Source organism: Frigoribacterium sp. Leaf8, from assembly GCF_001421165.1.
Classification (GTDB): Bacteria; Actinomycetota; Actinomycetes; order Actinomycetales; family Microbacteriaceae; genus Frigoribacterium.
This window is the reverse complement of sequence record NZ_LMKB01000001.1, coordinates 343539-393178: the sequence shown is the minus strand read 5'-3', so window position 1 is coordinate 393178 and position 49640 is coordinate 343539. Positions and strand designations below refer to the sequence as shown.

Annotated in this window: 55 protein-coding genes (1 of these 55 only partly in view); 32 read left to right on the top strand and 23 right to left on the bottom strand. The window is 72.8% G+C overall.

All coding sequences use genetic code 11. The features are described from left to right. Positions 1 to 59 precede the first annotated feature (59 nt). Both ASL10_RS01865 and ASL10_RS01860 read right to left on the bottom strand, forming a co-directional pair. Complete coding sequence (locus tag ASL10_RS01865) at positions 60 to 1940, bottom strand: DEAD/DEAH box helicase (protein ID WP_200922553.1); 1881 nt, start codon at positions 1938 to 1940, stop codon at positions 60 to 62. Positions 1941 to 2384: 444 nt separating this feature from the next. After that, the gene (locus tag ASL10_RS01860) at positions 2385 to 2795 is read right to left on the bottom strand and encodes a hypothetical protein (RefSeq protein WP_056043750.1); all 411 of its coding nucleotides are present in this window, start codon (positions 2793 to 2795) and stop codon (positions 2385 to 2387) included. Positions 2796 to 2941: 146 nt separating this feature from the next. Here ASL10_RS01860 and ASL10_RS01855 point away from each other — a divergent pair, with 146 nt between their 5' ends. Beyond that, positions 2942 to 3274, top strand: a complete 333-nt coding sequence (locus tag ASL10_RS01855; RefSeq protein WP_157485181.1) for a hypothetical protein — start codon at positions 2942 to 2944, stop codon at positions 3272 to 3274. A 115-nt stretch (positions 3275 to 3389) separates the two neighbouring features. On the opposite strand, the gene ASL10_RS01850 is transcribed toward ASL10_RS01855, so the two are convergent. Beyond that, a complete protein-coding gene (locus ASL10_RS01850; protein ID WP_056044537.1) occupies positions 3390 to 3989 on the bottom strand; it encodes a DUF1684 domain-containing protein in 600 nt (199 codons plus the stop codon). A gap of 251 nt (positions 3990 to 4240) precedes the next feature. On the opposite strand from ASL10_RS01850, the gene ASL10_RS01845 reads away from it, so the two are divergent. Further along, complete coding sequence (locus tag ASL10_RS01845) at positions 4241 to 4744, top strand: nucleoside deaminase (protein ID WP_056043744.1); 504 nt, start codon at positions 4241 to 4243, stop codon at positions 4742 to 4744. A gap of 151 nt (positions 4745 to 4895) precedes the next feature. Here ASL10_RS01845 and ASL10_RS01840 read toward each other — a convergent pair whose 3' ends face one another. Next, positions 4896 to 5384, bottom strand: a complete 489-nt coding sequence (locus ASL10_RS01840) for a hypothetical protein (protein ID WP_056043741.1) — start codon at positions 5382 to 5384, stop codon at positions 4896 to 4898. An 87-nt stretch (positions 5385 to 5471) separates the two neighbouring features. Between ASL10_RS01840 and ASL10_RS01835 the strand changes: the two genes are divergently transcribed. Next, positions 5472 to 6065, top strand: coding sequence for a hypothetical protein (locus ASL10_RS01835; protein ID WP_056043738.1), 594 nt, complete (start codon positions 5472 to 5474; stop codon positions 6063 to 6065). A gap of 48 nt (positions 6066 to 6113) precedes the next feature. Beyond that, positions 6114 to 6419 (top strand): DUF427 domain-containing protein, encoded by a 306-nt coding sequence (locus tag ASL10_RS01830; protein WP_056043735.1) that lies wholly within the window; start codon positions 6114 to 6116, stop codon positions 6417 to 6419. A gap of 227 nt (positions 6420 to 6646) precedes the next feature. On the opposite strand, the gene ASL10_RS01825 is transcribed toward ASL10_RS01830, so the two are convergent. The 8 genes from ASL10_RS01825 to ASL10_RS01790 all read right to left on the bottom strand — a co-directional run bounded on the left by ASL10_RS01825 (position 6647) and on the right by ASL10_RS01790 (position 13853). After that, positions 6647 to 7291 carry a CGNR zinc finger domain-containing protein gene (locus tag ASL10_RS01825; protein WP_056043732.1) on the bottom strand — a complete coding sequence of 215 codons (645 nt, stop codon included), beginning with the start codon at positions 7289 to 7291 and terminating at the stop codon, positions 6647 to 6649. Between the two features lie 73 nt (positions 7292 to 7364). Continuing rightward, complete coding sequence (locus ASL10_RS01820) at positions 7365 to 7820, bottom strand: SprT-like domain-containing protein (RefSeq protein ID WP_056043729.1); 456 nt, start codon at positions 7818 to 7820, stop codon at positions 7365 to 7367. Between the two features lie 21 nt (positions 7821 to 7841). Further along, positions 7842 to 9098, bottom strand: a complete 1257-nt coding sequence (locus ASL10_RS01815; RefSeq protein ID WP_056043726.1) for a hypothetical protein — start codon at positions 9096 to 9098, stop codon at positions 7842 to 7844. A 152-nt stretch (positions 9099 to 9250) separates the two neighbouring features. After that, positions 9251 to 10459 (bottom strand): sorbosone dehydrogenase family protein, encoded by a 1209-nt coding sequence (locus ASL10_RS01810; RefSeq protein ID WP_056043724.1) that lies wholly within the window; start codon positions 10457 to 10459, stop codon positions 9251 to 9253. A gap of 175 nt (positions 10460 to 10634) precedes the next feature. Further along, the gene (locus ASL10_RS01805) at positions 10635 to 11039 is read right to left on the bottom strand and encodes a flagellar assembly protein FliW (RefSeq protein ID WP_056043721.1); all 405 of its coding nucleotides are present in this window, start codon (positions 11037 to 11039) and stop codon (positions 10635 to 10637) included. Continuing rightward, positions 11036 to 11920, bottom strand: coding sequence for a flagellar hook-associated protein FlgL (flgL, locus tag ASL10_RS01800; protein WP_056043718.1), 885 nt, complete (start codon positions 11918 to 11920; stop codon positions 11036 to 11038). The genes ASL10_RS01805 and flgL overlap by 4 nt, the downstream gene beginning before the upstream one ends. Positions 11921 to 11923: 3 nt before the next feature. Further along, complete coding sequence (gene flgK, locus ASL10_RS01795) at positions 11924 to 13348, bottom strand: flagellar hook-associated protein FlgK (RefSeq protein ID WP_369794352.1); 1425 nt, start codon at positions 13346 to 13348, stop codon at positions 11924 to 11926. 1 nt (position 13349) lies between these two features. Further along, positions 13350 to 13853 carry a flagellar protein FlgN gene (locus ASL10_RS01790; protein ID WP_056043714.1) on the bottom strand — a complete coding sequence of 168 codons (504 nt, stop codon included), beginning with the start codon at positions 13851 to 13853 and terminating at the stop codon, positions 13350 to 13352. 469 nt (positions 13854 to 14322) lie between these two features. Between ASL10_RS01790 and ASL10_RS01785 the strand changes: the two genes are divergently transcribed. The 5 genes from ASL10_RS01785 (at position 14323) to ASL10_RS01765 (ending at position 18494) form a co-directional block, all read left to right on the top strand. Further along, positions 14323 to 15144: a sigma-70 family RNA polymerase sigma factor gene (locus ASL10_RS01785; RefSeq protein ID WP_056043710.1), complete on the top strand. Its 822-nt coding sequence runs from the start codon at positions 14323 to 14325 to the stop codon at positions 15142 to 15144. Positions 15145 to 15260: 116 nt separating this feature from the next. Further along, a complete protein-coding gene (locus ASL10_RS01780) occupies positions 15261 to 16118 on the top strand; it encodes a flagellin (protein ID WP_055975183.1) in 858 nt (285 codons plus the stop codon). A gap of 186 nt (positions 16119 to 16304) precedes the next feature. Then, on the top strand, positions 16305 to 17693 hold the full coding sequence (fliD, locus tag ASL10_RS01775; protein WP_056043708.1) for a flagellar filament capping protein FliD: 1389 nt from the start codon (positions 16305 to 16307) through the stop codon (positions 17691 to 17693). After that, complete coding sequence (gene fliS / locus ASL10_RS01770; protein WP_082460066.1) at positions 17693 to 18169, top strand: flagellar export chaperone FliS; 477 nt, start codon at positions 17693 to 17695, stop codon at positions 18167 to 18169. The genes fliD and fliS overlap by 1 nt, the downstream gene beginning before the upstream one ends. Beyond that, positions 18159 to 18494: a hypothetical protein gene (locus tag ASL10_RS01765; RefSeq protein ID WP_056043705.1), complete on the top strand. Its 336-nt coding sequence runs from the start codon at positions 18159 to 18161 to the stop codon at positions 18492 to 18494. Before fliS ends, ASL10_RS01765 begins: the two co-directional genes overlap by 11 nt. Before the next feature lie 30 nt (positions 18495 to 18524). Here the strand turns inward: ASL10_RS01765 and ASL10_RS01760 are convergent, their stop codons facing one another. Next, the gene (locus ASL10_RS01760) at positions 18525 to 20054 is read right to left on the bottom strand and encodes a CitMHS family transporter (RefSeq protein ID WP_056043702.1); all 1530 of its coding nucleotides are present in this window, start codon (positions 20052 to 20054) and stop codon (positions 18525 to 18527) included. A 290-nt stretch (positions 20055 to 20344) separates the two neighbouring features. Here ASL10_RS01760 and ASL10_RS01755 point away from each other — a divergent pair, with 290 nt between their 5' ends. Together ASL10_RS01755 and ASL10_RS01750 are read left to right on the top strand one after the other, a co-directional pair. Then, a complete protein-coding gene (locus ASL10_RS01755; protein ID WP_235452278.1) occupies positions 20345 to 22336 on the top strand; it encodes a sensor histidine kinase in 1992 nt (663 codons plus the stop codon). Continuing rightward, positions 22333 to 23064, top strand: a complete 732-nt coding sequence (locus ASL10_RS01750) for a response regulator (protein ID WP_056043699.1) — start codon at positions 22333 to 22335, stop codon at positions 23062 to 23064. Before ASL10_RS01755 ends, ASL10_RS01750 begins: the two co-directional genes overlap by 4 nt. 188 nt (positions 23065 to 23252) lie before the next feature. Here ASL10_RS01750 and ASL10_RS01745 read toward each other — a convergent pair whose 3' ends face one another. Continuing rightward, a complete protein-coding gene (locus ASL10_RS01745; RefSeq protein ID WP_056043696.1) occupies positions 23253 to 24218 on the bottom strand; it encodes a hypothetical protein in 966 nt (321 codons plus the stop codon). Next, entirely contained in the window at positions 24211 to 24495 is a 285-nt protein-coding gene (locus ASL10_RS01740; RefSeq protein ID WP_056043693.1) for a hypothetical protein, read from the bottom strand. Before ASL10_RS01740 ends, ASL10_RS01745 begins: the two co-directional genes overlap by 8 nt. 192 nt (positions 24496 to 24687) lie before the next feature. Here ASL10_RS01740 and ASL10_RS01735 point away from each other — a divergent pair, with 192 nt between their 5' ends. From ASL10_RS01735 to ASL10_RS01680, 12 genes are all read left to right on the top strand, one after another. Beyond that, a complete protein-coding gene (locus ASL10_RS01735; protein ID WP_055975153.1) occupies positions 24688 to 25035 on the top strand; it encodes a flagellar basal body protein in 348 nt (115 codons plus the stop codon). After that, a complete protein-coding gene (locus tag ASL10_RS01730) occupies positions 25032 to 25427 on the top strand; it encodes a flagellar basal body rod protein FlgC (RefSeq protein WP_043596823.1) in 396 nt (131 codons plus the stop codon). The genes ASL10_RS01735 and ASL10_RS01730 overlap by 4 nt, the downstream gene beginning before the upstream one ends. Further along, positions 25427 to 25783, top strand: coding sequence for a flagellar hook-basal body complex protein FliE (gene fliE / locus ASL10_RS01725; protein ID WP_056043690.1), 357 nt, complete (start codon positions 25427 to 25429; stop codon positions 25781 to 25783). The genes ASL10_RS01730 and fliE overlap by 1 nt, the downstream gene beginning before the upstream one ends. Beyond that, positions 25783 to 27474 (top strand): flagellar basal-body MS-ring/collar protein FliF, encoded by a 1692-nt coding sequence (gene fliF, locus ASL10_RS01720; protein ID WP_056043687.1) that lies wholly within the window; start codon positions 25783 to 25785, stop codon positions 27472 to 27474. Before fliE ends, fliF begins: the two co-directional genes overlap by 1 nt. After that, positions 27471 to 28526 carry a flagellar motor switch protein FliG gene (fliG, locus tag ASL10_RS01715; RefSeq protein ID WP_056043683.1) on the top strand — a complete coding sequence of 352 codons (1056 nt, stop codon included), beginning with the start codon at positions 27471 to 27473 and terminating at the stop codon, positions 28524 to 28526. Before fliF ends, fliG begins: the two co-directional genes overlap by 4 nt. A 143-nt stretch (positions 28527 to 28669) precedes the next feature. Further along, positions 28670 to 29404: a FliH/SctL family protein gene (locus tag ASL10_RS01710; RefSeq protein WP_369794363.1), complete on the top strand. Its 735-nt coding sequence runs from the start codon at positions 28670 to 28672 to the stop codon at positions 29402 to 29404. A 62-nt stretch (positions 29405 to 29466) separates the two neighbouring features. Continuing rightward, on the top strand, positions 29467 to 30825 hold the full coding sequence (locus ASL10_RS01705) for a FliI/YscN family ATPase (RefSeq protein ID WP_056044531.1): 1359 nt from the start codon (positions 29467 to 29469) through the stop codon (positions 30823 to 30825). Continuing rightward, entirely contained in the window at positions 30825 to 31283 is a 459-nt protein-coding gene (locus ASL10_RS01700; protein ID WP_192122984.1) for a hypothetical protein, read from the top strand. Before ASL10_RS01705 ends, ASL10_RS01700 begins: the two co-directional genes overlap by 1 nt. Beyond that, complete coding sequence (locus tag ASL10_RS01695; protein ID WP_235452276.1) at positions 31280 to 32041, top strand: C40 family peptidase; 762 nt, start codon at positions 31280 to 31282, stop codon at positions 32039 to 32041. Before ASL10_RS01700 ends, ASL10_RS01695 begins: the two co-directional genes overlap by 4 nt. Next, positions 32038 to 33831, top strand: coding sequence for a flagellar hook-length control protein FliK (locus ASL10_RS01690; protein ID WP_056043672.1), 1794 nt, complete (start codon positions 32038 to 32040; stop codon positions 33829 to 33831). The genes ASL10_RS01695 and ASL10_RS01690 overlap by 4 nt, the downstream gene beginning before the upstream one ends. Before the next feature lie 12 nt (positions 33832 to 33843). Next, positions 33844 to 34290, top strand: coding sequence for a flagellar hook assembly protein FlgD (locus ASL10_RS01685; protein ID WP_052505459.1), 447 nt, complete (start codon positions 33844 to 33846; stop codon positions 34288 to 34290). A 149-nt stretch (positions 34291 to 34439) separates the two neighbouring features. Beyond that, positions 34440 to 35609, top strand: coding sequence for a flagellar hook protein FlgE (locus tag ASL10_RS01680; protein WP_056043669.1), 1170 nt, complete (start codon positions 34440 to 34442; stop codon positions 35607 to 35609). 192 nt (positions 35610 to 35801) lie between these two features. Here ASL10_RS01680 and ASL10_RS01675 read toward each other — a convergent pair whose 3' ends face one another. The 8 genes from ASL10_RS01675 to ASL10_RS01635 form a co-directional block, all read right to left on the bottom strand. Next, on the bottom strand, positions 35802 to 37172 hold the full coding sequence (locus ASL10_RS01675) for a reverse transcriptase family protein (RefSeq protein ID WP_056043664.1): 1371 nt from the start codon (positions 37170 to 37172) through the stop codon (positions 35802 to 35804). Positions 37173 to 37651: 479 nt separating this feature from the next. Then, positions 37652 to 37921 (bottom strand): DUF4190 domain-containing protein, encoded by a 270-nt coding sequence (locus ASL10_RS01670; RefSeq protein WP_056043661.1) that lies wholly within the window; start codon positions 37919 to 37921, stop codon positions 37652 to 37654. 113 nt (positions 37922 to 38034) lie between these two features. Then, positions 38035 to 38799, bottom strand: coding sequence for a YitT family protein (locus tag ASL10_RS01665; RefSeq protein WP_082460145.1), 765 nt, complete (start codon positions 38797 to 38799; stop codon positions 38035 to 38037). Between the two features lie 238 nt (positions 38800 to 39037). Then, a complete protein-coding gene (locus tag ASL10_RS01660) occupies positions 39038 to 39628 on the bottom strand; it encodes a hypothetical protein (RefSeq protein WP_056043657.1) in 591 nt (196 codons plus the stop codon). Positions 39629 to 40187: 559 nt separating this feature from the next. Further along, positions 40188 to 40796, bottom strand: coding sequence for a hypothetical protein (locus ASL10_RS01650; protein ID WP_056043651.1), 609 nt, complete (start codon positions 40794 to 40796; stop codon positions 40188 to 40190). After that, positions 40793 to 41515, bottom strand: a complete 723-nt coding sequence (locus tag ASL10_RS15795; RefSeq protein WP_157485180.1) for a hypothetical protein — start codon at positions 41513 to 41515, stop codon at positions 40793 to 40795. Before ASL10_RS15795 ends, ASL10_RS01650 begins: the two co-directional genes overlap by 4 nt. Continuing rightward, positions 41512 to 42624, bottom strand: coding sequence for a hypothetical protein (locus ASL10_RS01640; protein WP_157485179.1), 1113 nt, complete (start codon positions 42622 to 42624; stop codon positions 41512 to 41514). Before ASL10_RS01640 ends, ASL10_RS15795 begins: the two co-directional genes overlap by 4 nt. Before the next feature lie 137 nt (positions 42625 to 42761). Further along, positions 42762 to 43049 (bottom strand): hypothetical protein, encoded by a 288-nt coding sequence (locus ASL10_RS01635; RefSeq protein ID WP_056043642.1) that lies wholly within the window; start codon positions 43047 to 43049, stop codon positions 42762 to 42764. Positions 43050 to 43290: 241 nt separating this feature from the next. Here ASL10_RS01635 and ASL10_RS16690 point away from each other — a divergent pair, with 241 nt between their 5' ends. The 9 genes from ASL10_RS16690 to ASL10_RS01590 form a co-directional block, all read left to right on the top strand. Continuing rightward, entirely contained in the window at positions 43291 to 43698 is a 408-nt protein-coding gene (locus tag ASL10_RS16690) for a flagellar FlbD family protein (RefSeq protein WP_082460064.1), read from the top strand. A gap of 2 nt (positions 43699 to 43700) precedes the next feature. After that, on the top strand, positions 43701 to 44546 hold the full coding sequence (locus ASL10_RS01625) for a motility protein A (protein WP_056043640.1): 846 nt from the start codon (positions 43701 to 43703) through the stop codon (positions 44544 to 44546). Further along, on the top strand, positions 44543 to 45577 hold the full coding sequence (locus ASL10_RS01620) for a flagellar motor protein MotB (protein ID WP_200922552.1): 1035 nt from the start codon (positions 44543 to 44545) through the stop codon (positions 45575 to 45577). The genes ASL10_RS01625 and ASL10_RS01620 overlap by 4 nt, the downstream gene beginning before the upstream one ends. Positions 45578 to 45703: 126 nt before the next feature. After that, positions 45704 to 46651: a flagellar motor switch protein FliM gene (locus tag ASL10_RS01615; RefSeq protein WP_056043639.1), complete on the top strand. Its 948-nt coding sequence runs from the start codon at positions 45704 to 45706 to the stop codon at positions 46649 to 46651. Further along, positions 46648 to 47373, top strand: coding sequence for a flagellar motor switch protein FliN (gene fliN / locus ASL10_RS01610; protein WP_056043636.1), 726 nt, complete (start codon positions 46648 to 46650; stop codon positions 47371 to 47373). The genes ASL10_RS01615 and fliN overlap by 4 nt, the downstream gene beginning before the upstream one ends. A gap of 2 nt (positions 47374 to 47375) precedes the next feature. Further along, entirely contained in the window at positions 47376 to 47987 is a 612-nt protein-coding gene (locus ASL10_RS01605) for a flagellar biosynthetic protein FliO (protein ID WP_056043634.1), read from the top strand. Between the two features lie 116 nt (positions 47988 to 48103). Continuing rightward, positions 48104 to 49021, top strand: a complete 918-nt coding sequence (gene fliP / locus ASL10_RS01600) for a flagellar type III secretion system pore protein FliP (RefSeq protein ID WP_056044528.1) — start codon at positions 48104 to 48106, stop codon at positions 49019 to 49021. Then, the gene (fliQ, locus tag ASL10_RS01595; RefSeq protein ID WP_056043629.1) at positions 49021 to 49296 is read left to right on the top strand and encodes a flagellar biosynthesis protein FliQ; all 276 of its coding nucleotides are present in this window, start codon (positions 49021 to 49023) and stop codon (positions 49294 to 49296) included. Before fliP ends, fliQ begins: the two co-directional genes overlap by 1 nt. Positions 49297 to 49305: 9 nt before the next feature. Next, on the top strand, positions 49306 to 49640 hold the beginning of the coding sequence (locus ASL10_RS01590; protein WP_255350769.1) for a flagellar biosynthetic protein FliR. The gene runs 418 nt beyond the window's last position; 335 of the gene's 753 nt are visible here — the first part of the coding sequence; it begins with the start codon at positions 49306 to 49308; its stop codon lies beyond the right edge, outside the window.

The following is a 49640-nucleotide window of genomic DNA, read 5'->3' as shown; positions in this document are numbered from 1 at the left end:
CGTGACACCCTCGGATCAGAGGGTGTCACGCCGGTTCGGGGGTGTGGCAGCGGGTCGGGTCAGCGACCGCCGCGCTGGCCGCCGCCGGTGCGGGCCTTGCCGCCCACGAGGCCGCCGACCTTGAGCGAGCCGGGACGGCCGCCCTCGGACGAGGCGCGTCGTCCGCCGCTGCGCTGGCCGCCGTCACGCTGGCCGCCCTCGCGCGAGCCGCCGAGCGACGCGGCGAACTCGGCCTGGTCGTTGCGGACGGCGTTGGTGCGGCTCTGGCCGCCGTCGCTCTGGGTGCCGCTGCTCTGGGCGCGGCGACCGGTCTGGCGGGTGCCACGGGTCTCGTCGCGAGCACCGTCGCGCGTGCCACGGGCGTCGTCGCGGACGGGCGTGGACGAACCGCGGCCCGACTCGGTCGAGTAGAAGGTCGAGGCGCCACCGCGGGGAGCGGCGTCGCGGCGGGCGCCGTCGCGGCCACCCTGGCGGCCGCCGTCACGCGAGCCACCCGAACGACCGGCACCGGCACCGGCGCGACCGGCGTCGGAACCGCGACCCGCGCCTCCTTGGCTGGGGCGACCCGAACGGTCCTGGCGGGCGATGGGGTTGCCCTGCGAGTCCTGACGGGCGGCGCGCTTGCGCTGGGCGTTCGCGCCCTGCGAGCGTCCGCCGCCACCCTGCTGCTGCTGGACGGCAGCCTTGGGCGAGGGCTTGACGTAGGCCGCGACCTCACCGACGAGGGCGTCGACCTCGGGCGAGTTCGGCGTCACGGCGGTGATGGTCGGGCGGATGTCCGCCTTCTTCATCAGCTGGGCGACGTCGCGCTTCTGGCTGGGGATGACGAGGGTGACGACGTCGCCCTCGGCTCCGGCGCGGGCGGTGCGGCCCGAGCGGTGCAGGTACGCCTTGTGCTCGGTCGGCGGGTCGACGTGGATGACCAGCTCGATGTCGTCGACGTGCACGCCACGGGCGGCGACGTCGGTGGCGACGAGCACGCGGGCCGAACCGTCCTGGAAGGCGGCGAGGTTGCGGTCGCGCTGCGGCTGCGACAGGTTGCCGTGCAGGTCGACCGAGGGGATGCCCGACTCGGTGAGCTTCTTGGCGAGCTTCTTCGCGTGGTGCTTGGTGCGCATGAAGAGGATGCGACGGCCCTGGCCGCTCGCGAGCTTCTGGATGAGCGCGTTCTTGCTGTCGACGTCGGGCGTCTCGAAGACGTGGTGGGTCATCTTGGCGACGGGCGAGTTGGCCTCGTCGACCGAGTGCAGCACCTCGTTGTGGAGGAACTGCTTGACCAGCTTGTCCACGCCGTTGTCGAGGGTGGCGCTGAAGAGGAGGCGCTGGCCGTCGTTCGGGGTGGCCTTGAGGATGCGCGTGACGCCGGGCAGGAAGCCCAGGTCGGCCATGTGGTCGGCCTCGTCGAGCACGGTAATCTCGATCGCGTCGAGCTTGACGAAGCCCTGCTTCATGAGGTCTTCGAGGCGGCCGGGGCAGGCGATGATGATGTCGACGCCGGCCTTGAGGGCCTGCACCTGACGGTTCTGCGAGACGCCGCCGAAGATCGTGGTGGTGCGCATGCCGTAGGCCTCGGCGAGCGGCGCGAGCACGGCGTCGATCTGCGTGGCGAGCTCGCGGGTGGGGGCGAGGACGAGGCCGAGGGGGCGTCCGGCGCGGCGGTTGCCGCCGGCCAGCTTGCCGCCGAGGCGTGCGGCCATGGGGATCGAGAAGGCGAGGGTCTTGCCCGAGCCGGTCTTGCCGCGGCCGAGGACGTCGCGGCCGCCGAGCGTGTCGGGCAGGGTGTCGACCTGGATCGGGAACGCGGTGGTCTTGCCCTCCGCGGCGAGGGACTTCACGATCGGGGCGGGCACGCCCAGCGAGCTGAAGGTGACGGCGTCGGCCGTCTCGTCGACGCTTGTGGCGCCGGTGGTGTTCTCGGTGTCGAGGGTGTTCGTTGACATGTGGTGCACCTTTCGGGGCATCGGTGTCGAGCCGGGCCGAGGCTGCCTGGCCGCCTGCTGGTGAGGAGGCACGTCGGGGACGTGCTCGCACGAGGGCGGGGCAGTGCCGGGAGGACGGCTGTCGTAGCCGGGCTCGAGGTGTGGCGACGGTGCAGGTGTGCACGATCGTTTCGCCGCAGAGTGAGCTTCGCGCGCCTGCTGGTCTGCCTGGGTGTGTGCCAGGACGGAGAGGCGGTGAGGGGCGTGCTACGACGCAGGGAGCCGATCGGGCCGGCTCGCAAGTGACCCCAGCCTAGCGGCTGGCGCCGGAAAACGCGACGGGTGTGGTGTGCACGGCCGTGCGGGGCGCCGCGTGGCGGCGCCGGGGACGAGCCGAGGAGGCGCGGGTCGGCCCCTCGGGACGCCTCGCCCCCACCGCGCCTCCTGACCTCCGACGACCGTCCGCTACGAGAACAGGCGCCGGATGGCCTTGCCCAGCGCCGTGCGTCGGCGGTGCCAGCCGTGGGCCTCGAGGGTGCGCTTGACCGGGCCGACGACCTTCGCCGAGTTGAACGTGTACGAGCCGCTGACCGAGCCGCGCTGCCGCTCGACGCCGATCTCGGACCTCTTGTACTCGGAGGTCTCGGGGATCAGGGTGATGCGCAGACGGTACGACTGCTCCCGGCTGCCGAACGGCCCCGACGCCTTGTCGTAGACCCAGGTGAAGACGATGCGTCCGCCCTCGATGCTCGTGCTGAAGGGATGCTCGGGTCGCGAGCCGAGGTCGAGCAGCGCCTGCGTCACGACCTCTGGGCTCGACGGGCTCGACGGGCTCGACGGGCTCGACGGGGTGGTGGGCGGCGTCGTCGGGGTCATGATCCGACGCTAGTCGACGTGCGCGCGAGGATCGACCTGTCGTTCTACCGGCCGGACGACGTGGTTGGCTACACGTCGGGGGCGCGAGGGCCGCGGCTCCGGGGGCACGCACCGCGGTCTCCGCCTCGTCCGGAAGGTCTGCACCCATGCGCACATCGACAGTCGTCTCGAGCGTGATCACCGCCTCCGTCCTCGCGACGGCCCTGGTCGGATGCACCGCCTCGGCCTCGATCGACCGGACCGTGTCGTCCAGCGCCTTCGCCACCACGGTCGCCGACGCCCTCGAGAAGGAGGTCGGCACCCGCCCCGACGTCGACTGTGGCGACGACGCGGTCTCCGTCGTCGACCAGGCGGAGGTGCACTGCGACGTCAGGACCCCGGGCTCCGACGTCGTCTACGACTCGGTCTCGGTGATCAGCACGGACGGCGGTGACGACTACGGCGTCGCGGTGGAGGTCGACTCCGAGCCGAAGGGCTAGGCGCAGACCAGCCCGCGGGGTTTGAGCGGTGCGCGCGTCCGCTCGCGGGGCTGGAGCGGTGCGCGCGTCCGCCCGCCGGGATCGAGCGGTGCGCGCGTCCGCCTGCGGGCCCCGATCAGTGCGCGCGCCCGTACCGTTCGCCGACGGGGATCTCGACCGCGACCGTGTTGCCGGGCTGGGCGAGCGGGCAGGCCCAGGCGGGGTCGTAGGCGCAGCTGGGGTTGTACGCGAAGTTGAAGTCGAGCACGATCGTGCCGGGTTCGCCGCCGGTGCCGAGGTCGGCGCCCTTGACCGAGTCGATCAGGTAGCGCCCTCCGCCGTAGGTGCCGCCGGGCTTGCCCGCCAGCGCGTCCTTGACCGGGATGAACAGGCCGCCGGCGTACTGCGCCAGCTTCCACACGTCGAGGCTGCCGACGCCGGGCACGTCGGCCACGCCGACGAGGTCGAAGAGCACGTCGCCGTCGGTGCCGGTCTCGACCACCATGCGTCGCGGTTCGGCCGGCTCGACCGACACCTCGAAGCGCCAGGCCGGGTCGTACGGCTTCGTCGGCAGGCCGGTGAAGTCGGGGCGGTCCTCGGGCAGCAGCGGGGTCGAGGGGTGCGTCGAGAACAGCTCGTCGCGGGTGCGTCGCCACAGGTCGTGCGCCGCCGCCAGGTCGGTCGCCTCGCGCACGTCGCGGTAGAGCCCGTGGATCGTCCGCCGCCACGAGGCGATGTCGAGCGCTCCCTGGGCGGGCGTCGGGGCGGAGCGGTCGTCGGCGTCGGCCGTGGCCTCGGCAGAGGCGTCGACGCCGGTGTCGGCGGTGGTCTCACCGGTGGACGAGGAGGCGCGGGTCGGGTCGGTCACCTCTGCCACCGTACGCAGGCGGTCGCCCCGCCGCCCGTGGCCCGCTCACAGGCAGGTCGCCCGTCCACAGCTCGCCGTCCCGGCCGCGGCGGACGGTGCTCCCTGGCTACGCTCGCCCCATGACGACCGACACCACGACTCCCGACCCCACCGTCACCCCGGCCGACCTGGCGCGGTTGCACCGCGCGATCGAGGTCGCGCAGCAGGCTCGCGACCACGGCAACCATCCCTTCGGTTCCCTGGTGCTCACGGCCGACGGAGACGTGGTCGAGGCCGAGAACACGGTCGTCACCGAGGGCGACCCGACGGGCCACGCCGAGATGAACCTCGTCCGGCTCGTCGCGCAGCGGTTCGACAAGTCGACGCTCAAGGCCGCGACCCTCTACACGAGCACCGAACCGTGCGCGATGTGTGCCGGAGCGATCCACTGGGCCGGCATCGGCCGGGTCGTCTACGCGCTCGCCGAACAGCAGTTGCTCGGCATGGTCACCGAGCAGGAGGGCGAGTCGACGCTCGACCTGCCCTGCCGCGAGGTCTTCGCTCGTGGGGGAGGCGCGGTGTCGGTGTCGGGACCGGCCCTCCTCGACGAGGCCTCGGCCGTGCACGCCGGCTTCTGGGCCTGACGCGGAGCGGTCGACCTGCGACGGCCGACCCGCGACGGCCAGCCCGGCACGGTCGACCTGCCACGGCCGACCCGCGACGGCCAGCCCGGCACGGTCGACCTGCGACGGCCGACCCGCGACGGCCAAGAGCCGCTGCGGACCGCGGCGCGGGTCAGACGTGCTTCGGGTGGGTCGACGCCCCGCGCCAGGTCGGGGCGAGCGCCTTCATCCGCAGGGCGCGCCACTGCCAGGTCGCCCAGAGCCCGGGCCAGAGCACGAGGCCCAGCGCCCCGGCGTGGAACTCGAGGCGGTCGCGCAACAGCGTGTGGCCCGGACCGTCCGGCACGACGGCCATCCGGTGGTTGATGCGCATGCGGGCGAACTGGCCGCTCGTGCCACGCCCGGTGTCTCGCTGGATCCACGCACCGTCGCGTTCGTGCCAGTCGAGGTCGACGTGCGTGCTGCCGAGCGGCAGGACGCCGAGGATGCTCGCCGACACCGGGTGCGCCTCCTCGGTCCAGCGGTCGGGGAAGCCCGACGGCGACTCGGACCGGTAGACCACCAGCGGCTTCGTCACGGCGACCATGACCCGAGGGTCGCGCAGGGCGTCGGTCGCGACATCGACGGGGCAGGCGAGGCGGAGCTTGAGCTGCACGTGCATGCTCCGATCCAACTCCCGCCGCCTGATCGCACGTCACGTCGCGTCACGCACGGGCGGCGTCCGAGTGCGGCTGCCTACGCTGGTCGGATGAGTCCGCACGGCCAGCAGAAGTACCAGGTGAGGTTCGACCACGGCGTGGCCGGAGCCGCCCGCATCGCCCCGGGCGCGCACGTCGTCGTCGTGGTCGACGTGCTCGACGGGCACGGCACGCTGACGCGGGACGAGACCGTGCGCGTCGTCGCCGGTCTGCCCGAGGTCGCGAGCGGGGCCGACGTCTTGGTCGTCACCGGCGCCGGGGCGGCGCCCGAGGTGGCCCGGCACGTGGTCGAGCGTCAGGCCCGACGGGGCGACCGTGCCCTCGTGGCGATCGTCGCCGCGGGGGCGGTCGAGGCGGACGGGTTCCGGCCCGCCATCGAGGACCAGCTCGCCGCCGGGGCGGTGGTCGACGCGCTCGCCGCGGTCGGCATCGACTTCTCGTCCCCCGAGGCCGCCGTCGCCTGCGCCGCCTCCGGGGCGCTCGCCCGGGCCTCGTCGCACCTGCTGACGGCCTCGGCCTCGGCGGCCGAGCTGGTCGCCACCGACCGGGGCGACGTGGTCGACGCGGCTCGCGCCTCCTCGTCCTCCGCCCTCGCCGTCGTGGCCCCGTCGGGCTCCCGAGGGGAATTCACCCCCTCGGCGTAGCGTTGCGGCCAGAGCGACCCGAACGTCGCCCCGACCTCAGGAGGAACCATGAAGGCAGTGCTCACCGACGGAACCGTCGTCGCCGAGGCCCCGAGGGACGAGCTGATCTCGATCGAGGGCAACTGGTACTTCCCGCCCGCGAGCGTGAACTCCGACCTGCTGACCGAGAGCCCCACCCAGTACCACTGCCCGTGGAAGGGCGACACGCAGTACTTCAGCGTCACGTCGGGCGACGACCTGCTGCAGGACCGTGCCTGGAGCTACCCGACCCCGATCCCGACCTCGTTCGACCGCGTCGGCAAGGACTACTCGGGCTACGTCGCCTTCTGGAAGGACGTCTCGGTCGTCGACTGACCTACCGTCGCCTCCGTGCGCGATGCGGCCCCAGCCGGGGCGGCATCGCTCACCCCGCCACGTACTCGACAACCCGCCACCGAATCGCGTGGCGGGTTGTCCAGTTCGTGGCGGGGAGAGGGGCAGGGAGCGATCGTGGGCGGCAGGTCGGGGCGGCAAGTCGAAGCGGTGGCCGAGCGGGGCGGCCCGGCGACCGGAGCGCACGAAAGGCCTGCGCGGCTCCCTGCTCAGGCGCGGGCGGCGCGGGCCCGGTGCGCCCGGACCTTGGCCCGGTTGCCGCACCGCTGCATCGAGCACCAGCGGCGGCTGCCCGCGCGCGACTCGTCGAAGAAGACGAGCCCGCACGACTCGTTCGTGCACCGACGGAGGCGCGAGTCCGCTCCGCCGACGAAGCCGACGGCCGTGAAGAGGGTCACCGCGTCGCGCGCGACCGACGCCATCGCCTGCCCGAGCCGCAGGCGCCCGGCCCCGGCCTGGCGTCGTCCGCCCTCGAGCGACGGCGGGACGTCGGGCAGGGCCGCGAACAGGTTGAGGGTGTCGACGTCGTCGGGGTCGGTCGAGGTGCCGTCGGCTGCGGCGACCGCGAGCCGGGCGACCGCGTCGCGCAGGCCCCGGGCGTCGGCGAGCTCTCGGTCGCCCGCCGAGCCCGCGATGCCGTCGAAGCGCTCGCCGATCCAGTCGTCGAGGTCGGCGGGCAGCAGGAGGCCGTCCCAGGGGGGCGACCCGTCGGCGGGCAGGTCGAGGCCCGACTCCGGGCCGAAGCGCGACCCGGCACGGAACCCGCCGAGGTACGCGAAGTCGAGGCTGAGCGCGCCCGAGTCGAAGAACCACCGGGTGTCGGTGTCGGATCTGAGCCACTGTCCGGTCTGCACCTGACCACCCTAACCGGTTACGCGCCTCCTGACGGCCCTCGTTCCGCCCGGACCCGCCCCGGGAGGCGCGGTGTCAGACCGCGCGCTTCGTCCAGGTGATGAGGTGGGCCGGGTCGTACCGCCGCGAGCACTTCCCGCAGGCGAGTGGTCGCGCCGGTTGACGGTAGCGGTAGTGCTCGTGCCCCGCCGGACAGACCCCGACCCACGGGGCGAGCTCGCTGGCGATGGCTCCGTCGTGCAGGCGCGAGCCGACGTAGCCCAGGTCGGTGGCGACGGCCTTCCACCGGGGACCGTGACCGGCGCGGGAGCCGGCGAGGGCGTGGGCGACCTCGTGGAGCAGCACCTGGTGGATCTCGTCGTCGTCGTAGCGGCCGGCGAGGTGCCGCGAGACCGTGATGCGCTTGGTCGTGTAGTTGCACAGGCCCGCGCGCGTCTTGGCGTTGTCGAAGCCGAAGGTCCACACGGCGGGGTCGAGGTGCAGGTCGATGAGCGCGGCGGCCCAGCGCCGCACCCGGTCGAGGTCGGCCACGTCGAGGTCAGGAGGCGCGGGTCAGCGCCGCGGGAACGGCCAGGTGGTGGGCTCGTCGTCGCGCGGGAGGCCGTCCACCACGCCGGTCACGCCGGTGCCGCCCGTGCGGGGTCGCTCCCCGGTACGGCCCTCGTCGGCGCCGCGACGCTCGGCGTCGCCCCGCCGCTCGGCGTCGAACTCGTCGGAGTCGCGGTCGCGGTGACCCGCGGCACGCTCGGCGAGGTGGCTGATCTTGCCCCAGAGCCCACCGTCGCGTGGTGCGGCCGGAGCCGTCGCGGCGACCTTCTCGGCGCGGGCGGCGGCGGCCTCGGCCACCGGCGACGCGGCGGCCTCGTCGGGCATGGACTCGGGGTCGAAGCTGATCGCGGCGGTGCGCGCGGCGTCCATGGGCTGGCGGGCGGGGACGACGTCGGCCCCTGCGTCCTCGCCGGAGGCCGCGGCCGCGGTGCCCGCGGGCACCTCCGGAGCAGAAGCCGGGGCGGGAGCGGACGCCGGCGTCGACGTGGGCGCACCACCGTAGAGCGAGGCGATGCCGTCGAAGCGGGGCACCTGGGTCCGGCCCTGGGATCGGGCCGGGGCAGGGGCCGACGTCGGCGACGCGGTCAGGGGCTGGAGCGGCACCGGGTTCGTGTCACCCACGGCCGGGGCCTCGAGTCGTGGCTGCGGGCCGGTGTCGCTGAGGTAGGCGCGCATGACGCCCTCGATCGCGACGCGCAGGCCGTTCGTCCGGTCGCGCGGGGCACCGGACGCCTCGTACGCCTCGAGCGCCTTGGCCAGGGTCTCGCGCGCCTCTTCGTTGCGGCCCAGGTCGTAGAGCGTGTAGCCCTCGAGCTCGGCGGCGGCGGCCTCGAGCTCGCGCCATTCTTCGGTGGCGGCCGTGATGCGGCTGGTGTGCAGGTCGTTCAGTGCACGGTCGAGCTTGCCCTGCTCGCGGAAGATGTGGGCCCGTCGGATGCGGGCCGCCGTCGAGTCGGCCCGGTCGCCGGTGAAGTGCGCCAGACGGAACGCCTCTTCGGCGATGGCCAGGGCTTCGTCGAGGCGGCCGAGCAGGCGCAGCAGATCGGCGCGCTCGCCGAGGGCGGCGGTGCTGCGGCTCTGGCCCAGGGCGGCAAGGCGGGCCTCGGCGACGGGCACGTCGACGGCCGTGCGCAGGCTGACGGGGTCGAAGCCGCCGGCACCACCGGTCCCGCGCACGACGGGCGCGGCGAACCCCGGCGGCACGGTCTGGGGGCGGGCGCTGCCGGGTGCTGTCGTGTCGGGTCGGTCGTGCTGGCTCATCGAGTACGAGGGTAACCGCCCGGCCCCCGAACAGGCCGCGCGGCGCGCAGCGTGTGAGCGAGTGTCGGGGTCGGTGTGCGGAACCCGACCCGCGCCTCCTGGGGCCGGCGTACGGAACCCGGCCCGCGCCTCCTCCGGTGGCGCCCGCCGGGTCAGGGGGCCGGGGTGAGGGGGACGCTGACGATGCGGTCGTCGCCGGCGCTCGGCGTGCCTCGCCCGTCGGTGTTGTTCGTCACGAGCCAGAGGGTGCCGTCGGGACCGGGCAGGACGTCGCGGATGCGGCCGAGCGACCGGTCGCCGGCGAAGAGTTCGGTCGGCACGGCCTCGGAGCCGGGCGCCACCTGGATCTCGAACAGCTTCTCGCCGCCGAGCCCGGCCAGGTAGAGCGTCGTGCCGACCGCCGTGAGGCCGCTCGGGCTGGCGTCGTCGGTCGACCACTGCAGCACCGGGTCCGCGAAGCCCGCGACGTCGCCGCGCCCCTCGACGTCCGGCCAGCCGTAGTTCGCCCCGGGCTCGAGGGCGTTGAGCTCGTCGTAGGTGTTCTGTCCGAACTCGGCCGCCCAGGCGGCGCCGGTGGCGTCCCAGGCGATTCCCTGCGGGTTGCGGTGGCCGAGCGAGTAGACGAGCGACCCGGGTTCGGGGTTGTCGTCGGGCACGCCGCCGATCGCGGTCGCACGCAGCACCTTTCCGCCGAGCGAGCCGGGGTCCTGGGCGTTCGGCCGCTGGTTCGCGTCGCCCGTCGTCACGTACAGGGCCCCGTCCGGGCCGAACGCGATGCGGCCGCCGTCGTGGTTGCTCGCCCTGGGGATGCCCGTGATCACCGTCTCCTGCTCGCCCAGGCCGTACGAGCCGATCTCACCCGTGATCGGCGCGCGCACCACGCGGTTGTCGTCGGCGGTCGTGGCGTAGGCGTAGAGGTACGACGGCGACCCCGCGAGCACGGCCAGGCCGAGTAGCCCGCCCTCGCCCTCGTGCACGACCCCGCCGATGGTGCCGGCCTCGCGGGTGCTGCCGTCGGCGAGCAGTTCGAGCACGGTGCCGGTGTCGCGCAGGCTGACGAACGACGACCCGGTGTCGAGTCGCACGACCGACCAGGGGGCGGCCAGGTCCGTGGCGACGTCGGTCGTCACGGCGTCGGCCGCGACGGTGACGGCCGTCGCGTCGGTGGTCGGCGCGACCGGGCCGGGTCCGGCGGCGGCCGTCGGGTCGGTCGGGGTCTCGGACGCCGGACGCGTGGCGGCCGGACCGCCCGAGCCCGGGGCGTCGTCCCCGGTGGAGCAGCCGACGAGCAGGACGGCGGTGACCGCCGCCATCGTGCCGACGGCGAACCGGTGCCGTGTGGTGCGGGGTGTCGTGATCATGATCGCGCCTCCTGCGTCCCAGGCAAGCCGATGGGCGCGACGGCCGCATCGGTCGTCACCACACCGTGACCGCCTTCGCAGCCCGTGCCCAGCCGAGGGGCGAGCCGGTGCCCAGCCGAGGGGCGAACCCGTACCCAGCCGACGGGCGACCCGGTGCCCGACCGCCGGCAGGTGGCTACGCGCGGGGGCTCAGCTCGGCGCGCAGCGGCCAGTCCTGGCCTTCGAGGATCAACTGGGCGCCCGCTCCGGTGCGCACGTTCACCACGATCGGCGCGAGCAGGTTGACCGTCATGCCGGTCGACGCGGGGGTCGCGACGACGAGCAGCAGGGCGTCGGCGGCGTCCTGCAGGTCGAGGGTGGCGGACTGGTCGTCCGACACGACGGGCGAGTAGTCGGGCAGGTGCACCGACGCGTCGAGCACGAACAGTCGCACCTCGGACCCGTTCGCCCGCAGGGCGAAGAGCCCGTGGGCGCCGTCGATGCGCTCGAGCGAGAAGTCGGTGAGCGGCTCGAGACCGAACGGAGGCGCGACGAAGGTCACGACGGAGCCCGCGACCTCGCGGGCGGCGTTCGCGCTCATCGGAGGAAGTCCATCAGCGTGGGCTGCAGCACCTTGGCGGTGACCGCGAGGGCCGCCTGGTACGAGGTGTTCTGCATCTGCAGGTCGAGCACGGCCTCGCCGAGATCGAGGTCCATGATGCCGGCGCGCTGCGCCTCCAGCGTGGTCTTGGTGTCCAAGAGGGTGTCCTCGGCTCTCAGGATCTGGGACTGTCGTGCCCCGATGTCGGACTGTACGCCGCGCACGGCCGTCAACCGGGCGTCGACCTCGGTGAGCCGCGTGCCGACGTTGACGCCGGCCCGCAGGTCGGTGGCGATGCGGTCGAGCATGCTGAAGACCGAGTCGGCGCCGGTGCCGAAGGCGGCGGCTCCGTCGGCGTCGACGCGCACGTCGGTCTCGACGCCGATCTGGCGGGTGACCGAGGAGCCCGGGGTGCCGGTGTAGCTGAAGTCGGGGCGGAAGGCGACGCCCGCGTCCGACGTGCCGGCGAAGACGCTGCGGCCGTTGTACGAGGTGTTCGCCACGGCGAGCAGGTCGGCCTTGAGGCCGTCGATCTCGGTCGCGATGGCGTCGAGGGCGGGTTGCGACAACGCACCGGTGTTGGCGCCCTGCACCGTGAGGTCGCGCACCTTCTTGAGCACGTCGTCGGTGGACGACAGCGCCGAGTCGGCCAGCGAGAGCCACCCGTTGCCGTCGCCGACGTTACGCGAGAACTGCACGTTGGCCGCCTGCTCGGCCTTGACCCGCAGGGCGTCCGCCGTGCCGGCCGGATCGTCCGACGGCTTCGAGATGCGGTCGAGGCTCGCGGCCCGCTGCTGGGCCTGGTCGACCCGGTACGAGCTGGTCTGCAGGTTGCGCTGCGCGGTGAGCATCGCCATCTGGTTCGTGGTGCGGGTGATCATCGGTTACCTCCCGACCCGTCCCATGCCGTTGATCAACGTGTCGAGCATCTCGTCGATCGCGGTCATGACGCGGGCCGCGCCCTGGTAGGCGTGCTGATAGGTGAGCAGGTTGACGTTCTCCTCGTCGAGGCTGACCCCGGCGGTCGAGAGCTGGCGCCCCTTGGCGGACGTCGCCGCGAGGTCGGTGAGGGTCGAGCGGTCGGCCTCGGTGCGGGCCGTGGCCCCGATCGTGCTGACGATCGAGCCCCAGGCGCGGTCGGGCGATCCGGTCGAGAGTCCGATCCGGCCGACGGCGCGGGCGATCGACCCGTCGAGGGCGCCTCCCGTGCCGTTGCCCGACGCGATGGTCGAGGCGCCGGTCGGCAGCACGGTGAGGCCGCGCGCGGCGGGCACCCCGGCGGTGAGGGCGAAGAAGTCGTGGCCCGTGGTGCCGTCGGCGGTCGTGCCGGTCGCGTGCACGGCGTTCACCTGGCTGGCGAGCTGGGTCGCGAGGGCGTCGTAGCTCGCGGCGGCCTCGGCCAGCACCCCGCCGGTGCCGCCGGGCGCGGCCGGGGCGAGCACCGACAGCGAACCGGCGATGCTGCCGCCGTCGAGCGAGATCGGGTCGCCGGCGCGGTGGGTCCACTCGAGCGAGACCCCCGAGGAGGCGGTGGCCAGCGTGTAGTCGCCGGTCACCTTCACCTGGCGGGCCGAGTCGCCCGACACCAGGGCGTTGCCGCCGACCAGGACGTCGACCGTGCCGTCCGCGTTGTCGCGCACCGTGCCTCCGGCGAGCGTCGCGATCTTCTCGGTCAGTGCCGAGCGGGCGTCCACCAGTTCGTTGGTGCTGACGCCCTGCTGGGTCGCGGTGCGGATGCGCACGTTGAGGTCGGCCACCTGGGTCGCGGCCGAGTTGAGCTGCGAGGCGAGGCCGTCGAGCTGCTGACGCTGCGAGGTCCACTGGTCGTCGACGGCCTTGTAGCCGGTCGAGAGGGTCTGGGCGATCGTGTTCGCCTGGCCGAGCAGGACGGCCGCGGGGGCCGCGGCCGAGGGGTCGTTCGACACGTCCTGCCAGGCGGACCAGAACTTCGTCAGCTGCGAGGCGATGCCGGTCGTGCTGGGCTCGTTCAGGGACGACTCGAGGGCGGCCGTGACCGACGCCCGCACGCCCTGGTAGCCGGCTGCCCCGGCGGCGCCGCGGACCTGGGCGTCGGCGAACCGGTCGCTGATGCGGGCGATGCCGTCGACCGACACGCCCTGTCCGGGCTGGACGCCGTTCGAGAACACGCCCACGCGCGCGGCCGCCTCGATCGAGGACTGCGTGACCCGTTGCCGCGTGTAGCCCTCGGTGTTGACGTTGGCGATGTTCTGGCCGACCACGTCGAGCCCGGTGCGGGCCGCGGTCAGCCCGCGGTAGGCGGTGGCCAGGCTGCCGAAGGTGCTCACCACGTCAGAGCCGCCCGTCGAAGAGGTGACCGCCGGAGGCGCTGGCCGAGCTCGCGTGACCGGTCTGGCCCGTCGCGTCGTACGTCGCGGTCGCGGGGCCCGTGGACGCGGTGGCCAGGGTCTCCTGCGTGGCGCGGGCGGCGGCCCGCAGGAAGCGTTCGTTCTCGTCGCGCAGCTGGGCGATGCGCCCGGTCAGCTCGGTCATGGCGCGGAGGTGGGCGGTGAAGATCTCGCCCCACGGGCCGGAGGGTGCCGCGGAGATGATCTCGCGCAGGGGGGCCTCCTCGTCGGTGCCCCACTCGCGGGCGACGGCCGACACCTCGACGCTGCGCTCGAGCCCCGCGGAACGGAGGCGACCGAGCACCTGCTCGACCTCGCGCGTGGCGTGGTCGACCCAGCGGCTGCGGCCCGCGGTGAGCAGCAGTTGCTCCTCCTCGAGCTTGAAGGTCAGCAGCTCGAGCAGCTCGCGCTCTCGCCAGAGCAGCGCGGAGAGTTCGTTCGCGCCCATGGGGGGCCTCCTCGGTCGGTCGCATCGGGGTGTCGGGTTCGTCGTCCGTCGGCGAGGAGTGCCCGGCGTCCTCTGCACCGGTGACTATCGGCGGAGGCGCGGGGCCCGTTAGTCATCGGCCCGAACCCTGCACCTAGCCTTAAAGCACCGCTCGGAGGAAGGGGCGTTCCGACCCAGTACGGGGGTGAGGGCACGAGGTGTGTCCCCCGAAGAGATGACGGTCGTTCCCCCGCACTGGGGGCAGTCCCGGCCTGCCGCCGCCCCCCTCCGGCTCGGTAGCGTTGCAGAGCAGCGACGGGCCCCCGACGGGTCGGTCGCCACGCATCATCTGCGGTCCGGACGACGTCTCGTCCGGTGCACCGCGCCTCCTCGGCGAACCCTGTCGACGTGCCCTGATCAGAGGGCCGTTCGTCGCGCCCGGAGTCACGATCACCGGACCACGAGGTCCCCTATCGCACTGGGAGTCGCGATGAACCGCACCGAACGGAACGCCATGGTGGTGGAGAACCTGCCACTGGTCGGCTACCTCGTCTCGGAGGTGTGCGCCCGCGCCACCCACCTGTCGCGTGACGACCTCGCCTCGGTCGGGGCCGTCGCCCTCGTCCAGGCCGCCGACGCCTTCGACCCCACGCTCGGCATCCCGTTCGGCGCCTACGCCCGCACCCGCATCGTCGGCGCGTTCGCCGACGACATGCGCTCGGGGGACTGGGCCAGCCGCGGCACCCGCAAGCGCATCAAGGAGACCCTGGCCGTCCAGGAGGCGCTCACCGCGACCCTGGGACGCGCCCCGAGCGTCGACGAGATCGCCGGTGCCCTCGGCGTCGACCGCCAGACGGCGGCCGGTGCCCTGACCGACGCGGCCCGGACCGTCTCGGCCCTCGACGACACCGTCGCCGACCACCTCGCGGCCGACCTGCCGCTGCCCGAGGAGAACCTGCTCGTCTCGGAGCGCAGCCGCTACGTCGCCGCCGCGGTCGAGGCCCTGCCCGAGCGCATGCGCCTGATCGTCGAGGGCGTCTACTTCGGTGACCGCACGGTCACCGAGATCGCCGACGAGCTCGGCATCACCCACAGCGCCGTCTCGCAGCAGCGCACCGAGGCGGTCCGCCTGCTGCGCGACGCCCTCGAGTCGCACTACGCCGACGACCCCGACGCCGAGTTCACGCCGGTCTCGAAGACCGCGCCGGCCCGCCGCAGCGCCTACCTGTCGCGCGTCGCGACGAACGCCGCCGTCGGCATCGCCCGCGCCATGCGCGAGCCCGACGCCGCCGGCATCAGCACGGCGGTCTGAGATCGCCCGAAAAAACTTCTGCGGCTGACTTACAGCCGCGGTCGACCGGCCGACAGTAGCCGGTGTCAGCCCACGGATGGGCCGACGAACACCACCCAGTCACGGAGGAGAACACCATGGGTATGCAGATCAACACCAACCTCGCGGCCAACAACACGTACCGCAACCTGAACGCCACGCAGAACGACCTGTCGAAGAGCCTCGAGAAGCTCTCGTCGGGCCTCCGCATCAACCGTGCCGCTGACGACGCGGCCGGCCTCGCGATCTCCGAGGGCCTGCGTTCGCAGGTCGGCGGACTGACCGTCGCCGCACGCAACGCCCAGGACGGCATCTCGGTCGTCCAGACCGCTGAAGGTGGCCTCACCGAGGTGCACTCGATCCTCCAGCGCGTCCGCGACCTCGCTGTTCAGGCCGGCAACGACTCGAACAACGAAGACGCCCGCACGGCGATCCAGACCGAGGTCACGGCGCTGTCGAAGGAGCTCACGCGCATCTCGGGCTCGACCAACTTCAACGGCATCAAACTGCTCGACGGTGAGGCCGCGACCGGCGCTGCCGCGGGTACCGGCAAGCTGACCTTCCAGGTCGGTGCCGGTAGCGACGCGGGCAACGACCAGATCGAGATCGACCTGTCGAAGTCCAACGTCGGTACCATCGCCACCGATGTCGCCGCCTTGAAGTTCACGACCTCGGCGGAGGCCCTCACCTCGATCGCGGCAATCGACACGGCCATCAAGGCCGTCTCGACCACCCGTTCCGAGCTGGGTGCCGTCCAGAACCGCTTCGAGCACTCCATCGCGTCGACCAACGTCGCGAAGGAGAACCTCACGGCGGCTCAGTCGCGCATCCGCGACGTGGACATGGCCGAAGAGATGGTCAAGTACACCCGCTCCAACGTGCTCAGCCAGGCCGGCACCGCGATGCTGGCCCAGGCGAACCAGAGCACCCAGGGCGTGCTGTCGCTCCTCCGCTAGTCGTAGCCGAGGAGGGTCCCGTGCTCCCAGCCCGGGCCTGACCCACCACCTCACCGCGGTTCGAGACCGGGTGGCCTCGACGGCGCAGCTGATCCTGCTCCGCCGGGCCACCCGGTCTCAGCACTCCCCCCACTTCGATCTGCCCCACGGTCCGACCCGGACACCCCACCTCGACAGGAGCACCTGATGGCCTCGCTCGGCATCGACGGCCTCGTCAGCGGGCTCGACACGACCACGCTCATCAACACCTTGATGCAGTCCGAGGCCGTGCCCCAGACCATCCTGAAGAACAAGGCCACGGCCGGGCAGACGCTCGTCACGGCCCTTCAGGGGCTCAACACCAAGATCGCCGACCTGGCGACGCTCGCGACCTCGACCGCCAAGGCCGGCTCGCTCTCCCTCTTCACCCCGACCAGCAGCTCGACGGCGGTGACGGCCACCACCGCGGCCGGGGCCGTCTCCGGCTCGGTCGACCTCGTCGTCGGGGCGACCGCCTCGTCCAAGACCGCGGTGACCGCGGCGATGACGGCGTGGCCCGACTCGCCCGCGACGCTCACCTTCGTCTCGGCCGCGGGCACGAGGACCGAGGTGACCGCCGCCTCCTCGTCGCTCGACGACGTCGTCAAGGCCGTCAACTCCTCGGGCGCCGGTGTCTCCGCCGTCAAGGTCGCCTCGGGCAAGGACGCCTCCGGTGCGGTCCAGTACCGCCTCCAGCTGTCGAGCCAGAAGAGCGGCGCCGAGGGTGGCTTCGACGTCTTCCGCGGCACCGCCGCCGACGTGGCCGCCGGGACCGCCCCCGACCTCATCGCCCAGCCCGGCGCCGCCGTGATCTCGCAGGCGCGCGACGCCTCGATCACCCTCTGGGCGGGCACGGCGGCCGAGCAGGTCGTCACGAGCAGCAGCAACACGTTCACCGACGTCCTGCCCGGCGTCTCGGTCACCGTCTCGGCCACGACGACCGAGCCCGTGCACCTCGCGATCGCCCGGGACGCGACGGCCGCGACGAAGGTCGCGACCGACCTGATCGCGGGTGTCAACGGGGCCTTGAGCCTGATCAGCAGTAGGAGTGCCGCGACGACGTCGACCAGCTCCACGGGGACGACGACGGTCACCGCGGGCGTCTTCGGTGGCAACTCGACGACCCGAGGCATCACGCAGCGCCTGACCGACGCTGTGCTCAGCCCGGTCGACGGGCAGTCGCCGAGCACCATCGGCATCTCGATCGACGCCAAGACCGGCCAGTTCGCCGTCGACGCCACGAAGTTCGCCGCAGCCCTCGCCGCCGACCCCGCGAAGGTGCAGGCCACGATGAGTGCCATCGCCGCGCGGGTCGCATCGACCTCGACGTCGGTCTCGGACAGGTTCGACGGGACGCTGACGAAGACCATCACCGGGCAGCAGTCGGTCGTGAAGGACCTCACCAACCGCGTCAGCGAGTGGGACGACCGCCTGGCGGCCCGTCGTGCGGGTCTGCAGAAGACCTACTCGGCCCTCGAGACCTCGCTCAGCGCCCTGACCGCGCAGCAGAAGTACATCTCGAGCCAGCTCGCCACCCTCTCGACGAGCAGCAGCTGATGGACGCCACCTCGTTCGCCGCCTTCGCCGCGGCCTCGGCCGGCCCCTCGGCCGTCGTGCAGAAGCAGCGCGCCCAGTACACGAGCGACGCCGTGCTGTCGGCGACGCCCGTCCAGCTCGTCACGATGCTCTACGACCGCCTCATGCTCGACCTGTCGCGGGCCGAGGCCGCGCAGGTCGCCGCGAACTGGGCCGCCGCCTCCGAGCAGTTGCTGCACGCCCAGGCGATCATCGCCGAGCTGTCGTCGTCGCTCAAGATCGACGTCTGGGACGGCGGCGAGGGCCTGCTCGCCCTGTACACCTACACGTCGACCGCCCTGGTCAACGCCAACGTGCACCGTGACGTCGCGCAGACCCGCGAGGTCGCCGGGCTGCTCGAGCCCCTGCGCCAGGCGTGGCACGAGGCCGCGGCCTCGCTGCAGGCCGGCGCCGCCTCGTCGGTCGCCGGCCTGGCCGGAGGCGTCGGTGTCGCCTAGGACCGAACGGACGCACGCCGCCTGGCGCGCGGCCCTCGACGAGCTGGAGGCGCTGGTCACCGAGGCGGACGCCTCGCTACCCACGGGTGACGGCGACCCCACCGCGCTGCCCACGCCGGCCCGTCGGTGGACGCCGCCCACCGGGCTGGGTCCGCTTCCTCAGGAGTTGGCGACCCGCGCCTCCTCGTTGGCCGAGCGCCAGCGCGACGTCCTCGGCCGCCTCGAGGCCGCCCGGGTCGCCGTGCTGCAGCACCTCGGAGCCGTCCGCACCGTCGAGGCGTCGCACGAGCCCTCGCGCCCGGTCTACCTGGACGCCACCGGCTGACCCCGCCCCGCTGACCCCGCCCGGGTGGCCTCAGCCGAAGGGGATGACCCCGACGACGACGGCGACCACGAGCATGACGACCGAGACGACGGCCGCCCGCCAGAGCACCTTCTTGTGGTGGTCGCCGAGGTTGACGTTCGCCAGGCTGACCAGCAGCAGGATCGCCGGCACGAGCGGGCTCTGCAGGTGCACGGGCTGGCCGATCACCGAGGCGCGCGCCATCTCGACCGGTTCGATGCCGAACGCCGCGGCGCTCTGGGCGAGCACGGGCAGGATGCCGAAGTAGAAGGCGTCGTTGCTCATGAAGAAGGTGAGCGGCAGGCTGAGCAGTCCCGTGATGACGGCCAGGTACGGACCCAGTTCGTTCGGGATCACCTGCACGAGCCACTGCGCCATCGCGTCGACCATGCCCGTCCCGTTGAGCACGCCGATCAGCACGCCGGCGGCGAAGACCATCGAGACGACGCCGACGATGCTCGGCGCGTGGGCGACGATCTCGGCCGACTGCTGCTTGACCTTCGGGAAGTTGATCAGCAGCGCGACCGCGACGCCGACCATGAACACGTAGGCCAGGGGGAAGAGGTCGAGCACGAGCAGCACCATCACCACGACGGTCAGCGCGAAGTTGAACCAGATCAGCCCGGGGCGCAGGGTCTCGCGAGTGGGGTCGAGCATCGTGTCGGCCATCGTGCCGGTCAGGGGCGTGCCGTTCTCGCTGGCGCCGCTGCCGCCGGGGTTGTCGACCGCGCGCTCGCCGGGGGCGTCTGCGCGGCTGCCGTCGGCGCGACCGCCGCGCAGGCCCAGGGCGACCGTGGGGCTGGTGAACATCGAGACGCCGACGCCCGCCTTGCCCGGTCCGCCACCGCGGGCGGCCGTGGCCAGCTCGCGCGACAGGGGCGACATCTTCTCGGCCGCGGCGGCCAGCACCGACCCGCCGAGCTCGACCGTGCCGAGGCGGCGGCGCTCGCGCAGGCCCATCAGCCAGGCGAACACGAACACGATGACGAGGCCCGTGATCAGCGACGGCACGAGGGGCACGAAGATGTCGGACGGCGCGACGTTGAGCGCCGCGGCGGCCCGCACGGTCGGCCCGCCCCACGGGACGATGTTGAGGGTGCCGTTGGCGAGGCCGGCGACGCAGGTCAGCACGACCGGGCTCATGCCGAGCTTGAGGTAGATCGGCAGCATGGCGGCGGTCGTCACGATGAAGGTCGTCGACCCGTCGCCGTCGAGCGAGACGGCCCCGGCCAGCAGGGCCGTGCCGAGCACGATCTTCGCGGGGTCGTTGCCGGTGACGCGGAGGATGAACCGTACGAGCGGGTCGAACAGCCCGACGTCGATCATGAGCCCGAAGTACATGATCGCGAACATCAGCAGCGCCGCGGTCGGGGCCAGGTCGCCGATCGCCTCGATCACCATGTCGCCGATGCCGAGGCCGGCCCCCGCGAACAGGCCGAAGATGGTCGGCACCATGATCAGGGCGAGCATCGGCGAGAGCCGCTTGGTCATGATCAGCACCATGAAGGTGGCGATCATCAGATAACCGAGGATGACGAGCATCTGGACTCCTTCGTCCGGTTCGTGTGTCCGGGCACGCTAGCCGCGCCTCCCGAGCCGCGTCGCGCTTGTGCGCATTGGCCGACTATCGCGCGTTGGCACCGTTCTGCGCGTTCTGCTCACGCCCGGCCTGCCCCCCCCGACCCCACCCCGGCTTGGCACCGCGTTTCGTGCACCGCACCGTGCCTAGACGAGGTGCGATGCACGGGACGCGGTGCGGCGCGTGCGCGAGGGCTGGGCGGGGCCGCGAGGAGGCGCGGGTCGCGTCGGCCGCGCCGGGTACCCTGGCGGGCGTGACCGACGACAGCTCACCACGGGGACGCCGCACGCCGGCGAGCCGTCGGGCGGGTGCGCGAGGCGGGTCGGGGCAGGGGGCGGCGCCGCGCCTCCGGAAGCGGCGTTTCGCCACCGAGGTGCTGCTGCTCCAGCTCGCCGTCGTCACCGCGATCGTGCTGCTGACCAGTGCCGTCTTCGCGACGATCGCCGTCCAGCGCCTGGCGCGCGAGGCCGAGTCGACCGCGCTCGCCGTGGCGCAGAGCGTCGCGAGCGACACCGACGTCCGGGAGCAGGTCGCCCTGCTGAGCGTCGACGGCACCGAGATCGACCAGGAGGCGCTGGCCCGGGGAGCCCTGCAGCGCACCGCGGTCGCGGCCCAGCAGCGCACCGGGGCGCTCTTCGTCGTCGTGACCGACGATCGCGGGGTGCGGCTGGCGCACCCGGACCCCTCCCGCATCGGCGAGCGGGTGAGCACCAGCCCCGACGCCGCCCTGCGAGGGGAGGAGGTCGTCGCCTGGGAGCGCGGCACGCTCGGCGACTCGGCCCGCGCGAAGGTGCCGATCTACGCTCCGGGCGTCTCGGTCGGCGCGGCGTCGGTGGCCTCCGGCTCGGCGGCGGACGTCGTCGGCGAGGTCAGCGTCGGGTACGCGCCGACCCGGGTCTACGACACCCTCGTGCAGGACGCCCTGCCCGTCGTCGGGGTGGCCGTGCTCGCCCTCGTGCTCGGCGTCGTCGCGTCGGTGCTGATCCGTCGGCGGCTCGACCGCGCGACCCTCGGGCTGCAGCCCGAGGAGCTGTCGAGCCTCGTCCAGAACCAGCAGGCCGTGCTCGGCGGGGTCGGCGAGGGGGTGCTGGCGGTGTCCGGCGACGGCGTCGTGACGGTGTGCAACGACCAGGCCGCGCGACTGCTGGCGGTCGACGCCTCGACCGCCGTGGGGAGGCCGCTCGCCGGGCTCGGCCTGCCCGAGGGGCTCGTCGCGCTGCTCGGTCCGAGCGGGCCGAGAGGGCCGCGCGACGCCGTCGACCAGGCGTCGGCCGGCACCTCGGCGGGCACCCCGGCCGACACCACGCTCGTGGTCGGCCACCACGTGCTGCTCGTCGACGTGCGTCCGGTGTCGCGCGACGGGGTCGACCTCGGCCGGGTCGCGGTGGTGCGCGACCGCACGGCCGTCGAGGCCCTGACCCGCCGGCTCGACGCCGTCGGCGCGATGACCACGGCCCTCCGCGCGCAGCGACACGAGTTCGCCAACCGGCTGCACGCCCTGTCGGGGATGCTCGAGCTCGGTCGCGCCGAGCAGGCCCGCGCCTACCTCGCCGACGTCCTCGACCACGGGCCGTTGCGCTACCCGGTCGCCCACGCCGACCGGCTGACCGAGCCGTACCTGCAGGCGTTCCTCGGGGCGAAGGGCGTCGAGGCGGCCGAGCGGGGCGTCCTGCTGAAGCTCGGGCCCGAGACGCTCGTGACGGGGTCGGTCGTCGAGCCCGGCGACGTGACGACCGTCCTCGGCAACCTGGTCGACAACGCGGTCCGGGCGGCCGTCGCCGGACGGGTCACGCCCGCCTGGATCGAGGTCGAGGTGCTCGACGACGGCACCGACCTGCACCTGTCGGTGATGGACTCGGGCGACGGCGTCGCCGACGTGGACCAGCTGTTCGACCGTGGGCCGCACGGTGCCGACGACGAGCCCGACCCCGCACGCGTGCACGGCCTGGGGTTCGGGCTGCCGCTCTCCCGGGACATCGCCCGACGCCGCGGCGGCGACGTCTGGCTCGGCTCGCCGGGCGGCGACGGGCACGGCGCCGTGTTCTGCGCGAGGCTCGTGGGCGCGGTCTCGCGCGAGGCGGTGGCGACGGGCGAGGCGGTGGTGACGGGCGCGTCCGGGCCGGCCCGCGCCTCCTCGTCCCATGGCGGCGACGACCCGCGACCGCCCGGCGTCGGCACGTCCGCCGGCAGCGCCCCCGCCCCCGGACCGCCCGCCCCCGACACCCCCGAGAGGACCACCCCGTGACGACCGAACTCACCGTGCTCGTGGTCGACGACGACTTCTACGTCGCCGACCTGCACCGCCGCCAGGTCGAGCAGCTGCCCGGCCTGCGGGCGTTGCCGGCCGTCGGCACGGTCGCCGAGGTGCGCCGCGTCCTCGCCGAACGGCACGTCGACCTGCTGCTGCTCGACGTCCACCTGCCCGACGGCAGCGGGCTCGACCTGCTGCGCGAGGTCGACGTCGACGCGTTCGTGCTCAGCGCCGCGTCGGACGCCACGACCGTGCGGCGGGCCCTGCGGCGCGGGGCGCTGGGCTACCTGATCAAACCGTTCGCGTCGGGCACGCTGGTCGACCGGCTGCGCGCCTACCAGCGGTACCGCAACGTGCTCGACGAGCGGACGGCCGTCGACCAGGAGGCGCTCGAACGGGCCCTGCGCATCCTCCATTCCGGCGACGCGGCGAAGGCGGCCTCGCCGTCGCGGTCGGCGACGGAGCAGGCGGTGCTCGAGCAGTTCGGAGCCGAGGCGGATGCGGACGCCGCGGACGCCGACACCGAGGTCGGGGCCGGGGCCGGGGCCGGGGCCGGCGTCGGGCCGCTCGAACTGTCGGCGGCCGACGTCGCCGCCCGGGTCGGGGTCTCGCGGGCCACGGCGCAGCGGTACCTCGCGGCGCTCGCCGCCGACGGTCTCGTCACGATGAAGCTCAGCTACGGCACCACCGGCCGCCCCGAGCACCGCTACTCGCGCCCCTGACCCGACCCGCGCCTCCTGCTCGTCGCCCGCTCGCTCGTCCGCCTGCTCGCCACCGCGTCGCACCGCCCACTGAACATCGCACCGCCCACTGAACATCGCACCGCCCACGTCGGCGGTGCGACGTCCAGTCGGCGGTGCGAAGCCCCCCCCGCTCGTCGGGGCGGGCCGCCGAGGAGGCGCGGGCCGGCTCAGTCCGCCGGTGCGGTCTCGACGACCGGACCGTTCACCTGCACGTCGATGAGGCGGCTGAGGGAACTGTCGGGTCCTCCCTGGAGGGTCACGGTGTAGGGCTCGTCCGCACCCTCACCGGGTCCGGTGACGATCCGCCGTGAGCCGCTCGGCGTGGTCTCGTCTTCGATGACGGTGAAGCCTTCGGCGACGAGGGCGTCGACCAGCGCTGCCGTCGTCGCGTCCCGTGAGGCGCCCGGAACGAGCACGACGGAATGCGCGACGGTCCACTGTCGGATGCTGCTGTCCGGGTCGTTCGGCGTGCCGGCCACACCGGCGTCGCCGTCCTCGAACACCTCGACGCTCTCGACGACGGCCGGGTCGACGAGCGCGACCACCCGGTCGACGAGGTCGTCGGCACGTCGGCCGGTCTCTTCGAGGGAGGGGGTCGACTTCCCCGTGGGGGTCTCGTCGACGGTCGGTCCGACCACGCCGAGGAGGACGTAGTTCTGCCCGGTCGACGCCCCGTTGTCACCGGCCTGCACGGTCAGCTCGAAGCCGTCGTAGCGGTCCTCGTCCGAGGTCAACGTGACCCAGCGACCTCCCGCGTTCGACGTCTCCCGGTCGAGACCCACCGTCCAGCCGTCCGCGACGCGGGCATCGATCACGGACTCGGCGACGTCGAGCTGGGGTGCGTCCGGCACGAGGTTCACGTACCGCAGCACCCGCCACTCCTGGATGCTGCCGTCGGCGTCGTCCGCGGAGCCGCCGATCGACGCCGCGCCGTCCTCCTGGGCCTCGACGCTCGCCACGAGCGTCGGGTCGACCTGGGCCTGGAGGCCGTCGATCAGTTCCGTGGCGATCGTGCCGGTCTCCTCGAGGGTCCTTCCGTCGTCCACATCGCGAGGGCCCGTCGTGCCGGTGCTGCACGCGGTGAGGAGGGCGATGCCCAGCGCCGCGAGGCAGAGCGCTCGTCGATCACCCATGGAGACCCACGAACCACCAGAGCGACGCGATCTCGGCGGGCTGCTGCTGGAGGCCGATCCACAGACCGACCGGCCACAGGAGCAGGGGCAGCACGGCCCCGACCGCGACCACCGCGACCACGAGGGCGAGGAACACGAGTCCGACCGCGGCACCGACCGACCGGCGACCCAGAGCGGCCTCCGCGGCCGCCTCGTCGTCGTCCACGACGATCTCCTCGTCCGGGTCGGCAGCGTGCTCGTCCCCGAGGCCCAGCAGTCGTCGACCGTCCTCGTCCATGCGCGCGCCCCCGTCCCCCCGGTCCTGGGCGCGACGCTAGCAGCAGGGGCCGCCCGCCCCCAGTACGGGGCAGCCGCCTGCGCACCGCTTACGTCGCCCCGCGCCCCGCCGATAGAGCGCCGTGAGCACGGATCGCTCGCACACCGGCCACGGATCGGCCCCTCGCACTCCATCGACCCCACCGGGACAGGCATGCCACTCGAATCCGTGACGCAAGCGGCGCTGCAGAGCGCCCTCGACGGTCTCTCGCTGCGTCAGAAGACGATCGCCGCGAACATCGCGAACGTCAACACCCCGAACTACACCGCCAAGCGGGTGCAGTTCGAGGAGGCGCTGGGCCGGTCGGTCGCGTCCGGCAGCGGAGCGGTCCAGGCGTCCACGTCGCGCAGCCTCGAGCCGACCCGTCTCGACGGCAACAACGTGAACCTCGACACCGAGACCCTGTCGAACGTCGACACCGTGCTGCGGTACCAGTTCGCCACGCAGGCCATGAACTCCGAGCTGACGGCCGTCCGCGCCGCGTTCCGGACGAACTCGTGACCGCCTTCGACGCGATCGGCATCGCGAGCACCGGCCTGACCGTGCACCGCAAGTGGCTCGACGCCGTGTCGGACAACATCGCCAACGTCAACACCGTGAAGTCGATGGACGACACCGCCTTCCAGGCCCGCTACGTCGAGGTGCAGGAGGGCGCCGGCACGTCCGGCGTCTTCGTCAAGGCCGACCGCTACGGCAGCGAGGCCGGCCGCGTCACGTACCTCCCCGACCACCCGCTGGCCGACGCCGAGGGATACGTGCGCATGCCCGACATCGACCTCGGCGCCCAGATGGGCGACCTGATCATGGCGCAGCGTGGCTACCAGGCCAACGCCGCCGTGGTCGACCGTGCCAAGACGGCCTACGAGGCCGCACTCCAGATCGGACGTGGCTGATGCCCATCGCAGGAATCCAGGCCCTCGGGGCCGTGCAACAGACCGGCTTCGCCGACGTGGGCACGCTCATGGGGGCCGGCGGTGCGTCCGACGTGACGGGCGTGGCCGGCGCGACCGGCGCCTCCTCGGTCTCGGGCGCGACCTTCGGCGCGACCATGACCGGAGCCGTCGAGGGGCTGCAGCAGCTGCAGTCCGAGGCGAAGACCCTCGCGGTCAAGGCCGTCACCGGTGACCTGACCGACATCCACGACGCGACCATCGCGGCGACGCGTGCCCAGGTCACGCTCGAGCTGGTCAGCGCCGTCCGCAACAAGGGCGTCGACGCCTTCAACGAGATCATGAGGATGCAGGCCTGATGCCGAACGCCGTCAAGGGCCAGCTCGCCAAGCTCGGTGCCGCCCTCCAGAGCTTCACGGTCGCGCAGCGCACGATCGCCGTCATCCTGGTCGCCGCCCTCGTGCTCGGCGTCGTCGCGCTCGTCAGCTGGCTGGGCAAGCCCACCTACACGCCGCTGTTCAGCGGCATCGACCCGACCGACGCGAGCGCCATCGTCGAACTGCTGCAGACCGACGGTGTGCCGTACGAGCTGACCGCGGGCGGCGGCACGATCCTCGTGCCCGAGAACGTCGTCTACGACGAGCGCCTCAAGGCCGCGGCCGCGGGGCTGCCCGCCGCGAGCTCGGGCGGCGGCTACTCGCTGCTCGACACCATGGGCGTCACCTCGTCCGAGTTCCAGCAGAACGTCACCTACAAGCGTGCGATCGAGGGCGAGCTCGCCAACACGATCAAGGCGATGGACGGCGTCAAGAACGCCAGCGTGCAGCTCGCGATCCCCGAGGAGTCGGTGTTCGTCGCCGAGCAGCGCGACCCGACCGCCTCGGTGTTCGTCGAGACCCAGGCCGGTGCGACGCTGGACTCCAAGCAGGTGCAGGCCATCGTCAACCTGACCAGCGCCTCCGTCGACGGCATGAAGGCGACCGACGTCGCCGTCACCGACGCCTCGGGCACGGTGCTCTCGGCCGTCGGCAGCGGAGCGGTCGGAGGCGCGGACGGCGACGCGAGCGACTACGAGTCCAAGGTCCAGGCCTCGGTCCAGGCCATGCTCGACAAGATGGTCGGTCCCGGCAACTCGTCCGTCGTGGTGGCCGCCGACCTCGACCAGAGCTCGGGCACCAAGGTGACCGAGTCGTTCTCGCAGCCGACCTCGGGGCCGATCGCCCTGAACGAGTCGGGCACCACCGAGCAGTACGGCTCCGGGGCGAACGGGGCGAACGGCACCGGTGCGACCGGCGTTCTCGGCCCCGACAACATCGCGGTGCCCAACGGCACGGCGGCCGACGGCACGACCGCCGCGGGCACCGGCGCCGACGGGGGCTACACCAACGAGTCGACCACCAAGAACAACGCCGTCGACAAGGTCACCGAGAGCCTCAACGTCCCGGCCGGCGAGGTCAGCCGCCAGACGGTGTCGGTCGCGCTGAACTCGGCCGCGGCCAACGGGGTCAACATGCAGAGCGTCCGCGACCTCGTCGGTGCCGCCGCCGGCATCGACGCCGCCCGCGGCGACACCGTCCAGGTCGCGCAGGTCGACTTCGACACCTCGGCCGCGGACGCCGCCGCCGAGGCGCTCAAGGCCGCCGACGCGGCGAGTGCCAGCGAGGCGATGTGGGGCACCATCCGCACGGTCGGCATCGTCGCGGCCATCGCGATCGCCGCCATCGTGGGGCTCATCGTCTTCGCTCGTCGCAGCCGCCGCCAGGACCGCGAGGACGTCGACCTCGGCGAGCTCTCCCCGCAGAACGGCGCCCAGACCTGGGACGCCACGATGCCGCTGTCGCTGGACGACGCCGTCGCCACCTCGCGCCTGACCCTGCCCGGCATGGGCGAGCCGAAGACCGAGCTGCTCGAGGTCGACGCCCCGACGCCGTCGCCCGAGTTCGTCTCGGCCGAGCGCCGCCGGGCCGAGATCGACGCGATGGCCGAGCGCGACCCGGGCAAGACCGCCGAGCTGCTCCGCGGCCTGATGGACGACCGGCAGCCCGCATGAGCCTCGTCCCCACCACCTTCGGCGCCCCCGCGGTCCCCGGGGTCGGCAAGCCGTTGACCGGCGCCCAGAAGGTCGCGGTCATCCTGATGCAGATGGACCAGGTCCGCGCGGCCGCGGTCATGAAGGAGTTCAGCGAGGTCGAGGCCGAGGAGATCGCGGCCGAGATCGTGCGCCTGCGTCGCGTCGACCCCGCGCTCGCCGAGGCCACCGTGGCCGAGTTCCACGACCTCAGCGTCAGCGGCCGCTACCAGCGCCGCGGCGGCCACGACGTCGCCGTCGGTCTGCTCGAGGCGTCGTTCGGTTCCGAGCGTGCCGCCGGCGTCATGGAGCGCATGGCCTCCAACATGGCCGGCAAGTCGTTCGAGTTCCTCGACGAGGCCGAGGCCGGTCAGGTCGTGGCGCTCCTCGACGGCGAGCTGCCGCAGACCATCGCCCTGGTGCTCGCGCACCTCAGGCCCCAGCAGGGTTCTGCCGTGATGTCGGGCCTCGACGTCGAGCTGCGCGCCGACGTGGCCCAGGCCATCGCGACGATGGGCACGGCCACCCCCGAGTCGGTCGGCATCGTCGCGGCCACCCTCAAGGTGCGGGCCGGCGCCGTCGTCGCCCCGCGGGACCAGGTCGAGGTCGTCGGGGGCATCCAGCCGCTGATCGAGATCCTCAACCGCAGCGACGTGGCGACCGAGAAGGCGCTGCTCGAGGGCCTCGACGAACGCGACCCCGAGCTGGCCGAGGAGGTGCGCTCGCGCATGCTCACCTTCGAGGACATCGTCAAGCTCGAGTCGCGCGACATCCAGCAGGTGCTGCGCGGCATCGACGCGGCGATCCTCGCCACGGCGATGAAGGGCGCGCCGGCGGCGGTCACCGAGGTCATCCGCGGCAACGTCTCCGAGCGCAACCGCGAACTGCTGGACGACGAGCTGCAGTCGATGGGTCCGGTCCGCAAGTCGCAGATCGAGGAGGCGCGGGCGTCGGTCGTGCGCGCCATCCGCGAACTCGAGGCGATGGGCGCGATCACCATGCACCGCTCGGACGACGACGCCCTCGTCGAGTAGCCCGGCCCCCCTTCGGGGCAAGGGCTAACGCCGTCCCGGCCTAGGTCGAGAGTCGCCGGTGAGCACGGATCGCTCACCCACCCCAGGCCACGGATCGGCCGTCACCCCCAACGCCGAACGGCCCTGTGATGCTCGATTCCGTGATGACCCCCGAGGGCGCCGCCCCGGCCTTCGCGCGCGTCAGCTACCCGTCCGTCACGCTGCCGGGGTCCGACGCCGCCACCACGCGACAGGCGCACGACGCCCGGGCCGAGGCCCGGGGGCACGCCGCCGGGTACGCCGCCGGCCTCCGCGCGGCCGAGCTCGAACTCGCCGCCCGCCGGGCCGTCCTCGAGGCCGAGCACTCCGACCTGCTGCACCGCCTCCAGGCCGCCACCGTCTCGGCCGTCGAGGCCCTCGCCTCGTCGGCCCGCGCGCTCGACGCCCGCGTCGCGCCCGTTCTGGACGACGCCGAGGAGGCGCTGGTCGCGACCGCCTTCGAGCTCGCCGAGGCGGTCCTCGGCTACGAACTGCGCGCCTCCGAGTCCGTCCATGACGGCCCGTACGGGGCCGACGCCACCGCCCGGGGCGCCGCCGACACGGTCGACCCCCGCGAAGGACGGACCGCCCGTGCGGCCGTCGCCCGCGCCCTCGCCGTGACCGACCCCGGCGACGTCGTGACGGTCCGCCTCCACCCCGCCGACCTCGCCCAGCTCGACGCGGCGACCCGCGACTCCGTGGCCGCCGAGGTGGCCTTCGTCGCCGACGCGACCCTGGCCCGCGGCGACGCCGAGGCCGAGCGTCGCATCGGCCAGGTCGACGCCCGCCTCGGCACCGCGCTCGACCGGGCACGGACGGCGTTGCTCGGCGACCCGGCGACGGACGGGGGCGCCTCGTGACCCTCACCGCGCCTCCTGCCCTCGTGCCGACGGGTGCCGTCGTCGACGGCGGGCGTCCGCGCGTGCCGGCCGTCCTCGCTCCCCGTCTCGCCGCCGCCCGCGTCGCGGCCCGTCCGCAGCGCGTGGGCCGGGTCAGCTCGGCCGTGGGCCTCGGCCTCACCGTGCAGGGCCTCGACGCGGCCGTCGGCGAGATCGTCGCCGTGGGCGACGCGACCGCGACGTCCGGGGGCACCACCGCCGGTCCGGACCTCGCCGAGGTCGTCGCGACCACGCCCGACGGCGTGCGCTGCATGCCGCTCGGCCGTCTGACCGGCATCACGACCGGCACGCCCGTCCGGTCGACCGGCCGTCCGCTGCTCGTCCCCACCGGCACGGGCCTGTTCGGGCGCGTGCTCGACGGCCTCGGCCGACCGATCGACGGCAAGGGGCCGCTCGTCGGCGCCGACGGGGGTCGCGTCGACCTCGTGCCGCTCGACCACGAGACCCCGTCCGCGATGCACCGCGCGCGCATCGACACGCCCCTGCAGCTCGGCGTGCGCGTGCTCGACACCCTGACCACGGTCGGCAAGGGACAGCGCGTCGGCCTGTTCGCCGGCTCGGGCGTCGGCAAGTCGTCGCTGCTGTCGATGATCGCCCGCGGCTCGGACGCCCAGGTCAGCGTGATCGCCCTGGTCGGCGAGCGCGGCCGCGAGGTGCGGGAGTTCCTCGAGGACGACCTCGGGCCCGAGGGCCTCGCCCGCTCGATCGTCGTCGTCTCGACCAGCGACGAGCCCGCCCTGATGCGCCTCCGGGCCGCCTTCGTCGCGACCCGCATCGCCGAGTCGTTCCGCGACCAGGGCGCCGACGTCGTGCTGATGATGGACTCGCTCACGCGCGTGGCGATGGCCCAGCGCGAGATCGGCCTGTCGGTCGGCGAACCGCCCGCGACCCGCGGCTACCCGCCGTCGACGTTCTCGGTGCTGGCCGGCCTGCTCGAACGAGCGGGGACCGACCGCATCGGCTCGGTCACCGGGCTCTACACGGTGCTGGTCGACGGCGACGACCACAACGAGCCCATCGCCGACGCGGCCCGCAGCATCCTCGACGGGCACGTCGTGCTCGACCGCAAGCTCGCCGTGACCGGGCACTTCCCGTCGGTCGACGCGCTCGGCTCGGTCTCGCGCGTCGCCTCGAAGGTGACCAGCCCGCCCCAGCGCGCCGCCGCGACGACGCTGCGCAAGGTCATGGCCGCGCGCCGGGCCGCGCAGGACCTGCTCGACGTCGGTGCGTACCAGCGCGGCACGAACCCGCTCGTCGACGCGGCGGTCGACCACCAGGGCGCCATCGACGCGTTCCTGCAGCAGGGCATGGACGACCGGGCGGCCTCGGCCGACTCGTGGAACGCCCTGGCCTCGCTCACCTCGCGGTTCGGAGCGATCTGATGGCGCGCCCGTTCTCGCTGCTCGGCCTGCTGCGGCTGCGTCACGCCCAGCAGGACCAGGCCGGTGCCGTCCTCGCCGAGGCCAACGACCGTCTGCGCGAGGCCGCCGACGAGCGCGTGCGCGCCAAGCGCACCCTGGCCGACGAGCCGTCCGAGGTCACCGACGCGGCCATGCTGAGCGCGCTGGCGGCCTCGCGGGCCTCGTCGCGCGGCATGCTCGCCGAGCTCGACGCCGTCACCCAGCGCCGTCAGGCCGACGCCGACGCCGCCCAGGCCGCCTTCAACGAGGCCCGTCGCGCGGCGATCGGCCTCGAGAAGCTCGAGCACAAGCACGCGGTGGCCGAGGCGGCCGCCGACCTGCGCGACGAGCAGATCGCCCTCGACGAGATCGCCTCGCGCCCCCGCGCCGACGGCTCGCCGTCCGGCACCGACCCCGAGAACCCAGGAGGCGCGGCGTGAGTCCCGTGACCGAGGTCCTGTCCCGCATCCAGGACATCCAGGCGACCATCGCCCAGCTGCGCGCCGGCACCACCGGTGCGACGTCCGCGACGGCCACCGCCGCGTCCGCGACGTCGGCCACGGCCTTCGCCGACGCGCTCGCCGGCACGTCCGGCCCGGGGGCGACGGCGACCAGCGCCTCCGTGGACGCCGTGGCCGGGTCGGTCGCGAGCGGCAGCGGAGCCGACGGCTCGGACGTGGTCGAGTCCGCGAAGAAGTACCTCGGCGTGCCGTACGTGTTCGGCGGCGAGGACCGGACCGGCATGGACTGCTCGGGCCTCGTGCAGACCGTGTTCGGGGACCTCGGCGTCAGCATGCCGCGGGTCGTGCCCGACCAGGCGGAGATGGGCGCCGAGGTGCCCTCGCTCGCCGAGGCGAAGCCCGGCGACCTGCTCGTGCCGAAGGGCGAGGGCCACATCGTGATCTACCTCGGCGACGGCAAGGTGCTGCACGCACCCCGCCCGGGCAAGGACGTCCAGATCGTCGACAACTGGTACAAGGACTCCGACCTCAGCACGATCCGGCGCATCGTCCCGGCCGAGGGCGCGACGGGTGCCGCCTCGGCGTCGTCCGCCTCGTCCGCGTTGTCGAGCCTGTCGGGCCTGTCGGGCTTGTCGGGTCTCTCCGGTGCCGCCGGTGCGTCGGGCGCGTCCTCGTCGGGGACCGACCTGATGACCGCGGCCCTGCAGAAGCTGATGAGCGCGGGGGTGGCCTCGTGACCCTGTCCCGCACCCTGCCGTTCGCGCCTCCTGCCCTGTCCGATGCGTCGTCGCTCCGCCCTTCCGCGGGGTCGCGGGGCCCGGGGGCCGGCACCGCCCGTGACGCCGACCGCGCGGCCACCGGCTTCGGTGCCGCCATGCGCGACGAGGGCTCCTCGACGCGAGGTGCCGACCGGAACGACCCTGTCGCGTCTCCTCCTGCCCCCACCCCGGCTCCGGCCTCCGCCTCGGCCGTGGCCGGGTCGTCGTCGCTCGACGCCCCGTCCGTCGTCCCATGGCGCTGGCCCCTCGCCGAGGCGACCTCGGCACCGACCGCGCCGGTCGACGAGTCCGACACCGCGACCACCACGACCGAGAAGGCTTCGACGACCGACGGCACCTCCGCCGTGCCGCGTGACGCGGTGGGCGACGTGTCGGTGGCCGGGGGCTCCGTACCGGTCGAGGTCGCGACGTCGGCCGCCCCGGCCGAGACGGTCGCCGCCGCCCTCGCCGCTCTGCTGCGCCCCTCCGCCCTCACCGCTCCGGTGCGCGTCGCGTCGCCGACCACCGATGGCGCCGGGGCCGAGCCGCTCGACCCCGCGCGCGACGGATCGGCGCCCGATCCGTCCGCTGCCTCCGCCGCCGCTCTCGCTCCGACGGCACCGGCTGTGCCGGCGGCACCGGCGGTGCAGGCAGCCGCAGCTCCCGCCGCGGCCGCCCCCGCCGCAGCCCCCGCCGCGACCGCCGTCTCGACCGTGCAGCCCGCGTCCGCTCCTGCCCCGGGTCCCGCCGGCACGTCCGCCACCGCGGCGAGCCCCGCGGCCGCCGGCGCGGGTGTGCCCGTCGCACCCGGCGAGCCGACGCCGTCCGCTCCGGGTGGTGCGGTCCGCGCCGAGTCGGCCGCCGGTCCCGACACGGTCGCCGCAGTCGGCGACTCGGCCCGGAACGGATCGCCGATGCGGGCGCCCGCTCCCACCCCCGTCCCGGCAGCGGTCGACCGCGCCCTCACGCCGGCCGCCCTCGTGCTACCCGGCACGCCCGGTCCGTCGAGCGCGACGACCGGCGCACCGTCCGCGCCGTCCGGGCCGTCCGCCACGCCCTCCGGTGCGCCTCCGGCCGGAGCCTCCGCCCCCGCGGCCTCCACGGCGACGCCCGCGGCGTCCACCTCCGCACCCACCCCGGCACCCGCGACCACCGACCCGATCGTGTTCGCCGCCCCCGCGGTCGGCGCGACGTTCCCCGTCGCCGCGACCGCCGCCTCCTCGTCCGCGACCCCGTCGCCGGTCGCCACCCCGCCGGCGCCGTTGACCTCGCAGCTCTCCCGGCCCCTGTTCACGCTCGCCGCGGCGGGCCCCGGGGTGCACGTCGTCACGGTCGATGTCGCCCCCGAGGCGCTGGGCCCGGTCACCGTCCGGGCCCACGTCTCGGCGCACGGCACGCACGTCGAGATGTTCGCCGCGTCGGACGCCGGCCGTGACGCCGTGCGGGCGATCCTCGGCGACCTGCGCCGCGACCTCGCGACGGCCGCCTCCACGACCGCGGGAGGCGCGGGCCACCAGACCAGCGTCGACCTCTCGTCCCAGGACCAGCCGTCCGACGGCCGGGGTGACCGCTCCGGTCAGCTCGGCTCGCCCGGGGCGCAGTCCGGCGCCGACGGAGGCGCCGGGCGACAGGCCCGTGACGCCGCCGAGGCGCGCGGCGCCACCGGCCGCGCGCCGCGCGACGGAACCGACCCCCTCGACGCGACGGGCGCGGTCGACCGTGCCCGCGCCTCCTCGTCCCTCTCGACGTCCCTCGACGTCCTGGCCTGAACCGGAGATCCCATGCCCTCGATCGACCAGATATCGGGAACCGTCGACGTCGCGACCCAGATCGCCGCCGCCAACGCCGCGAAGAGCGGCTCGAGCCGTGCGACGGCGAACACGATGGACAGCGAGATGTTCATGAAGCTGCTCGTCACGCAGCTGAAGAACCAGGACCCGTCGACCCCGATGGACACCAACGCCATGATGTCGCAGACCACCCAGCTGGCGATGATGGAGCAGGTCACCGCGCAGACGACGACGGCCAACGAGAACTTCTCGCTGCAGATGCGCATCGCCGCGTCGAACCTGGTCGGCCGCGAGGTCAGCTACACGGGACCCGACGGCGTCGAGGTGAAGGGCACCGCGACGAGCGTGTCGTTCGCCGAGGCCGTCCCGAAGGTCTCGGTCGGCGGGAAGGAGGTCGCGTTGGATCTCATCTCGGGCATCGCCACCACGAAGGCGTGACACGCGTCCCCGACGCGCACCCCGCAGTACCACCGGCACCACCCGCACGACCCGCACCACCCCTCGAACCACACCGGGAGCAGGACGCGACCGGCACCACCCGCGCAGGACGCGCCTCCAGATCTCTCCCCAGCTGAAAGGCAGCACCCATGCTCCGCTCCCTCTACTCCGGCATCTCGGGCCTCCGCTCGCACCAGACGATGCTCGACGTCACCGGCAACAACATCGCCAACGTCAACACCGCCGGCTTCAAGTCGTCGACCACCCAGTTCCAGGACACGCTGTCGCAGATCACGCAGGGCGCCGGCGGCCCGCAGACCGGCATCGGCGGCACGAACCCCGCCCAGATCGGCCTCGGCGTGCAGGTCGCCGGCATCTCGACGAACTTCGCCCAGGGGTCGGCGCAGGCCACGGGCAAGGCGACCGACCTGATGATCTCGGGCGACGGCTTCTTCGTCACCCGCCTCGGCAACGACACCGTCTACACCCGCTCGGGCGCCTTCGACTTCGACGCCGACGGCCGTCTCGTGTCGTCCGACGGCAAGATCGTGCAGGGCTACTCGGCCACGAACGGCGTCATCAACGACGGAGGCGCGCTCGGCGACATCACGCTGCCCCTGAACGCGGCGGCCCCCGCGACGGCGACCTCGAGCGCCACGGTCGGCGGCAACCTGCCGAGCGAGTCGGCGGTCGGCGACAAGATCGTCCGCGACACCAAGGTGTTCGACGCCAACGGCCTCGAGCGCACCCTGACGCTCACCTTCACCCGCACGACGGCCGGCTGGGACGCCTCCGCGACCGACGGCAACGGAGGCGCCACGGCCTCGCTGGCCTTCGCCGACGGCAAGCAGGCGGGCGCGGCGTCGCTGCGACTGAACGGCGTCACCGTCGACCTGTCGGGCATCACCGGGTTCGCGGCGCTCAACACGACGTCGATCACCGAGCAGAACGGCCGTGCGGCCGGCACGCTGCAGGGCTTCTCGCTGTCGAAGGACGGCACGCTCATGGGCCAGTTCAGCAACGGCTCGACGGTCGGCCTCGGCCGCGTCGTCCTGGCGACCTTCACGAACCCCGGCGGCCTCGAGAAGGAGGGCAACTCGGGCTACCGCGCCACCGCCAACTCGGGTGCCGCGACCGTCGGCGCCCCCGGCTCGCCCGGCATCGGCTCGCTCTCCAGCGGCTCGCTCGAGATGTCGAACGTCGACCTGTCGCAGGAGTTCACCAACCTGATCGTCGCCCAGCGCGGCTTCCAGGCCAACGCCCGCATCATCACCACCTCGGACGAGGTGCTGCAGGAGCTCACCAACCTCAAGCGCTAGTCGGCCGGCGGCAGCCCGCCGCTGGCCGCTGGTCGCCAGCGGCCGGCGGCAGCCCGCCGCACCCTCCGCACCGCGTTCCGTGCACCACACCCGATCTCGTCGCGGTGCGGTGCACGGAACGCGGTGCGTTCGTCGTCAGGGGGCGCGGCGCCGGCCAGGAGGCGCGGCGCCGGTCAGGAGGCGCGGCGCCGGTCACCGGGGGACGCGCGCGAAGGCGGCGCGCAGCCGGGCGCCGCGCCCGGGGTTCAGCTGCTCGACCCAGCCGATGCGCCCCCAGAGCTGAGCGGCGAAGTCCGGGTGCCCGGCCCGGTTCTGCGCCTCGAGCCCGGTGGTGGCGGCGTTGTGCAGCACGGCCCGCAGCCGGTCGTACTCGGAGCGCATCGTGTTCGTGCCCGCGTTGACCACCACGCCGGTGACGACCTGTCGCGTGGCCGCTCCGCGCACCCGGGTCTTCGTCGGGTTCAGCAGGTGTCCCTCGTCGCCGACGATGCGTCCGACGCCCCGCACGAACGCGTCGGCCCGCCCCGCCAGCGTGCCGTCGCCGCTGAACGCCAGGTCGTCGGCGTACCGCGTGTAGGTCGCTCCCGCGGCCCGGGCGTAGCCGGCGAGCCGCGAGTCGAGCCTCCGCACCGCCACGTTCGCGAGGGTCGGCGAGGTCGGCGCCCCCTGGGCGAGGTGGGCGGCCGAGAGCGCGTGACGCAGGGCGAACCGCTGCTCGGGGCTGCCGCCCGGCGGCATGCGCGACAGCACGCCCGGCGGCACGGAGGTCGTGCAGAGCCCGGTGAGCACGTGGGCGACGGCGTCCGGCAGGCCCTCGCGGCGCAGCGCGCCGAACACCTGCCCGGCGGTGACCCGGGCGAAGAACGAGGTCAGGTCGAGGGCGATGACGACCTCTCGGCCGACGTGCCGTCGCGCGCCGGTGACGGCGCTGCGCCCCGGGACGAAGCCGTGCGCCGCGTCGTGCAGCGGCACCGCCGCCAGCACCTCGTCGAGCACGACGCGGTGCAGGTCGCGCAGGCGGAACCCGGGCACCTCGAGCAGCCGCGGCGTGCGTCCGGGCCGTGCCCGCCACTCGTACCGGTGGTGCTGCAGCGGACCTCGCTCGATCCGGCGGTTCCACCGGCCGGGGTCGGCGAACCAGTCGAGCTCGCCCACGGTCAGGTGCAGCAGTCGGGCGACGTCGGCCACGGTGCCCAGACGCAGGAGGCGCGGGTCGGCCGAGCGCGCCTCCTGCGTCACGGGCACGTGGTGGACGATGCGCAGGGGCCGGCCGCGCTTCCTGGCCTCGGTCACCGCCTCGGTGAAGGCCGGATCGCGGCGGATGTGGGCGGTGAGCGTGCGGGGGTCGTCGTGCGGTGCCCGGGGCAGGGCGCGGACGAGGTCGCGGGCGAGGGGACGCCAGAACCTTGCCGGCCCGTCGACGGCCTCGCCTGCGGCGGCGGCCAGTGCACCCACGGTCCACTCGGCCGCGAGCAGGGCGTCGGCGAGGGCGGTCGCGACGGCATCGGGACCCGGATCGGGCTCGCGGGCGCCCACGGCGGACGCGGGGGAGTGGGCGGTCACCCGGTTGTCGTCCGACCGCCGGCCGCGCGGGTCGCGGTCGGGTGCCGCCGGGGCGGGTGCGGAGTCCGTGTCGGGGGTGACCCGCCTGCGTCCGCGGCGGGTGCGGTGGGGTGGCTGCGGCGGTGCCTCGGCGACTCGTGCATCGGTGCGGGCCGCGAGCCGCGCGGAGCGCGGTCACCGGCCTGCGGAGCGGTGCCGTGGTCGATCTGCGTGCCCCGGGGTGGCCCCGGAGAGGACGGCACAGCGCGTGTGCCCTCCACCTCGCCGAGACACCGTCGCATGCCCACACGCTAACGGCGACCCCCGACGACCGCGATCCCCCGCAGGGCTGAACCCCCCCCCGTAGGGCGGGGCCCCCCGCAGGGCTGAGCCCTGTGCGTGATCGGGCCTACGGGCCCGCGACGCGAAGGAGGCGCGGTGCCTGCTCTGCAGACACCGCGCCTCCTGTGCTCCCCGGCTCGTGCGCCGGGTCGATCGACCTAGTAGGTCTGGACCGATGCCATGCCGGCGCTGAACGCCGAGATGCCGATGATGATGCCGCCGACGAGGAAGACGGCGCTGAGGATCACGCCGGCCAGGGCGAGGCCGTGGCCGCGCTCGCCGGTCTTCTTGATCTGCGACAGGGCGATCAGGCTGACGATGAGGCCGGCGAGGCTGAAGACGAAGGCCAGGATGAACCCGACGATCGCGAGGACGTTGTAGCCCGCGGCGGTGCCGGCGGACTGGGGCATGGCGGTGTTGTTGGACATGGGACTCCTAGGTGGTGTGACGTCCGGGGACGTGAAAGAAGAAAGTGACCGCTTCGAGACGAGAATGCCTCAAACAGACCGGTCGTGCACGGAAGTCTGGCAGAAAGGTGTGATCACGTGTGTCCGACGTACCGGCCGGCCTTGTGGTTCATCGCGAGCACGAGGTTCAACACGACGGCGCCGAGGGCCGAGAGCAGCACGATCCACGGCGAGACGACGGTCAACGAGGTCAGCACGATGACCACGTCGAAGCCCATCTGGACGTAGCCGGCGCGCAGCCCGGCGCGTTCCTGCAGTACCAGGGCGAGGATGTTGATCCCGCCGAGGCTGGCCCCGTGCCGGAACAGGATGAGCAGGCCGACGCCGACGAGCAGGTTGCCGGCGAGGGTTCCGTAGATCGGGTCGATCCCGTCGATGTCGAACATCAGCGGGTGCAGGTACGAGAAGGCGGACAGCATGACGACGGTCAGGATCGTCCGCAGGGTGAAGGGCCAGCCCTTCTTCCACACGGCGAGCGCGAAGAACGGCACGTTGACGAGGACGAACAGCACGCCGAAGGTCCAGCCCGTGGCGTAGCTCGTCAGCAGGGCGAGACCGGCCGTGCCGCCCGACACGGCCCCGCTGGTCTTGAGCAGGAAGAGCCCGAACGAGGCGAGGAAGACACCGGTCACGACGCCCATCACGTTCTCGGCGAGCGTGTGTTTGTTGACGTCGACGGTCTCGACCGAGCCGGTCAGGGCGGGGTCGTCGATGCCGTGCCGGGCGGGGGCTGCGGCGTCCGGGGTCGCGGCGTCCGGCAGGCCCGCGGGGGAGGACTCGGGGGTGGGCCCGTCGTCGCTGCCGACGGCGTTCCGCTCGGAGCTCGCGGCGCGGGACATGCTCGCGGTCGGGGTGGGGGAGGAGGTGCGGGTGACGTCGTCGGCGCGGGCGGCGGGGGTGGTGCCGGGGCGCGACTCGTCGAGGGGTTCGTGGGTCACCGGCACATCCTGCCAGCCCCCTGTTTCGTGCACGTGACGCGCCGCGCGCCCGCTTGTCAGCCCGCCGCACCGTCGAGTGGACGTGACGCCGCCGCATGCCGCGGTGTCTCGTCCAGACGGCGGTGTCCTCCCGGAGCGATCAGGCCGCGCCGGCCGTCACCATGGCGATCGGCACGACGACGGCGATCAGGCCTGCGAGCGCCACGAGGGCGCAGAGCACCGGACGTCGGGTCGTCAGCGGGACGATCCCGGGCACGATGGCGGCGGCCTTCCTGCCCGAGAAGACCTGATCGGCCGGCATGATCGTGAGTCGTGCGTGCTGGGCGATCTCGAGCAGTTGTCCTCCGGGCCAGTTGGCCTCGGTGAGGACGAGTCGGCGGCCCTTGCCGTCCCGGACGGCGAGGTATCCGAGCGTCTGCACGCCCTGGTTGAGCATGCAGAGGATGCCCTGGTGGTCGCCGTCCAGGGCGACGGTCGTCGTGCGTCCCCACCGCCGACGGGTGACCGCCGTGCCCGAGACCGAGAGGGTCGTCGTCCGAAGGTAGATCCCCAGGCCCACGGCCATCACGACCACCCCCGCCACGAGGTAGGGCAGGGCGGAGACGCCCATCCGGTTGATGCACACGAGGAAGGCGAGGGGGACGAGGAACACCCGGCCCTTGGCCTTCGCCCAGAAGTGCGGCCACGTCGGTCGGTAGGTGATGGCGGGCGGGAGGGGGCTGCTGGTCATGGTTCTTCTTCCTCTGGGGTGGTGTCTGACGGAGGGTCGTTCGTGAGATGCCACGAAAGACCTTCCGCGAGCTCGTCCATGAGGCGGACGACCTCGGAGAATGGGTGGGGAAAGGGAGCTTCCGCGATCAAGATGACGCGGGTCGACGTGCCCTCCTGCAACCACGTCCAGGTCACCTGGCCCGTGGCGGCGGGGCGCGAGAGTCCCTGCAGAGGCACAAGGCGGATGGCCTGGATTCGGTGGGCGCTTCCGAGGTGCGTTCCGAGGGTTGCGACGGATGGTGGCGCCAGGCATGTCGAGCTCGCGATGAGGGACTCCCTCAGCAGGCCTTCTCTTATCGGATGGTCGTCTTCGGCGACGTAGAGGGCGGCCCAGGCGACCGGGCCCGAGTCCTGACGCCCGGAGGCCACGAACGCGGCTATCGCGCCTTGTTCCTCCAAGGTCGTCCGCAGTCCGGCAAGCGGATGCGAGTCATCGGGAGGCCCCTGGCCTGCCACGCCGAAGAGTGGTCGCCAGAAGGATGAGTGATGGATGGTCAATTCCAGGTCTCGGTCGGGTCTCATGCACTCGCCGCCGCGACGACAGGGGGAGCCCAGAGCGACCAGATGATGATGCCAAGAAGGACCGCGGCGATCATGGTCAGGGAAACGGCGATGACGAGGGTCGCCCAAGGGTGTCGTTGTGGGGGCGACAGCATGCCTGGTGCGAGGGCGTCTGCTTCTGCTGGGCTCAGCAGGCCATTGCCGTTGGAGTACCTGAGGGGAAAGTGGCGCGCGATCCGTTCCAGGTCAGGGGTGGCCCAGTAGGCACCCGTCAGCCGCACGATTGGCTGCTTGCCCCGTCCCAGGATGAGACGAAGAACGGGTCGAGGACCATCCACAGTGGCGAAGATTCCGGCCGTCGGACGAGTCCTGGGGACATGTCGAGTCAAGAAGAAGCGCGAGTAGCTCAACCCGTCGTCGTGCAAGACGACGCGGGTGGTCACCATGTAGAGGCAGATGCCGCCGAGAACGAACACCAGGACGACTGCGGCAAGAGCCCAGCCCACCGCCGAGTCCCGGACGGTGAACGGGATGAGGCTCGTCGACCCGCCCGAGATGACGGCGTTTCGTGCGTAGTGGCGCCATCGTGGCCGTAGGACGAATGGCGTCGACATCGCCCGGCTCACGAGCCGGCCTTACTTTCAGCTGAGGTCGACGAAGGTCGGGTTCTGGCCGGCATTGTCCAGCGGAAAGCACGCACGATGTCATCGGCGTGGGCGAGTTGCGGCGAGAGAAAGACTCCACCCGTCGCGATGAAGGTCATGAGGAGGACACAGTCACGCCGCTCGGGAACGTCAACGATGTAATGAACTCGTGCCGTTTCGAGGGGCTCCTCGAGCGCTTGGCGTTGCTCGGATGAAAGGTCTGTCGTGCTGGCGATTCCCCGGCGTGCAAGCGCGAGTTCAGCCGTCCTGGCCCACTGTGCGGCGCTTTCCGTCCATCGATCCAGGACTCGTGCGACGTCGCCCTGGCTGGTGCTCATGGTGCTGACCAGGCTCGTTGGCCCGGCGAGGGAACGAGCGACCTCGACATTCAGCGAGACGCCTGAGCGAGCTTCGTTTGTCACCACGGGCACGACGGACAAGCACATGGGGCCCATCGATGGCCCGGCGGTCGACGAGAAGACGAAGAGGTCGAGGACGCCGTCCTGCTTTGCCTGCGAACAAATCGCCAGATAGGTGTTCTTTGCACGCCGACGGGCCAGAACCGTGTTTCGCGCGTCTCGTTGGCGACTCAGCGATGTCACCCCGTCGAGGAATCGCTCGATCTCGCTGTCGAGATCGATTGCGAGGTTCAGGCGACCCCACCCGTGCGGAAACGTGAAGGCATACCCCGCGGACGTCACAGCGACCCCACATGGATTTTCGTCTTCTCGGTCCAGTAGGTGCCCGCCGCGATGTCGGCTGCGTCCTGCCCGGCCGACACCAGCGACTTGACGTTTTGACCTGCACCCAGCAAACCGTTCGTGAGGGCTGAAACGACGCCGGGAGCAAACAGTTCGCGTGCCTTCGGCCCACCCGCGGCCAGGCGGCGCATCGCGAACATCTCGGCGGCCCCACCCAGGAGCAGATTGTCGAGGCTGGTGACGAGGGGGTTCCTCGCCACCGCGTCGAGTCGCTCGGCAACGGCTTGCCGCTCCGCGAGCCGGGCCTGTTTTGCGGCCTTGGTGGGAACCCCGGCAAGTGCGCGAGCGCTGACCGAGTCGATGATCGATCGTCGCATCCCCGATGTGGCCACCAGTGCTCCCTTGGCAGCCCCCAAGCCGACGATCGAGAGGCCGACGCCGAGGAGTTCGGTCCCGATGTCCGCAGGGGTTGCGTCGCCCGCACTGGCCTGAGCAAGGGTGATGACGAGGAGGAGCACGGCAGCCGCTATTCCGATGCCCAGAGCGAAGGGGCCGATTATCGGTACGAAGCTCAAGACGGCCAGCACCGGCCCGAGCGCGTTCAGCAGGTCCTTGATCGCCCCCAGCACCCCGCGGGCGTCGTGCACCACCTGCTTCACCCCGTCCCACCACGTGTCGCGCAGCTCGTCGTCACCCGCCAGGCGGATGGCCGCGATCGCTTGGTCGTTGAGGGCGCCGTACTCGCCGTCCGTGTCGCCCCCGGTGCCGACCAGGCGGGTGATGACCGCCTTCGCGTCGGCGAGGTCGGTGTCGGCGAGGTCGACGGCCCGCGTCCGGGCGGCCTCTTGCCGGTCGATCTCGAACGGGTCGGTCTCGCCGGGGACGACGTACTTGTCGGCCGTGCGCCGCGCCTCCTTCGCCTCGTCGGCGTCGAGGCGCGCGGCGTCCGCCTGGCGCTGGAGCTCTTCGAGGCCGTCCGCGTAGGTGTCCAGCGCCGTGGCGAGGTCGAGGTAGCGCTGCTTCGCCTTGTCGATCGCGTCGGCGAGCGGTTCCGCCGACGTCGTGAAGGTGCGGCCCGACTCGGAGTCCCACCCCTCGGCCTTCGCCAATCGACGCAGCCGCCTCGACTGGGTCTCGATCGAGGTGCCCGTGGCCCGCGCCGAGGTGGCCGACGACCGGATCTCGGTCGGATCACCGGGCACGGGGTCGGACGCCAGGTCGAGCGGGCTCCAGTCCCACGGGCGGCTCATGCCGCACCCGCCGTGTCGGTCGGGGTCAGCGCCGCAGCCAGCTCGTCCTCGGCCTGCGTGAAGGTCTTCGCCGCGCCCTCGGCCATGGCGCCGACCGCCGCGATCGACTCGAGCATCCGCCCGCGCGCGATCGCCCAGTCGTCGGCGAACGCCGTGACGGCCTGTTGCAGGCGTGGCGAGCCGACGCCGTCACCGGAGGCGCCGGCGCTGCCCGACGACAGGTCGGTGTGCAGGGTCTGGAGGTCGCGCGCCAACGTGGCCAGCGCCTCCAGATCGATGTCCATGTACTGCGCCACGGCGGTTTCCCCTCGTCGATATGAGCAATGTCACACACCATACCGACTGTTCGGCCCACCGCGACCTGCCTGTGGAGAACCCTGTGCCCCCTGAGATGGGCGGATCGGCCCGCGACCCGCACCTAACGCCCCGCCACCTCCGGCCGATAGTCACCCGTAGCCGCTCAGGACGAGCAGCGACACCTGCCCCCACGGACGGAGGCAGGAGACACAGACCTAGGACGGGCCGATGATCGTCGTCACGCGACTCAACGACAGCAGATTCGCTGTCAACCCTGACCTCATCGAGCGCATCCACGAGACGCCCGACACGGTCCTGATCATGGTCGACGGCGCCAAGTACGTCGTGACCGAGCCGATGGCCGAGGTCATCGAGATGATCGCCCGTTACCGGGCCCGCATCGTCTCGCTCGCCTACGACGAGCCGTCCGCCACCGCGCCGACGCCCCAGGCGCTCGGCAACCGCACCTCCACCGGTCCGCAGCTCGGCATCGTCCGAGGCTCGTCGGGTGCAGGAGGCGCGGGTCGCGTCACCGAGTTCCGTCCCGCCGTGCAGGCTCCCGCCGTCCACGCGCCGACCGCGCCGACCGTGCCGGCTGCGCCGGCCGCATCGGCCGACACCACGCAGGGACGCTGACCGTGGATCCCGCAACGATCATCGGCATCGTCCTCGCCCTGGGTGCCCTCTTCGGCATGATCCAGCTCGAGGGCGTCAGCATCGCCGGGCTGCTGTTGCCCGCCCCGATCATCCTCGTCTTCGGCGCCACCATCGGCGTCGGCATCGCCGGCACGACGATCAAGGACGCGATCCTCAGCTTCAAGAAGATCTCCCGCGCCTTCACCGGCAAGGTCGTCCCTCCGCAGTCGGTCATCGACGGCGTCGTGTCGCTCGCCGAGAAGGCCCGCAGCGAGGGCCTGCTCTCGCTCGAGCAGGAGGCCGAGAAGCTCGACGACCCGTTCATGAAGGGCGCCCTGCAGAACATCGCCGACGGCACCGACGGCGAGGAGCTGCGCATCCTGCTCGAGGACGAGATGGAGTCCCGTCTCGCCGCCGACCGCACGGCCAGCAAGTTCTTCATGAGCCTCGGCGGGTACGCCCCGACGGTCGGCATCGTGGGCACGGTCGTCAGCCTCACCCACGTGCTCGAGAACCTCGCCGAGCCCGACGAGCTCGGCCACATGATCGCCGCGGCGTTCGTCGCGACCCTGTGGGGCCTGCTGACGGCGAACTTCCTCTGGCTGCCGCTCGGTGCGCGCCTCAAGAAGCTGGCCGACCTCGACGAGCTGCGCATGACGCTGCTGATGGAGGGGGTGCTGGCGGTCCAGGCCGGAAGCCAGCCGCGCCTCCTCGGCGAACGCCTCAAGGCCATGGTGCCGACGCACGCACTCGACGGCGGCGACGGCAAGGGCGGCAAGGGTGGCAAGGGCGCCAAGGCCAAGGCCGGCGCGAAGACCGGTGGCGACGACCAGGGGCTGGCCGCATGAGCGGGGCACGCGGCGGTCGCAAGAAGAAGGGGCACGCCGAGGACGAGCACCCCGACGAGCGCTGGATGGCCTCGTACATGGACATGATCACCGTGTTGATGTGCATGTTCATCGTGCTGTTCGCCATGTCGAACGTCGACCAGGACAAGTACATCGCCCTGCGCAACTCGCTCGCGACCGGCTTCGGCCAGACCGACGTGGGCAAGGTCGACACGGCCTCGGGCACCGTCGTGAACGCCGCCGACGTGACGAAAGAGGGGAAGGGCTACTCGTCGGGCGACGAGACCGACCTGAGCAAGGCCGCCGCCTCGGGGGAGGCCCAGACCGCCGAGCAGGCCGCCGCCGCCACGGTCGCGGCCCAGGGCGAACTGGAGGACCTCACCGCCATCAAGGCCGCGATCGCCGCGAACCTCGAGGGCTCGGGGCTCAGCGCCGACGTCGAGTTCGCCGTCGACGCCCGGGGTCTGACCGTCCGCCTGATCGGCTCCGAGACCTTCTTCGGCACGAACAGCGCCGACCTCAGCGGCACGGCCGTGAACGTCATGAACGCCATCGGGCCGGTGCTGAAGACCTCGGGTCACGACGTCTCGGTCGAGGGCCACGCCGACCAGCGCAGCTCGACCGCGCCCTTCGCGACCAACTGGGAGCTCTCCTCCGCCCGCGCCACCCAGGTGCTGCGCGACCTCGTCGAGCGGGGCGGCATGGGTGCCGACCACATCCAGTCGGTCGGCTTCGGCTCGTCGCGTCCGCTCAGCACCGGCACGACCGACGCCGACCTCGCGTCGAACCGCCGCGTCGACATCGTCGTCCTGTCGAACCAGTCCGACACGGTGAGCGCGCTGCTGCCGCAGCTCGAGCAGGCCGCCGCCGCCGCGGGAGGCGCGGTGACCGACGGTCGCAACCCCACCGTCCAGCAGGCGGCCGACACCTCGACCACGGCCGAGTCGGGTGACGCGTCGACGGCGGACGCCGCGGCCGAGACGAAGACCGAGAAGAAGACGGAGAAGAAGGAGGAGTCCTCGGGCCACTGACCCCCGACGGGCCCCACCGGCCCGGGAGCGCGACCCCGCGACGCAGCACGACGACGGCAACCCAGTCCGGGGGGTACGACCGATCCTGGGCTAACGCCCAGGTGGGGCGGGCCGATAGCTCCGTCCGTGACACTCCTCGACGCCCCGACGGGCAGCAGCGCACCGACCTCGACGGTCGGCTCGTCGACGCGCCCGCAGAAGACCGTCGAGGTCTACGACTTCCGCCGTCCGACGACCCTCGCCCGTGAGCACTCGCGCGTCCTCGAGCTCGCCTTCGACACCTTCGCGCGGCAGTGGGGCACCCAGCTCACCGCCAAGGTCCGGGTGCTCTCGCAGGTGACCTGCGACCAGGTGCAGATGCTCACCTACGACGAGTACGCCTCGTCCCTGCCGCCGACCACCGCCATGGTGCTCTGCACCCTCGAGGGCGTCTCGGCGAAGGCCGTCATCCAGTTCCCGTCGTCCGCCGCGCTCACCTGGGTCAGCCACATGCTCGGCGCCGTCAAGCCCGCCACGCTGCCCGAGCGCACCTTCACGCCCATCGAGCAGGCCCTCGTGCGCCGCCTGATGGACGACGCCCTCGACGACCTCCGCTACTCGTTCGGCACCATGCTCGCCGACCCGATCAGCGTCGGCGGGTTCCAGTACAACTCGCAGTTCGCCCAGGCCGCCCAGAAGTCCGACCTGATGATCGTCGCCTCGTTCGAGATCCGCGTCGGCGAGCGCGTCGCGCCCGGCACGGTCGCGATCCCCGCCGACGTCCTGCTGTCGCAGCTGGGCGAGTCCAACCCGACGATCGACGCCGCCGACGCCCGCGACCTGCTCGGCGCCCAGCTGGCCTCGGTGCCGGTCGGCGTCTCGCTGACCTTCGCCCCCGCCGCGGTGCTGCCGAGCGTCGTGCTCGGGCTGGCCGTCGGCGACCTGCTGCCGCTTCCCCACCCGCAGCACCGCCCGCTCGAGATCAGCGTCGACGGCCAGCCCGTCGGCCGTGCCGCCGTCGGAGCCGCCGGCTCCCGCCTGGCCGGCATCGTCGTCTCCACCTCCCTGACCGGCACCGAAGAAGGAACCTCATGACCGGCACGACCATCACCCTGCACACCGCGGCGGTCGAGGCGCTGGTCGCCCAGCTGCCGACGCCCACGCCCCTGCGTGCCGTGGCCGTCGACCCGGCCTCCGCGCACGGCCTCCGCCTCGCGGGTCCGTCCGTCGTGGTCACGTCGTTCGTCGGGTCGGTCTCGGCCGACACCGCGGTCCTGCTGGCCGACATGGACCAGCTCGCCGCCGCGGCGGGCACCGACAACCCGATGGTCTCGGTCTCGGACGTCCTGCGTCCCGCGCTCGAGGCCGCGACGGGCGTGCTCGGCACCGGCGTGCTCGGCGAGAGCCGTCGCGAGTCGGCCGACGCGCTCCTGACCGACCCCGAGACGGTCGTCTTCGAGCTGACGGCCGCGGGTCAGCCCGCCGGCTGGTTCGCCCTGCGCCTCCGCGAGACCGGCACGATCGGCGGCTCGTCGCCCGTGGCGCCGACCGTGGGCGCGGTGTCGACCGGCAACCTCGGTCGCATCAACAACGTCGAGATGGCCCTGACGGTCGAGATCGGCCGCACCCGCATGTCGGTCCGCGACGTCCTGGGCCTCGAGCCCGGTGCCGTCATCGAACTCGACCGCTCGGCCGGCGCCCCCGCGGACGTGCTGCTCAACGGTCGCCTGATCGCGCACGGCGAGGTCGTCGTGGTCGACCAGGACTACGCCGTCCGCATCACCAAGATCCTCGACGTCGCCGACGGCATCGCCTGATCGTGGACACCGTCGTCGTCGGCCTGCGGGTCGTCCTCTCGTTGGGCGTCGTCCTCGCCCTGCTCTGGGTGCTGCAGAAGCGCCTGGTGAAGGGCGGTCGTGCGGGCTCCCGCGCCACGTCGCAGGTCTCGGTCGTCGCCCGTCAGGGCGTCGGCGCGAAGGCCAGCGTCGTGGTGGTCGACGTCGAGGGCGAGCGTCTCGTGCTCGGCGTGACCGAGTCGTCCGTGACCGTCCTCGCGGCCGCCGACCGTCCCGTCGACGCCGGCGCCCTGACGCTGGTCCCCGAGCCCGAGGAGTCCGCGACCGAGTCCGTCACGCAGGAGGCGCGGGTCACGTCGATCGCCCCCGTCGCGTTCGCGTCCGTCCTGTCCGCCGAAGGCGCCGCGGCCCGCGACGAGCTGCCCGCCCGCCCGGCCGACGCGACCCCCGTCGACACGACCCCCGTCGAGCTGCTGCGCCCTCGCGGTGCCGCCCGCCGTGCCGCCGTCTCGCGTCCTCGTGACCTCGACGCTCGTCGTCGCGGTCGCACCGCCAAGTCGATCGAGGGCTCGATCCTCGCACCCGACACCTGGCGTCAGGCGGCCGCGGCCCTGCGCAGCGGACGAGCCGGATGACCGGCCGCCGGTCGTCCGCGTCCCCGACCCGCCCCTCCTTCGCGTCCGCCCTGCGTCGCCTCGTCCGCCCGACGCTGCGGGACGGCCTGCACGGGGCCCCCCTCGGCCGCTCCCTGGTGGCCGCACCCGCGCGCTTCGCCGACACGCGCTTCGCCCGGGCCATCGTCGTCACACTGCTCGCGCTCGTCGTGGCGTCCGCCCTCGTCATGTTGATCGGTCAGCAGGCGAACGCGGCCCCCGTCTCGCCGACGGCCCCCACCGCTCCCACCGCCCCGGCCACGGACGGCACCGAGGCCACCACCGGCACGACCCCCACCGACTTCACCGACACCGACCAGACCACGTCGGACGGCACCGGCTCGGGCGGCCTGAGCATCGACATCAACGGCCCCGACGGTGCGCCCAGCCAGGCCGTCGTCACCCTGATCGGCATCACGCTGCTGAGCGTGGCGCCCGCGCTGCTGCTGATGATGACGTCGTTCACCAAGATCTTCGTGGTGCTCGCGATGACGCGGAACGCGCTCGCGCTGCCGTCGATCCCGCCGAACCAGGTGCTCGCAGGGCTGGCCCTGTTCCTGAGCCTGTTCATCATGGCTCCGATCCTGACCCACATCAACACGGACGCCGTGCAGCCCTACCTCGACGGCCGCCTCGACCTGCAGGGCGCGATCGACGCCGGCATCGCGCCGTTGCGGGAGTTCATGCTCGCCCACACCCGCGAAGAGGACCTCGCGCTGATGACCCGGTCGGCGAACCAGCCGAACCCCGACAGCCAGGCCGACGTGCCCATGCTGACGCTCATCCCGTCCTTCATGATCAGCGAGCTGCGCGCCGCGTTCATCATCGGCTTCGTGATCTTCATCCCCTTCCTCGTCATCGACCTCGTCGTCAGCGCCGCGCTCATGTCGATGGGCATGATGATGCTGCCGCCGGTGATGATCTCGCTGCCGTTCAAGATCCTGCTGTTCGTCCTCGTCGACGGCTGGGGCCTCATCATCAAGAGCCTCATCGAGAGTTACCAGGTGGGTGCCTGATGGATTCCAACGCCGTCCTCGACCTCTCGATGCAGGCCCTGATCATCACGGGCAAGCTCGCCGCACCCGTGCTGATCACCTCGCTCGTCGTCGGTTTCGCGATCTCGCTGCTGCAGTCGATCACGCAGATCCAGGAGGTCACCCTCGCGTTCGTGCCGAAGGCCGTCGCCGTCGGCATCGCGCTCATCGTCACCGGCCACTGGATGATCAGCGAGATGGTGTCGTTCACGACCATGGTGTTCGACCGCATCCCCCAGCTGCTCAGCGGCGGGTAGGGACGCACCGTGTCGTTCGACCTCAGCTGGCTCGAGGCCACCCTCCTCGCCGCCGTGCGCATGACCGCGTTCCTCGTGATCGCGCCTCCGTTCTCGTACCGGGCCTTCCCGGCGAGGGTGAAGGCCATGCTCGGCATCGGGCTCGCGCTCGCCGTCGCGCCCCGCGTCGCCCCCGGCTACGTGTCCCTCGAGACGGGACCGTTCGTCATGGCCCTCGTGCTCGAGCTCGTCGTCGGCGCCGTGCTGGGCTTCCTGGTGTTCGTCGCCTTCGCCGCGGTGCAGGCGGCCGGCAGCCTGATCGACCTCTTCGGCGGCTTCACGCTCGCCCAGGCGTTCGACCCGCA

Bases quoted from the DNA above. Each gene is read 5' to 3' on its own strand.
- ASL10_RS01865 (WP_200922553.1), bottom strand. From the start codon at position 1,940: ATGTCAACGAACACCCTCGACACCGAGAACACCACCGGCGCCACAAGC.
- ASL10_RS01860 (WP_056043750.1), bottom strand. From the start codon at position 2,795: ATGACCCCGACGACGCCGCCCACCACCCCGTCGAGCCCGTCGAGCCCG.
- ASL10_RS01855 (WP_157485181.1), top strand. From the start codon at position 2,942: ATGCGCACATCGACAGTCGTCTCGAGCGTGATCACCGCCTCCGTCCTC.
- ASL10_RS01845 (WP_056043744.1), top strand. From the start codon at position 4,241: ATGACGACCGACACCACGACTCCCGACCCCACCGTCACCCCGGCCGAC.
- ASL10_RS01840 (WP_056043741.1), bottom strand. From the start codon at position 5,384: ATGCACGTGCAGCTCAAGCTCCGCCTCGCCTGCCCCGTCGATGTCGCG.
- ASL10_RS01835 (WP_056043738.1), top strand. From the start codon at position 5,472: ATGAGTCCGCACGGCCAGCAGAAGTACCAGGTGAGGTTCGACCACGGC.
- ASL10_RS01830 (WP_056043735.1), top strand. From the start codon at position 6,114: ATGAAGGCAGTGCTCACCGACGGAACCGTCGTCGCCGAGGCCCCGAGG.
- ASL10_RS01815 (WP_056043726.1), bottom strand. From the start codon at position 9,098: ATGAGCCAGCACGACCGACCCGACACGACAGCACCCGGCAGCGCCCGC.
- ASL10_RS01810 (WP_056043724.1), bottom strand. From the start codon at position 10,459: ATGATCACGACACCCCGCACCACACGGCACCGGTTCGCCGTCGGCACG.
- ASL10_RS01805 (WP_056043721.1), bottom strand. From the start codon at position 11,039: ATGAGCGCGAACGCCGCCCGCGAGGTCGCGGGCTCCGTCGTGACCTTC.
- flgL (WP_056043718.1), bottom strand. From the start codon at position 11,920: ATGATCACCCGCACCACGAACCAGATGGCGATGCTCACCGCGCAGCGC.
- ASL10_RS01790 (WP_056043714.1), bottom strand. From the start codon at position 13,853: ATGGGCGCGAACGAACTCTCCGCGCTGCTCTGGCGAGAGCGCGAGCTG.
- ASL10_RS01785 (WP_056043710.1), top strand. From the start codon at position 14,323: ATGAACCGCACCGAACGGAACGCCATGGTGGTGGAGAACCTGCCACTG.
- ASL10_RS01780 (WP_055975183.1), top strand. From the start codon at position 15,261: ATGGGTATGCAGATCAACACCAACCTCGCGGCCAACAACACGTACCGC.
- fliD (WP_056043708.1), top strand. From the start codon at position 16,305: ATGGCCTCGCTCGGCATCGACGGCCTCGTCAGCGGGCTCGACACGACC.
- fliS (WP_082460066.1), top strand. From the start codon at position 17,693: ATGGACGCCACCTCGTTCGCCGCCTTCGCCGCGGCCTCGGCCGGCCCC.
- ASL10_RS01760 (WP_056043702.1), bottom strand. From the start codon at position 20,054: ATGCTCGTCATCCTCGGTTATCTGATGATCGCCACCTTCATGGTGCTG.
- ASL10_RS01745 (WP_056043696.1), bottom strand. From the start codon at position 24,218: ATGGGTGATCGACGAGCGCTCTGCCTCGCGGCGCTGGGCATCGCCCTC.
- ASL10_RS01740 (WP_056043693.1), bottom strand. From the start codon at position 24,495: ATGGACGAGGACGGTCGACGACTGCTGGGCCTCGGGGACGAGCACGCT.
- ASL10_RS01735 (WP_055975153.1), top strand. From the start codon at position 24,688: ATGCCACTCGAATCCGTGACGCAAGCGGCGCTGCAGAGCGCCCTCGAC.
- fliE (WP_056043690.1), top strand. From the start codon at position 25,427: ATGCCCATCGCAGGAATCCAGGCCCTCGGGGCCGTGCAACAGACCGGC.
- fliF (WP_056043687.1), top strand. From the start codon at position 25,783: ATGCCGAACGCCGTCAAGGGCCAGCTCGCCAAGCTCGGTGCCGCCCTC.
- fliG (WP_056043683.1), top strand. From the start codon at position 27,471: ATGAGCCTCGTCCCCACCACCTTCGGCGCCCCCGCGGTCCCCGGGGTC.
- ASL10_RS01710 (WP_369794363.1), top strand. From the start codon at position 28,670: ATGACCCCCGAGGGCGCCGCCCCGGCCTTCGCGCGCGTCAGCTACCCG.
- ASL10_RS01700 (WP_192122984.1), top strand. From the start codon at position 30,825: ATGGCGCGCCCGTTCTCGCTGCTCGGCCTGCTGCGGCTGCGTCACGCC.
- ASL10_RS01685 (WP_052505459.1), top strand. From the start codon at position 33,844: ATGCCCTCGATCGACCAGATATCGGGAACCGTCGACGTCGCGACCCAG.
- ASL10_RS01680 (WP_056043669.1), top strand. From the start codon at position 34,440: ATGCTCCGCTCCCTCTACTCCGGCATCTCGGGCCTCCGCTCGCACCAG.
- ASL10_RS01670 (WP_056043661.1), bottom strand. From the start codon at position 37,921: ATGTCCAACAACACCGCCATGCCCCAGTCCGCCGGCACCGCCGCGGGC.
- ASL10_RS01665 (WP_082460145.1), bottom strand. From the start codon at position 38,799: ATGTCCCGCGCCGCGAGCTCCGAGCGGAACGCCGTCGGCAGCGACGAC.
- ASL10_RS01660 (WP_056043657.1), bottom strand. From the start codon at position 39,628: ATGACCAGCAGCCCCCTCCCGCCCGCCATCACCTACCGACCGACGTGG.
- ASL10_RS01635 (WP_056043642.1), bottom strand. From the start codon at position 43,049: ATGGACATCGATCTGGAGGCGCTGGCCACGTTGGCGCGCGACCTCCAG.
- ASL10_RS16690 (WP_082460064.1), top strand. From the start codon at position 43,291: ATGATCGTCGTCACGCGACTCAACGACAGCAGATTCGCTGTCAACCCT.
- ASL10_RS01620 (WP_200922552.1), top strand. From the start codon at position 44,543: ATGAGCGGGGCACGCGGCGGTCGCAAGAAGAAGGGGCACGCCGAGGAC.
- fliN (WP_056043636.1), top strand. From the start codon at position 46,648: ATGACCGGCACGACCATCACCCTGCACACCGCGGCGGTCGAGGCGCTG.
- fliQ (WP_056043629.1), top strand. From the start codon at position 49,021: ATGGATTCCAACGCCGTCCTCGACCTCTCGATGCAGGCCCTGATCATC.